Here is a 43,368-nt window from a genome sequence, read left to right as displayed (position 1 = left end):
CTACGGCGCCGGCGGTGAGGCGCGGCAGCCGCTCGGGCTCGTGGTGGTCGGCGGCCTGATCTTCTCGCAGCTCGTGACCCTCTACCTGACGCCAGTCGTCTATACCTACATGGCGCAGGTGCAGCGGTGGCTGAAGCGCGGCGCCGCGACCGCCCCCGCGATCGTCCCGGCCGGGCATTCGGTCTAGCGCAACGCTCGTTCGCCCCCGCGAACACCCTCTCGTGACGGCGTCACGCGAGTCGCCGGCTCATCCAAACCTCGGTTTCGTAGATTAACGTGACGCGATCGTCGACGGCATGGCGCGCGTACAGGGCCCGCAGCGAATCCAGCAGCCGGGCGCCGGCATCACCGGCTTTCGGTACGTAGGAGGCGCTGTGCGCCCGGCCGATCAATCCGTCGAGATCGAGCGGCTGCGCATTGGGGAAGGCGTCACGCGTACAGGGCGTGAAGTATCCGGTGGCGCTGACGATCCCGGGGTCGAACGCCATCCGCTCGGCGTCGATTTCGCCGCCCACGTCCACGATCGCCTGCCGGTAGCCCGCCGTGAACGGGTCGGTCCGACTGCGCCGGTTCCACATGATCGCCAGGCGGCCGCCCGGCTCGAGAATCCGCGCGAACTCGGCGATCGATTCGCCGGTGTGGAACCAGTGGAACGACTGCGCGCACAGCACGAGATCGACCGACGCGGCGGCGAGGCCGGTGGCCTGGGCCCGCCCGGCCAGCCATCTCACGCGGCGGTGCGGCGCCGCCGCGCGGCGCATGGCCTCGCCCGGCTCGACCGCGATCACGGTGAGCCCGCGATCGCCGAGCAGCCGCGCCGAGATGCCGGTGCCGCCGCCGACGTCGGCGGCGATCAGCCGACCGGGCGGCAGATCGCGGACGATCGCGTCAATCGCGGCGGCCGGATAGCTCGGCCGGTATCTGACGTAGTCGTCGGCGCGGTCGTCGAAGCGGGCGACGGAATCGATGGGTCCAGCGTACACCTGCTGGCACGCGGCCGCCACCGCACCCGACTTCCGTACTCATCAATACATCGTATTGACTTCCCCGACCGGCTGCGGCGTACTGGCGCCAGACCGTCATGTCCCAAGCCGCGAAAGCGCGCGAGCGCCAGTTCGATCGGCTGCACGAGGTCGGCGCCCGCTGGCAGGCGCTGACAGCGCGCCGTCAGGACATCGTTGGCCGGCTGCGCCGCGGCGGCCCGGAGGCCGCTGACGCGCCGGCGCGCGTCCGTCTGTATCAGGATCGCGAGACAGCCAAACAGCTCGTCTTCGCGCGCGCCGGTGTCACCGCCACTTACTTCCAGGAGCGCAAGATTGGCCCGACGCTCGACCTCGACGAATTCCCGCCAAACGACGTGGCGCGCGCGGCCGGCGTGCCGGTCGGACGGATTGTCGAGCTCGGCGACGCCGGCGAGGCGCTCGACGGCTTCGCGACCGGCTTTCTCGTGGCTGCCGGGCTGCTGATCACGAACCATCATGTCTTCGGCGCCGCGGCGGAATGCGCGGGCTGTGGTGTCCAGTTCGGGTACGAGCTCGACGCCGATCGCAAGATCCTGAACGGCCCGGTGTTCGGGCTGGACGCGGACCGCTTCTTCTACACGAACGAGGCGCTCGACTGCACGATCGTCGCGGTGGCGGCGGTGTCGTCGTCTGCGGCGACGCCGCTGGCGTCGTTCGGAAGCCACCATCTGAGCCCCGCGCTCGGCAAGATTCTCGTCGGCCAGACCATCAGCATCATCCAGTATCCCGACGGCGGCCCCAAGAAGTACGGCGTCCGTGACAACGAACTCCTCGTGCCGGCGGAGCCCAACGAGCTCTACCTGCAGTACACGACCGACACCCTGCCGGGCTCGTCGGGCTCGCCGGCCTTCAACAAGGACTGGGAGGTCGTCGCGCTGCACCACAGCGGCGTTCCCGAGATCCGCAACGGCAAGATCCTGACGATCCGCGGCACGCCGTGGACGAAAGGGATGCCGGACAGCGACATCCACTGGATCGCCAACGAAGGCGTGCGCGTGAGCAAGATCTGCGGTGCCCTCATCGACGCCACGCCCGATCCACGGTTTCACGACGCATGGACCGATCTCGTCTCGACGTTCCAGGAGGACTTCACCATGCTGCCAGCGATGACCACGCCGGCCGGCGCGCCCGGCACCGCCGACGCGCCGCCGCAGGGCCTGTCGATCGTCGTCAACGGCCCGGCGACCTTTTACATCGGCGCCACGGGCGCCGACGCCGTCCAGGCCGTTACCGTGTCGACGAGCGGCGCGGCCACGGCACCGGCACCGGCGCCCCCCGACGCCGAAGAAAAGAAGCTCGTCTTCGATCCGAACTACGCCAAACGCCCTGGCTTCAAGCCCGATTTCCTGCCGGTCCGAATCCCCCTGCCCAGCGTGGCGAAGGCGCGCGCCGGGGAGATCCTCGAGGCTGGCGGCAAGCCGCTGCTGCTCAAGTACCACCATTTCTCACTGGTGATGAACAAGCCGCACCGGCTGCAGATGTGGTCCGCGGTCAACGCCGACTACACGCCGGCGAAACGGCGTAAGACGCGCAAGCAGTTCGGCGACGAGACGTGGGTGGCCGACCCGCGGATTCCCGGCGCGCTGCAGATCGAGGACCAGGATCTCTACGACCCGGCGAAGAAGTTCGATCGCGGCCACATCGTGTCGCGCGACGACACCGCGTGGGGCGAGACGGCGCAGGAAGAGATCTACGCCAATTCGGACAGCTATCACTGGACCAACGCCACGCCGCAGCACGAGGGCTTCAACCGCGACGTCGGCCAGTTCCACGGCCTCTGGGGGCAACTCGAGGATCACATTCGATCCCAGGCGAAGAACGTCGGCTACCGCATGTCGATCTTCGCCGGGCCGATCCTCGACGACGCCCACGACATCCGGCACGACTTCGGCGGCGGACCGATCACCGTCCCGGCCCGTTTCTGGAAAGTCCTCATGGTGACCGAGGAGGCGGCCAGCCGGAAGCCGCAGCTCCGCGCCTATGGCTTCGTCCTCGATCAGCTGCCGGCGATCCAGAAATACGGTCTCGAGAAATTCGACGCCGGGTCGTTGAAGGTGTACCAGGTGAGACTCGACGACATCACCAAGCCGAGCGGCGTCACGTTCCCGAAGATCGTCACGGCGGCCGACGCCATGGCGGGTGCGCCTGACGAGGCCCGCCGGATCGTCATCGACTCGCTCGACCAGGTGCGGCTCTAGCCGCTACCTCAGCGGTGGCCGCACACGTCTCCGGTCGGCGGTGCGCGATGGCGCCCTGTCAGTCGTCACAGGTGACATCGATCGTTCCGGCGCGTAACACTCTAGTGTGGCGCACCGTTGCGTCGGTAAAGGAGCACTTGATGAAGATGTGTCGGATGAGTTCGTATCTGGGAGCGCTCGTGCTCCTGCTGGCGCCGGCCGCGGCGCGTGCGCAATCGACGCCGGCGTCGCCGTCGCCGTCGACGTCGACGGCTTCACGATTCGTGATCGACGTGGCCACGGGCATCGACCCCAGCGTCAACGGCAACGTCAACTCCGGGGCGATCGGCACGCTGCAGGACCAGGCCGCCGCCGTGCTGCCCAACAGCTACGGGCACGTCTATGGTACGGGGGTCGAATTCCGCTTCGGCGCCGGCTACGAGCTGAATGACCACTCGGAGCTGCGCGGGATGTTCATCTATCAGTCCGCCGACGCCGATCTGGTGCGCCTCGGTGATGTCGGCGCGTCGAGCCTCTACGCGCAGTACTCCGACTACAAGAGTTTTGGCCTCGACCTGGGGTACCGCCGCTACTTCTCCCTGTCGTCGAGCGACGTGCGCGTGTTCACGGAAGCCGATCTCGGCGCCGCCTGGGTCGGACGGATTAACGCGCAGTTCGCCGCGCCGCAATCCAATATCGTGTTCAATTCCACGGACTTCTACGATGCGACCGCCGCGTTCACCTGGAGCCTCAGCGCCGGAGCGGTCCTCAAGCTCGCCAATCAGGTCGATCTCACCGCGCAGATGGGACTCCACCACGTGGGCGGTCTCTCCCAGGTCGATCAGCTCGTGGGGACCGGGCTCGAAACCATCAACAACGACTCGGCGCGGTTGACGTTTCCAGTCGTCGTCGGCGTGCGTTTTCGATTCAAATAGACCGCACCGCCTCTGGTAGATTAGCCAGTTTCGGAGCCAGCCGCCGCCGCGCAAGATAGAGGCTCGCGATGAAGAAGGACGTCGGCATCAGGCGCGGCACACCTGGGGACACGCGGCCGTCTATCCGCGCCGTCCCTTTCCTGCAAGGGCCGCCGGTCCTGCGTCTCACTTCGCGCGAGCGCGAGCACCTGGCCAGCATCGCGACGATGATGCGGGTGCCGGCCGGAACGATCCTGTGCCACGCCGGCCACGAAGCACGGGCGCTCTTCAGCGTGACGAGCGGCACGCTCGCCTCCTACCGCGAGCGCCGCGACGGCACGCGCAAGGTCTTCGCGTTCCTGTTCGCCGAGGATCTGTTCGGCCTGGCCCGGCGCGGGCACTATGTCAACAGTGTGAAGGCGATTACGCCGGCAACCGTGTATCGCATGCCGCTCGACACGCTGGCGGCCCTGCTGACCCGCGACGGCACCCTGCAGTTCCGCTTCCTGTGCAAGGTGACGCAGGTGCTTCGCGACGCACAGCGTCAGGCCTTGATGACCGCCGTCCGCGACCCGGTCGAACGGGTCGCGCTCTTTCTGGCGATGCTCGACGAAGTGCAGGGCGAAAGACGCGAGCCGACCGAACCCGTCCACATCCCGATGACGAGGCAGGACGTCGCCGACTATCTCAACCTGACGAGCGGCAGCATCCGTGCCGCCGTCGACGCACTCGAGGACCGCGGGATTGTCAGGCGGATCCCGCCCGACGGGATCGCGATCACCGATCGCAAGGGGTTCGACGCCCTCGTCGACGGAGACGCGGACTAGTGCGCCGGGCGTCCGCCGCCGCTACGGCAGTTCCCGAATCCAGATATTCCGGAAGCTGATCGCCGGGCTCGGGTCGCCGTGCGCCTGCAGCTTGATCGGCGCGCGATCGTACGCCTTGTAGTACGGCTTGCCGATGTAGAGTGTCTCGCCGATCAGCTCGAAATGGTTCTGCACCAGGACGCCGTTGTGGAACGCGGTGACGTAGGCCGGCGTCTTCACCGTGCCGTCGCCGTTGAAGGTCGGCGCCGTCCAGATCACGTCGTAGGTCTGCCACTCGCCCGGCTTGCGCATGGCGTTGACCAGCGGCGGCGATTGCTTGTAGACGCTCGCCGCCTGGCCGTTCACGTACGTCTTGTTGTCGTACGAGTCGAGGATCTGCAGCTCGTAGCCGGAGTCGCCGCTCCCGGTCGAGGCGAGGAAGAGCCCGCTGTTGCCGCGTGCCTGATCCTGGCCGCTGATGCCGGCCGGGATGCGCCACTCGAGGTGAATCTGGTAGTTCTTGAACGCCCGCTTCGTCTCGATGTTGCCGGCCTTCTTGTCGACCGTGAGGATGCCGTCCGCGACGATCCACTTCGCCGGGCTCTTGTCCTTGTTCGACACCCATTCGTCCAGGTTCCGGCCGTCGAACAGCACGATCGCGTCCGCCGGGGGGGCGTCGCTGGTGGCTCCGGGCGCCACGATTTTTGGCACCGGCTCCCAGACTTCCGTCAACTTCGGATCGCCTTGCGGACGCGCCGGCGCCGGTTGCTGGGCGTGAATGGCGGCGCCGATGACGACAACGGCGGCGAGCGTGGCGAAAGCGTTGCGCATCCGCGCATTCTACGGCAGGCCCGACTGCCAGCGCCACCGCCCTCCACCGGGCGGGGCGTCGGCGGGGCCTACGCGCCCTGCGTGCCGACGTAGACCGCGTAGATCGACTGGCTCGCGCACATGAACAGTCGGTTGCGCTTCTGGCCGCCGAAGGTGATGTTGGCGCAGACCTCAGGCAGGCGGATCCGTCCCAGCAGCTTGCCGGCGGGATTCCACACCGTCACGCCGCTGTAGCCCAGCACCGGTCCGGCGCTGCTGGCCAGCCAGACGTTGCCGTCGACGTCGCACCGCACCCCGTCGGGACCGCACTTCACGCCGTCGATCATGCAGTCGGTGAAGAGACGCTTGTTTGAGACGCGGTTGTCGGCGCCGACATCGAACACGTAGACCTCTCCCTTGCCGCCGTCCCCCTTGTCGCCGGGCCCCTTGCCGGTGCTCGTCACATACAGCCGGCGGTAGTCAGGCGAAAAGGCGAGGCCGTTGGGATCCGGCACCTGGTCCTCGGTGATCACGACGTCGAGCCGGCCGGACGCGTCGACCCGGTACACGTTCGTCGGCAGCTCGCGCGACGGCTGCCGCGAGGCTCCCCCCTCGTACAGCTGCTGCCCGTAGGGCGGATCGGTGAACCAGAGGGCGCCGTCCCGGTGCGCCACGATGTCGTTCGGCGAATTCAGCCGCTTGCCTTGATACGCGTCGGCGATCACCGTGACCGAGCCGTCGTGCTCGTAGCGGACGACGCGCCGCGTCGCGTGCTCGCAGGACAACTGCCGTCCCTGCGCATCGAAGCTGTTGCCGTTGCTGTAGTTCGACGGGCTGCGGAACACGGAGACGTGCCCGTCGTCTTCCATCCAGCGGTACTGGCGGTTGTTCGGGATGTCGCTCCACAGCAGATACCGGCCCTGTGGGCTCCACGCCGGGCCTTCCGCCCAGAGCGCGCCCGTCCAGAGCCGCACGATCGTGGTGTTCCCCTGGATCAGCCCGCCGAACGCGGGATCGACGGTGATCAGATCGGGATCGGGAAAATACGTGGTCAGGGTGGCGTCGGGCCCGAAGGTCCGCGGCGGAGTCGAGATGACGGTCGGGCCGCCCTGACGTGCCGGCGCCTGGGCGGAGAGCAGGTGCGGCACGCAGACGGCGCCGCCGAGCGCGGCGAACAGGTCTCGACGCGAGAGCGTGTGTGGCATCCGCGGATTCTACGCCAGCCGGCGGGCAGGGCTATCGCGGCGCGCCGCCGCGCCCCTCGCGCTGCCGCATCAGCCGCATGAGCGTGCCGTTGGCGCGGCCGTCCGCGACGGCGCGCCGCAGGCGCTCGGCGAGCGCCTGCCGCAGGAAAGGTTCGTCTTCCTTCCGCACGGCCTGCACCGCGAGGATCACGCTGCCCATCTCGTCGAACGACTGCTCGCCCCATTGCACGCGCACCGGCGGTGTCTGCGGGTTGTGCGGGTTGTCGTCGCTGTTGTCGTAGACGATGCGCGCGTCGATCCGGGTGCCCTTCGGCAGCAGCAGCGGCGACTGGTAGGTGTAGCGATCCTGCCAGGCGAAGTCCCAGTCCGGAATCCACAGGAGTGGCTGCGTCGTCCCGTCGGGAAGGGAGGCCGTCGCCTTCATCTCCTTCGCCAGATAGTGCGCGTGCGCGTTGATCGAAAAGGCGCGGACGTCGACCGGCAGCGTGAATGCGTCCGCGATGGCGTAGTCGTGGCTGCCTGGCGGAATGTCGATGCCGGCGCCGAACCCGAACAGCGCCGGTACCTGCACGCTCCACAGCCGCCGTTCAGGGGCCTGATCGGCGAAGTAGATGCCGATCGTCGACAGCTCGGTCTCCGCCTTGCCGGTGGGATGGAAGTGCATCTGCAGGATCACGTCCGATCCCTTCGGCAGGGAGAGCGCGACCCCCTCGGGGAGCATCTGCGGCGTCGCGCCGACCGCCCAGCCGCCAAGCGGCCCTGTGCCTCCGGCCAAACCGCCGGCCCCGACGCTGCCCATCCCGCCGAAACCGGGCATGCCATCGCGCCCATCCTGCGCCGCCGCGGCGCCCGTCGCGTCGTAGGCGAACAGCACATGGTGCACGGCCTTGCGCGCGCTCGGCCGGAACTCGATCGCGCGGACCCACTTGTCGTCGGCGAGATGGGTCGGGATGACAAAATTGCGATAGACGTCGGCGCCCGACGCCGGCACCTGGAACCCGGCCGGCATCTTGAGGATGAGATCCGGCGTGCCCAGTTGCCATCCGGCAGGAAACGTCGGCACCGGCGGCGTTTTTCGCGCGTCCCCTTCCGGCATGCCGCCGGCGACCCAGCGGTCGATCGTGGCAATCTGGTCGTCGGTCAGCCGGCGTTCGCCGGCGAACTCGCCGAAGCCGTGCGCGGCATGCCAGGGGGGCATATACCGCAACCTCGTCACCTTGGCGATCTGCCGCCCGTGCTTCTGCGCGTCGGCGAAGGTCGCGAGCGGAAACGGCGCGGCTTCCCCGGCACGATGGCAGGTGACGCAGTTCTTGTAGAGGATGGGGGCCACGTCTTCGGCGTAGGTCGGCCGCGCGGTGCCGCCGTGAGGCGTGGGTGCGGCCGCGGCGGCCAAGGCGGCCACGATCGAGAGGCCGAGCAGCGCAGGGAGAGACCAGCGTCGAATCATGGTGTCCTGGGCCGCATCGCGGGCGGCACGATGTAGCAGCCGATCGGCTGTGTGACTGGCGCGCCGATGGTCCTGTCGGACAGCAGCGCCTCGAGCGCGCCGGCGAGATCGTGCAGCGTGACGACACGGCGCGGCCGGCCGAGAGCGGCGTACTGGTTGTCGATGCGCCCGCGATACCGGGTCGCGCCGGCCTTGTCGATCACCGCCACCTCCGGCGTGATCGTCGCGCCGACCCGCGCGGCCAGCGTGCCGTCGTCGACGGCCGCGGGCAGATCGCCATAGCCGTACTCGCGCAGGTGCGCGCGCACGCCGGCCGGCGCCACCCCCGGATCCTCGTAGATCAGCAGACACTGCACGCCGCGGCCGCGATAGGCGGCACAAATCCGCTGAATCTCCGGCGCGTAGCCGTTCGAGACCGGGCAATCGGTCGCGGTGAATACGAGCACGTTGGCGGTGCCCGACGGTTCGAGGGGGCGCAGCAGCCCGCCAGCGACCCCTTTCATCTCGAAAGAGGCCGTGAGGAGCGCGGCGAGCATGACGGCCAGCCCTGAAGCCAAAGCGGAACGCCCCATGATACAGGAGGGGGCGGGCTGCTCCGATCAGTGATGCCGCAGCTCTTCGCGAACCCGCCGCTCGATCGTCACGGCCGCGCCTGTCTCGTAGTTGTCGATGCCGTACTGATGTCCGATGCTCGCATAGAGGCGCCGCACGCCCTCGTCGTCTCGCACGTCGGGGTGTTCGGCGATCTCGACGGCGTGCTGCAGTTCGTGCCCCAGCAACGCGGCCCAGTCGTGCATCGGGAGCGCGACGTTGATGCCGACGCGAAGGAAGCGCGCGGCCGGTGTCGCGGCGACGAGCTTGGTGCGCGCGATCGGCACCTGCGCCGGCGCAGTGAGCTCGACGTAGACGATGACGTCGCTCGCGGCGATGCGATCCAGCAGATCACGCACGGTCGCGGATCGCGCGGCCGCGTCGAGGAGGATCATCTCGGCGCCGCGGGTCGGCCTCACCCGCGCCATCGACGCCATCGGCGGCTTGTCGGCCGACCCGATCAACCACAGCGCGAGCATCCAGGCGGCATGCATCGGTCCCTCCGTGCATGCCAGAGACGGCGACGCCACCAGCGTCGACGGGAAAAGGTGACCGACGGAGGTGTCGGGGGTCCAAACGTCCGCCGGGAGGGACCAGCCCGCGGCACTCGGCCCGCGGTTCGCCACGAGGCGCGCCAATGCGCGCTCCGAGCCGTTCGACACGGCAGAGGTAAGTGGTTCAGCTTTCGATATACCTGTCGGCGGTCTAGGATAAAGTGCCGATGCGCGCGAAGCGGATCCTGATTGTCGAAGACGATGCCGCCCTGCGACGGGTGTTTCGAATGGCGCTCGCGATTGCCGGATACGACGTACAGGAAGCCGGCGACGGCTACGAGGCGCTGCAGCTCGTGGAGAACGATCGGCCGGATCTCGTGGTGCTCGATCTCATTCTGCGCGCGGTCGACGGCCTGTCGGTCCAGCAGGAACTCGCCTCGCGCGCGCCGACCAGCGACATCCCCATCGTCGTCGTCACCGGATCGACGATCGACACGAGCACGCTCGACGTCGCGTGCGTCCTGCACAAGCCGGTGACTCCCGAAGATCTGATCTACACCGTCAGCCAGTGCCTGCACGCCGGCTCGCCGGTCGAACCGGCGTAGCAGGCGGCCGAGCGCCGGTTCGCCAGACGCTGCCAGTCGTCCGTACCGGCGTTCGTCACGGATAGGAACTGCACTATGCGCTTTACGCGTATAGTGCGGCATGGACTCCGATCGCTTCCTGCCGCTCACGCCAGTCGTCCTCGAGATCGCCATGGCGCTGGCCGCAGGGGAACGGCATGGCTACGACATCATGCAGGACGTCGAACGCCGCAGCGGGGGCGCCATCGTGATTCATCCCGGCACGCTGTACCGCGCGCTCGCCCGCATGCTCGATCAGGCGCTGATCGAGGAACTCGACGATCGGCGGGGGCACGACGATCAACGGCGCCGCTACTACCGCCTCACGGCGCTCGGCCGGGCGGTGGCTCGAGCCGAAGTGGAACGGCTCGCCGGACAGGTGACCGCCGGGCGCCGCCTGTTCCGCGGAGGAGGCGCGTGACGCGGGCCCGCGCGCTCCGCGTGCTGCTCCGTCTCTACCCGCGCGCGTTCCGGGAGCGTTTCGGCGCGGCGATCGAGCAGGCCTATCGCGACCGGCCGTCCGCCGCCGCGCTGGTCGACGTCGCGCTCAATGCGGTGCTCGTCCGTTTCTCACGAGAGGGGGGCGATTCCATGCACTGGTCATCGGTTGCGGTCGACGTCCGCTTTGCCGCGCGCACGTTCGCCCGCAACCCGGTTTTCACGGCACTCGCCGTCGCCGCGCTGACGCTGGGAATTGGCGCCAACACCGCGATCTTCACGATCGTCAACGCCGTGCTGATCCGTCCGCTTCCCTACGGCGATCCAGCCGGTCTCGTGATGGTGTGGAGCTCGAACGGCCTCGAGCATCGCGATCGCGACGCGGTCGCGCCCCTCGACTTTCTCGACTACCGCAAGGCCACCGCGTTCGCCGACGTCCAGGCGGCCTACGGTTTCCTGGCCGGCGTGCCGCTGACGTCCGCGTCGGGTACCGATCAGATGCTCGTGACCGCCGTCACGCCGGGGATGTTCGCGCTGCTCGGCCGGTCGCCGATCCTGGGCCGTACCTTTGCCGCCGCCGAGCCGCAGACCTCGATCGTCGTCAGCCACGGCTTCTGGCAGCGGCGACTGGGTGGAGATCCCGCCGTGGTCGGGCGCGTGCTCACCCTCCAGAACCAGCCGTACACCATCTTGGGCGTGATGCCGGCCGACTTCGTCTTCCCCTACAAGACGATGCTCGGCCCGAGCGGCATGGCGCGCTCGTATGACGTCGATGGCTGGCTGGCGCTGACGTTCGTCACCGCGGAGAGCCGCGCCACCGGCCTCGCCACGCTTACCCGCGGCGCGCATTTTCTGTCGATCGTCGGCCGCCTCCGTCCTGGCGCCACGGTCGCTGAGGCGGATGGCCAGGTGCGCGGCATCGCGGCGCAGCTGGCGGCGGCGTATCCCGCGTCGAACCGCGGCGTCGGCGCCACCGTCGTTCCCCTGCACGAACAGGCCGTCGGCGCGATGCGGCCGGCGCTGGCGCTGCTGCTCGGCGGTGTCGGCTTCGTGCTGCTGATGGCGTGTGTCAACCTCGCCAACCTGCTGCTCGCGCGCACCAGCACGCGCCAGCGCGAAATGGCGATCAGGACGGCGCTCGGTGCGTCGCGGGCGCGGCTGGTGCGGCAGACGCTGGTCGAAGCGATGCTGCTGTCGCTCGCCGGCGGCCTGCTGGCGCTCGCGGCCGTGCGATGGAGCATCGGTGGGCTGGTCGCGCTGGCGCCGGGTGACATGCCGCGCCTCGGCGACATTCATGCGGATGCGACAGTCCTGGCGTTCACGTTCGGTCTGTCGGTCCTCACCGGCCTCGCCATCGGCCTCGTGCCGGCGCTGGCGGGCACTCGGCCGCACGTGCAGGCGAATCTCAAGGACGGCGGCCGCGGCCTCACGGCCGGCCGTGGGCAGCGACGCCTGCGCGCGCTGCTCGTCGGGGGGGAGGTCGCGCTGGCGCTGGTGCTGACGCTCGGCGCCGGGCTCCTGCTGCGCAGCTTCCTGGCGGTACTCGCCGTCGATCCCGGGTTCCGGCCGGATCACCTGCTGACGCTGCAGATCGCGATCCCGGCTGCCTATCGCACGCCCGAACAGCAGCGGACGCTCTATGCGGATCTCTTCACCCGCCTCGAGGCGCTCCCAGGAGTCGTCAGCGTCGGCGGCACGACCCGCCTGCCGCTCGGCAGCACGAACGTGTCGACGAAGGTGGACGTGGAAGGGCGCGCGCGGCCGCCGGGCGAGTGGCCGGAGGTCGAATTCCGCCGCGCGATGCGCGGTTATTTCGCGGCGATGGAAATCCCGCTGCTCCGCGGCCGATCGTTCACCGACGCCGACGGGCCTTCCTCGCCGCGGGTCGCGATCGTCAACGAGCGGATGGCGCGGCGGCTCTTTCCCGGAGAGGATCCGATCGGACGCCGCATCCGCTTCGGCTCGGCGTCGGCACCGTGGGTGACGATCGTCGGCGTGGCCGGCGACGTCCGTCACAGCGGCCTCGAGGAAGAGCCCGCGCCGGAGCTGTACATCTGGTACCTGCAGACGCCGCCGGTCAATCCGTTTCTGGTGCTGCGCGCGAGCGGCGACGCCGCGGCGCTGTCGGCCGCGGTGCGCAGCACCGTGCAGGCGGTCGACAGGAACATCGCCGTCTACGACATCCGCACGATGGCGCAGGTGCGCGCCGATTCGATGGCGGAACGTCGGTTCGTCCTGCTGCTCGTCGGCGCCTTCGGGGTGCTCGCGCTGACCATGGCGGCGGTCGGCGTCTATGGCGTGATGGCGCTCGCGGTCAGCGAACGGACGGCCGAGATCGGCCTCCGCCTCGCGCTTGGCGCGACGCCGGCGACCGTGCTCGGGTCCGTCCTGCGCGAAGGGCTGGCGCTCAGCGGCGCCGGTATCGCGGCGGGCTTCGTGATCGCCGTGCTGGTGGCCCACGCCATGGCCTCACAGCTCTACGGCATCGGCCCGTCCGACGGCGTGACGCTGGCGGCGGTACCGGCGCTGCTGCTGGCCATTGCGCTGGTCGCGTGCCTGGTTCCGGCATGGCGCGCGATGCGGCTCAATCCGGTGGACGCACTCCGCGAGTAGCGTGCTACCGTTGGCGGAGCGTGGAGGCTCCGTGAGCATCAGCGTCGTCCTGGTCGACGACCATCCGATTGTCCTGCAGGGGCTGCAGCACCTGTTCGCCCGCCAGCCCGACATCACTGTCCTGGCGACCTGCGCCACCGTCGCCGAGGGGCTGACGGCGGCGCGCACGTCGCATCCCGACGTCATGGTGCTCGACCTGCGGATGCCCGACGGAGGGGGCCTGGCGTTGCTCGACTCGCTCAATCGCGAGGCCCTGGGCGTCAAGACGGTGATCCTGACCGCCGCGATCTCAGACACCGAAGTGGCGCAGGCGCTGCAGAAAGGGATCGGCGGCCTGGTGCTGAAGGAGTCGGCGCCCGAGCAGCTGCTCGAGTGCGTGCGCAGCGTGCACGCCGGGACGCGATGGATCGATCCCGATACGCTCGGCCGTGCCGCGCCGCCACCCCCGCAGCGCAATCACGCCGCGGCCGAGCGCGCCGCCACGCTGACCAGCCGCGAGCGCGAGGTGGTGAAGATGATCGCCGCCGGACTCCGCAACCGCGACATCGGCGAGCGGCTGTCGATCTCGGAGAACACGGTCAAGGTGCACCTGCACAACATCTACGAAAAGCTCGGGGTCGAAGGGCGGATGGAGCTGCTGCTGCTCGCGCAGGAATTGGGAATGGTCTAGGACCGACTCCCCCGCGGCAGCGAAATCTCCACCCGCGCTCCCCTGGCTCCCGATTCCACGGCCAGCTTTCCCTTCAACGACGCCGCCCGCTCGCGCAGCGTCACCGGCCCGACGTTGCGCGACATCAGCGCTTCGTGATCGATGCGCCCGGTGAACGGGAATCCGCGCCCGTCGTCCACGACCGTCAGCCGGATGTCGGCCTCCGACGCTGCGACCGAGATCGACACGCGCGACGGGTGCCCGTGCTTGAGCGCGTTGATCGTCGCCTCCTGGCACATGAATCCGATCGCGTGCTCGATGTCGGGCGACACCACGAGATCCGACGGCATGACGTGGACGGTGATCGGCGTCCTCCATTCGACCGCCAGGCGCGCGACGCGGCGGCGCAACGCCGCGTCGATGGTGTCGCGCGGCGCTTCGATGCCGTTCTTCGGCTTGAGGTCGTCGATCAGTCGCCGCAGCTCGCGCTGCTCCGTGGCGATGGCCCGCTCGACGGCAACCAGCCGGCCCTGCACGTCCCCCGCCACGCCCGGCGTGTCGGCTACGTCGTGCAGCTCGAAGCGGATGCCGGTGAGCCCCTGCAGGATGCCGTCGTGCAGATCGCGCGAGACGCGGATCCGATCCTCGCGTACCGCCAGGTCCTTCTCCTGCTGCGCGATGATCAGCTGCGACTGGCGTTCGCGCTCCTGCGCCGCGCGGCTGGCGCCACTCAGTGCCGAGACCGTCAGGCTGACCCCGGTGAGGACGACGAGCCGGATGTAGTCGTCCCTCCCGACCTCGACCGCGGTTTGCGGCGGGACGGTGAAGAACACGCAGATGACCGTGGCGGTCACGCTGGCGAACACGCCGGGACCGAAGCCGCCGTAGATCGCGGCGATCACCACCACCGGGAAGAAGAACACCGCGATGGCCGGCCCGAGCTGCGAGCGGAGCGCGATGGTGACGAGCAGCGCCGCCACGATCATCGCGACCGAATAGCCGTACCAGCGGCCCCCACCGGTCGACGAAGGTACAGGCATCGGCTCCCTTACAGCAGCAGCGCCTCGACCCGGTGCGCGTGGACCATATCTTCGCACGGCGACCAGGCGAAGACGGTGAACCGTCCGTCCTGCGAGGCGACGAGCGCCACCGCGTCGCGTTGATCGTGGACGAACTGCGCTGCCGACAGGTGACGGGTCCCGCCGAGCGAGGAGGGATGCACGACGCTCGGCACGAACCCCTCGATCGGCTCGGTCACGGTCGTCTGCTCGACCGGCGGCGAACCGCGCCGCCGCGTAATCTTGGCGCCGAAGGCCAGCAGCTGGTGACGGTCGGTCACGATGGTCGCGCCGTCGACGGCGGTCAGGCCGGCGATCCCCTCGATCGCCCGGCCGAGCGCATCCTGCCACAGTCGGTCGCGCGCGTCGGCGGGCGTCTCCGTCAACTCCGACAGCACGGCAAACGCGGGATTGAGACCGTAGGCGATCGGCGAGATGATCGACTCGCGCCACCGGTCGGTGTCCGACGGCACGACCAGCAGCAGGCCGCCGCGCTTGTGCGCGCGCATCGAGACGGCGAGCTGCACCAGCACGTTGACCGAATCCGACCACGAGGCCGGCGCGTCGAAGCCGAGCAGCGACGAGAGCAGCGTCGGGCAATCGGGCAGGCTCGACGCATCCTCGTCGACGATCTTCACCTGGTCGGCCTCGAGCACGGCGATGTTGGCGAACTTGGTGTGGTCGCCGCCGCGGCGCTGCTTGACGACGAGCAGGCCCGGCGCCGCCACTTCGAGCACGAGACCAAACGGCGGCAGCACGCGCGTGGCGCCCCAGACGACGAAGTCGCCGTCCTGCAGCGAGACACCGAGATGAATGCCGGGACGCTCGACCGCCGGCGCCACCTTGGCGACGGTCGCGGGCGTGAGCGACAGCGGCTGCGCGAAGAGCAGCGGATTCGGTGTCGCCCCAGGCTCGACGAGCGCCAGCGAGACGATCGGCACGTAGCCTTCCTCGCGCCGCAAGCTCGTCCAGAAGCCGACGTCGATCAGCGCCTCGATCGCCACCGTCTCGGGCAATGGCGCCGCCGTCTCCCCCGCCGTCAGCGTGGAGCCCTCGAGATGGCGCGCGAAGCACTCGCGCACCCGCTCGGCGACGGCGCGGCGAGCCGGATAGGCACCGTACGACATGACCCATCTTAGTCCGAGCGGATCCTGAATCCTGGATCCTCAATCTCCTGATCCCCTCATCCCTGGTCGCTAGTCTTCGGATGGCGGATCGAAGATCGACGATCCCGATCCGAGGATCACCGATCAGGGATGAGGGTTCGGGATCGGGGATTCACGCCACCGACGGTACGGCAAATACCGGCGCCGCCACGAGGGCCGCGGCGCCTCGCAGACGCGGGTACTCGGGGAGCGAGACCGTCACGAGCGACGTGCTGGCGGCGGCTGGGGCGAGCGCGCGTTCGGCGAGGGCGCGGCGGGTTGTCCCCTCGATGAGATCCCACGCGCCGATGATTTCGCCCGACAGATAGATGCGCGCCGGATCGACGGCGTTGACCAGGCTCGCGAGCCCGAGACCGAGATAGCGCGCCGTGGCCTGCACGGCGGCAATCGCCTTGCCGTCACCGCCGCGCGCCCGCGCGATGAGATCGTCGACGGTGAAGCTCGTCATCTCCACCGGCATCGGCTTGCGGGGCGAGACCTCGCGTCCGAAATAGCGCGACAACGTCGCCAGGTTGGAAACGTAGGATTCCCAGCAGCCGGTCGCGCCGCAGGCGCACGGCGGGCCGTCGACGTTGAGCGGGATGTGGCCGAACTCGCCCGCCACGTTGTGCAGCCCGCGCAGCACCTCGCCGCGCACGACGATGCCGACGCCGATGCCGTCGGAGACATTGACGAACGCCAGGTCGCCGGCCGGCGTCGCATCGGCGCGGATCGACCAGATCTGCGCGAGCGCGCAGGCGCGCCCCGAGTTCTCGACCGTGACCGGCAGCCGCGTCGCCGCCGCGAGCATCTCGCGCAGCGGCACGTCACGCCAGCCGAGCCGCGGCGAGAACAGCACGCGCTCGCCGCCAGGCCCGACCATCCCCGGGACGACCACGCCAATGCCCTGGCATTCGCCGAGATCGCGGTGCTCGCCGACCGTCCGCTTCACCCGGTCGGCCAGCGTCTTGACCAGTTTCTTTACCTGGGTCTCGGTCGCAAAGCTGGTCACGCCGACGAGCGGTTCGCCGAGGAGATTGCAGACGGTCAGCGACGTCCGCGTCGCGCGGATGTCGACGGCCAGCACCCAGCGCTTGCGCGAGTCGATGTAGAGGAACTGCGGCTTGCGCCCGCGCGGCGCCTCCCCCTTCGCTCCCTCGTAGACGAACCCCTCGCCGATCAGGTCGTTGACGATGAAGGTGACGGCCGCGCGCGTGGTACCCATCATCCGCGCCAGGTCCGCGCGCGACACCGGCTGGTGGCTCCGCACGAGATTCAGCAGGATCTGCCTGTTGATCTCGCGCGGCGTGCCCCGGCCGGCGATGCGGAAGCGAGGCGGATGGATCCGTGGCATCAGAACGAGAGGCGCACCCCCAGCTGCACCTTGCGCATCGAGCCGGCGGTGCGGATGACGCCGAAGGTGGCCGTGCCGACGCTGTTGCCCGGCTGCCCGAGGTTGACCATGTTGAACGCGTTGGTCGCCTCGGCCCGGAACGTCAGGCGCGCGGAGCCGTGGACGCGGAGGTCGCGCGAAATCGCCAGATCGATCACTTTGTACCCCGGCCCATCGAGAAAGTTGCGCGGCGAATTCCCTTCGACCGGCTGTCCGGTCGTCGCCGCGTTGCGGGTGAACGCCGCTGTATTGAACCACATCGCGGCCGTCGGATCCGAAAGGGCCGGATCGCCGGCCAGCTGGGCGCGGTCGGCCGTGACGCCGTCGAGGTTGGCGTCGACGCCGCCGTTGACGACGGTGAACGGCAGGCCGCTGCGCAGCTTGACGATCGGCGCGATGCGCCAGCCGTTGGCGATCGCCGCGACCACGGCGTTGCCGCCGCGATAGTAGTCGACGTTCCAGTTGGCGGTCAGGCTGAAGACGTGGCGCTGATCGGAGTCGGCGCGGCCGTATTCCTCGGCGAGACTGCTGGAGTTCTGCGCGCCGCCGGCCGTGGTGTTGTTCTGCAGCTCGACGCTCGTCATCGTCTTGCTGAACGTGTAGAAGCCATTCAGCGACAGGTGATGCCACTGGCGCATCGTCCCGGTGATCTGCAGGCCGTTGTAGTTCGAGTACTGGTCGGAGTCGAGCAGCAGCACCGCCCCGACGGTCGGATCCGGGCGGCGCGCGAGCACGTTGGCGCCGGCGGTCGTGGCCGTGGCGTTCGCCACCGGGTAGTTCAGGTCGCGCGCGAACGGCAGGTCGCGCAGGAACGAGCCGACGTAGGACGCGCCAACGCTCATGTGGCTGCCGACCTGTTGCTGGACGCCGACATTGGTCTGCCAGGCATGCGACCAGTTGAAGTCCTGCGCGATGCCGTAGAGACCGCCGCCGACGACGAACGTGCCGGTGTACGGGAACGGCGAGCCGCCCGGATACGCCGTGTACGGATTGCTGAGTGAGGCGCCCAGCGGCACACCGGTCGCCGACGTCTTGGCGTTGGTGTTGGAGAAGGTCAGACGCGTCGACCACGGCTGGAAGTTGGTCGTCGTGTTCCACTCGTTGCCCGAGATGCTGCCGTAGAACAACCCGCCGGCGGCGCTGATCGCCGTACGCCCGTGTCCGGTCGGATCCCAGACGACGCCGGCGCGCGGCGAGAGGTGATCCCATTTCGTCGAGATGACGCCGCGTTCGACGCCCTGGTCGCCGTAGAACAGCAACCCGGTCGGCGCCGACGGATTCACCGTCGATTTGTCTCCTGGCACGTAGGTGGTGAAGCGGTTCTGGGGATCGGTGCCTGGCGTCTGCACGTCCCAGCGCAGCCCGAGATTGAGCGTGACGCGATCGCCGACGCGGTAGTCGTCCTGCAGAAACGCCGCGCCATACCAGCTGTTCCAGTAGGCGGTGACGGGCGCGTCCTGGGTGACGGTGCTCGGGATGCCGATCAGGAAATCGGCGAGCGCATTCTTGGTCGCGCCGCCGTTGAAGGTGAAGACGCCGTAGTTGTTGAGCAGCGTGTCCTGCACGGTCTTGTTGTAGGAGAGCTCGCCGCCCATCTTGACGCTGTGCGCGCCGAGCGTCCAGTTGTAGACGTCCCGCCCGGAATAGAAGTCGCCGCCGGCGTTGGGGCCGCCGATCGCGTTCGACAGCGTGAAGAAGCCGCTGACGGTGATCTGCGGCAGGCTCGGCGCCCCCATGATGACCGCCGACGACCCGAGGTCGGTGAGCGACGTGGCGGGCTGGTTCAAGCGGCCGCCCAGATTGCGGTTGAACGAGAACCACGCCTGGTTGATGCGGTGCGCGCTCGCCACCCACGTCTCGCTCAGGTTGAGATTGTGCTGTGTCCAGCTGAATTGCTGGCTGGCCCACAGCAGGTTTCCCGTGCCTGCCGCCACGGTGTTGGTGCCGGCCGTCCGGAAGTAGGCGCCGGTGAGGCGGTGGGCGCCGTTGATCTGATGATCCGCCTTGACCAGGATCTCGTCCGAGTTGTACGGGCTCTCGAAGTAGCCCTGCCAGATGCCACCCGCGACGTTCGATGCGGGAATGTCGTTGTTGACGATCTTGAGCGCCACCGGATCGATCCGATTCGCGCAGATCGCGCCGGTCACGCCGTTGCAGACAAACGGCAGGCCGGTCGCCGGATCGGTCGGGATCGTTTTCGACTGGCTGAAGTCTCCCGTCCGCTCGAGCGCCGTCGGCACGATCGCGTTGTTGAGGAAGGTGCTGGTCGTCTGGCGCAGGCCGGAATACGAGACGAAGAAGAACGTCTTGTCCTTCGTGATCGGACCGCCGTAGGTGCCCCCGAACTGATTGCGATTGAGCGGCGGCGTCGCGCCGACCGATCCCCAGTCCTTCGCGTTCAGCTGGCCGTCGCGGAAATACTCGAAGGCGGAGCCGCGCATCGTGTTGGTGCCGCTCTTGGTGACGACGTTGATGACGCCGTTCGAGAAGCGCCCGTACTCGACGTTGTAACCGTTGGTCTGGACCTTGAATTCCTGGATGGCGTCCGGGTTCGGCAGGATGTTGCCGGTGTTGCGCAGCCCGGTCATGTTGATGCCGCCGTCGAGGTAGTAGTTGACCGAGCCGGTGCCGCCGTCGGCGCCGCCGTTGATCAGGGTGCGCTGCTCGGGGAAGCCGAGTACGAGCGAGCTGGTCGAGGCCGACGCCGAGGCGACGCCGTTGTTGTTCGACTGGATGCCGGGCGTCAGATCGAGCAGCGAGTAGACGTTGCGATCGACGATCGGCAGGCTCTGGATCGCGGCGGCGTCGACGGTCTTCGACAAGTCGGCGGTCACCGTGTTGACGAGCGGCCGTTCCTCGGCGACGGTGACGGTCTCGTTGAGGCCGCCGATCTGCAGCGTCACGTCGATGCGGACCGAGTCGTTGACGGCGAGGACGATGCCGCTGCGGATCTCGGTCTTGAAGCCGGAGAGCGTCGCTTCAACCTGGTAGGCGCCGATCGGCAGGAATTCGAGGCGATAGGCGCCGCTGTCGCCGGTCGTCACCGTGCGGGCGAAGCCGGTGTCGGTGTTGCGGGCCGTGACGGTCACTCCCGGCAGGCCGGCGGCGCTCTGGTCGGTGACGGTACCGACCAGCGTGGCGCTGGTGACCTGGGCGGCGGCGGCCGGTGGCCAGCCGGCGGCGAGCGCGGCCAGCAGCACGAAGGAGCAGGCGATCCTCTTCGACGGCGTCATCTTGGTGTGCACGCGGAACCTCACAGCAGTTTGTATTAGCGCGAAACAATATTCCCGTATCGCATGGTTGTCAACACCATGGCGCACAGCCGGGCTGCCGGAGCCGGCGGTTGTCAGATCGCGCCGGAGCCGGTATATTGCATGACCCTGAAACAAATGTCGGAGGGGACATGACAGTCGAGACGATTTCGCCAGGCACCTGCGTCGTACGCGACACGGCTTCCCGCCCGGGGCGGACCCGCGCCGTCGCGCCGGGGCTCACCGCCTCGCGCCACCTGCACTACGGCCGCATCATCCTCGCCTGCGGCGACGCGCCGATCGCCGTCGACACGGGCGATCACGAAACCGCGCTCATCTGCCTGGGCGGCAGCGCGGCGGTCGACGTCGCCGGCCAACGCTACGCGCTCGGAAAATACGACGGCCTCTACGTGCCGCGGGATGCGACCTTCACCGTCACGCCGGACAGCGGCGGCGGCGATCTCGCGGAGATCTCCGCGCCGGTCTCGGCGGCGCACCCGGTCCAGTTCGTCCCCTTCGCCCATGTGCAGCAGGACCCGGGCCTGCACTTCGCCGCCGGCGGCCCCTCGTCCAGACGCAACCTCAACGTCATCATCGGCAAGAACGTCCGCGCCGGGCGGCTGATGGCCGGCGTCACGTTCAGCGAGCCCGGCAACTGGACGTCGTGGCCACCGCACGAGCACGCCGCGATGCTCGAGGAGGCGTATCTCTACGTCGACATGCCCCGCCCTGCCTTCGGCGTGCAGCTCGTCTACACCTCGAGTACCGATCCCGAGCTCGCGACGATCGTCCACGAAGGGGACATCGTGCTGATGCCGGCGGGCTATCATCCCAACGTCGCCGCGCCCGATGGCGCGATCAATTTCGTGTGGATGATGGCGGCCAACCGCGAAGACGAGGACCGTCAGTTCGGCGTCGTCAACGTCCATCCCGACTTCACGGCGCTCGGGTCCGGCCTCGACAAGGGACGAGCGGAGCGCACATGAACCCGACCGGCCTGGCGTTCGGACAATGGAACTGGGAGACCGCGCCAATCGAGCATGTCGCCGACGGCATCGACCGGCAGGTCGTGTCGGGCGATCGCATCATGACCTGCCGTCTCAGCTTCGCCCCTGGCGTCGTCACCGCGGTGCACAGCCATCCGCACGAGCAGATGACGATCGTCGAGCGCGGCCGCGTCCGGTTCCACGTGGCCGGCGGCGAGCACGTCGCGTCCGCGGGGGAGGTGCTGCTCTTTCGATCGGGAGTCGAGCACGGCGCGACAATCCTCAATGAGCCGGCCGTGTTGATCGACATCTTCAGTCCGCCGCGCGAGGACTTCCGTCCGGCCGGAGCGGAGACGGCATGACGGCCGCGGCCGGCGGGCGATTTTCCCTCGACGGACGCGTCGCGCTGGTGACCGGTGCATCGCGCGGTCTCGGACGGGCGATGGCGATCGGACTCGCCGAGGCGGGTGCCGACGTCGTGGTGCACGCGTCGACGCCGCCGGCCGACACCGCGCGCGCCGTGGAGGCGCTCGGGCGCCGTGCCGCCTCGCTCGGCGGCAATCTTGCCGATCGATCCGCGGCCGATCGGTTCGCCGACGGCGCGCTCGCTGCCTTCGGCCGCGTCGACGTCCTGGTCAACAACGCGGCGACGATCCGCCGCCGCCCGGCTGCCGAGCACACCGACGACTGGTGGGATGAAGTGATCGAGGTCAACCTGTCGAGCGTGTTCCGGTTGTCGCGCGCGATCGGCGCGCACATGCTCGGTCGTGGCGCCGGCAAGATCGTCAACATCGCCTCGCTGCTGTCGTTCCAGGGCGGCATCACCGTACCGGGCTACGCCGCGGCCAAGGGGGGCGTCGCGCAGTTGACCAAGGCGCTCGCCAACGAATGGGCCGGCCGCGGCGTCAACGTCAACGCCATCGCGCCGGGCTACATGGAAACCGACAACACGGCCGCGCTCCGCGCCGACGACACGCGCGCACGGCAGATCCTCGATCGCATTCCCGCCGGGCGCTGGGGCCGCCCCGACGATCTCGTCGGCGCGGCGATCTTCCTCGCCTCGCCGGCGTCCGACTACGTCAACGGCCACGTGCTGGCCGTCGACGGCGGCTGGTTGGGACGATGAGCCCGAGAGCGGTGCTCGCAGCCGCGGCCGCGATGATGCTGCTGGCACAATCCGCCGGGGCGCCGCCGTCCTACAACAGCCTTGTGCGTGACCGCATCCTGGCGCAGACAGGCGTCCTCCTGCACGAACTCGCCAGCGACAAGCGCGATCTGAAGATCGACGGGACGCCCGTGTTCAACGGCAACGACAAGTTCCTGCCCGGCAAGATCGCGATCGCGTTTGCCGACTACCTGGTGTCTCGGCCGCACGACGATCCCGGACTCGCCGAGGATCTCGCCGCGTTCCGCGCGATCGCGAGGTTGACGATCAACGACGCCAACGAAACGTGGGGCACCTACTACTACGTGCTGGCGATCGACCGGCTGCGCACGGCCGGATTGCTCGATCGCGCGCTCGACGATGACATCCTCGCGACCCTGCGCACGAAGCTCGACTGGACACCGTTCGTCGAGCCCGGCACCTACCGCCTCATCGATCACCCGAACAACTACTACGTCGTCGCGCTGGCGATCGCCCGACTGCGGCATCATCTGGGCTGGGAAGACGCCACCGCGGCCGACGCGATCTACCGGAAGGCGGCCGAGCACTACGAGCGCTACTCGGGCGACTTCGGGTTCGCCGACGAGACGGACGGCGAGGGACGATTCGATCGCTACAGCGTGCTGCTCGCCGGCGAGCTGGCGAACCACTTCGTCGAGACAGGCGATCGTCCGCCCGCCGAAGCGCTGACCCGGCTGCGCCAGTCGTCGGACGTCATGCTGCAGCGGCTGCACGAGGACGGCACCGGCTTCGAGTACGGCCGCAGTCTCGGCCCCTACGGCGAAACGGCGATCGTCGAAACGCTGACGGCGGCCGCGCGGCTCGGCGTGCTGACCGACGCCGAGCGGACCCTTGCTTACTCGTACGCGACGAAGGTCGCGCAGCGCTACGTCGACTTCTGGATGAACCCGGACACCGGTTCGGTCAACATGTGGGACGCCGGACGCCGCACCGACGCCTATCGCGGCAAGTTCCGCATCCTCGGCGAGAACCTGTCGCTCGCGCACCAGTTCGCGTACACCAACGACGGCTGGAACGCGATGGGCTTCACGGATCGACCAGTGATGGACGGCTTCGCCGCGGCGCTCGAGCGGCGGCCGGCGCGATCGGTGACCTGGTTTTCGCGCGGCACCTACGATCGCGTGCTCGTCACCCGCCGCGACGGCGAACGTATCATCGGGCTGCCGCTCGTCAACGGCGGCGCGACGCAGCACATGCACCATCCCTACTTCCCGATCCCGTTTTCACAAGGGATGCTGGAAGGCGTGCCCGACGGCGGCGCGCCGATACTCGTCCCGCGGTTCACGCTCGCCGACGGCGCCCAGTTGATGCCACTGGCGTTCATCCGCGACGTGAAGGTCGACGACACGGCGGCCGCGACCACGGTCACCTACCGGCAGAGCGAGATGGATCGGCTCGGCAAGAGCGCGCCGGTTGCCGACGACCGCATGGCCGCGACGACGACCTACACGCTGCTGCCGCACCGCCTCGTGAGGCGCGACGTATTCACGCCGGCGGCCGGCCTCGACGTGGCGTCGATTCAACTCGAATACGCGGGCTTTTCGCGCGAACCCGCCCAGGATGGCCTCACCACGCGGTTCGGCGCCGGGGTGGTGACCTCGTTCAGCGTGAACGGCCTCGAGCGATGCACGGCGCGCTCCCTGGACCACGATCGGGACTACGCGTCCGATACCGGCCCCATGACCGCGCTCGTCGTCTGCACCACCGGCGCGGTGCGGCTCGAAGGGCCGCTGACCATCACCTGGACCCTCGAATATCGGTAATAATCTTAGGGACATGACAGCGCGCCGGGCCCTCGCGATCCTGCTGGCCGCGGTCGCGGCGTCCGCCGCGATCGTGCTGATGTTCCGCTATACGAAACAGGTCGAGACGAGCATTCGCAAGGCGCCCGCCTCACGCACCAGCGTCCGCCTGCTGAAGGACCGGGCCGCGGTGCTGCCGCTGACCGGCGTCGACCTCGACGGCCGTCCCGTCAGTACTGCCGCGTTCCGCGGCAAGGTCGTGCTGGTCAACTTCTGGGCGACCTGGTGCCCGCCCTGCCGCGAGGAAATCCCCGACCTCATCGAGCTCCAGGCGCGCTACAAGGACACGCTGCAGATCGTCGGGATCGCGCAGGATTCGGGCTCGGCGGCCGACGTGCAGCGCTTCGCCGTCGAGCACAAGATGAACTACCCGAGCCTCCTCAGCACGCCGGAGATCGAGAAGCTCTTCCCGCCGGTCTCGGCGCTGCCGACGTCGTTCTTTCTCGACCGCGAAGGGCGTCTGGCGCAGAAACACGTCGGTATGCTGAACCCGTCGCTCACCGATCTCGAAACGCAGGCGCTGGCCGGCACCAATCCCGATCTCACGATCGTCGACGCCGAAGACGAAGACAAGGCGCGGGTCGCGAGCGCGGCGCAGGCCAACAAGATTCCTGGCGTCGATCTCGCCGTGCTGTCGCCGGAGAAGCGGGCGAAGGTCCTGGCGGCGCTCAACTCCGAGCACTGCTCCTGCGGCTGCGGATTGACGGTCGCGCAATGCCGCGTCGACGACCCCACCTGCAACGTCAGCCTGCCGCTCGCCCAGCAGCTGATGGAGAAGATCGCGAGTGCCAAGTGAACCGTGACGCCCTGATCAGCCAACTGCGCGGCACGCTCGGCGATCGCGTCGCCACCGGTGATGCGGTGCGCGATCACCACAGCCGCGGCGAGTCGCACCACCACGGCGTGCGGCCCGACGCGGTGGTGTTCCCCACCTCGACGGCGGAGGTCCAGGACATCGTCCGGGCCTGCGCCGCCGCCAACTGCCCGATGACCGCGTTCGGCGCTGGGTCGTCCCTCGAGGGACACGTCGTCCCGCTGCAGGCGGGCGTCACCGTCGATCTGTCACGGATGAACCGCGTGCTGCGCCTGAGCGTGGAGGACCTCGACATCACCGTCGAAGCGGGTGTCACCCGCAAGCAGCTCGACAAGCACCTGCAGGCGAGCGGCCTGTGGTTCCCGCTCGATCCAGGCGCCGACGCGACGATCGGCGGCATGGCGGCGACGCGGGCCTCGGGCACGACGGCGGTCCGATACGGCACCATGCGCGACGCCGTACTGGGCTTGACCGTCGTCACCGCCGACGGCCGCGCCATCCGGACCGGCACGCGCGCGCGGAAATCGTCGGCCGGCTACGACCTGACGCGGCTCTTCGTCGGCGCCGAGGGCACGCTCGGCATCATCACCGAGCTGACGCTGCGCCTGCACGGGCGCCCGGAGTCGGTCGCCTCGGCGACCGCCTGGTTCGACTCGATCGACGACGCCGTCAACGCGGTGATCATGATCGTGCAGCTCGGCATCCCGGTGGCGCGGATCGAGCTGCTCGACGAAGCGATGATGGAGGCCGTCAACAAGCATTCGCGCCTGGCGCGGCCGGAGAAGCCGACGCTCTTCTTCGAGTTCCACGGGCTCAGCGATGCGTCCGTCGACGAACAGGCGCAGGCCACCGGCGACATCGTCGCCGAGCACAGCGGCCACGAGTACTCGCGCGCGACGTCGCCCGAGGAGCGCGCCAAGCTCTGGGCGGCGCGCCACGACGCCTACTACGCCGGCCTGGCGCTGCGCCCGGGCGCGCGCGGCTGGACGACCGACGTCTGCGTGCCGATTTCGCGCCTCGCCGAGTGCATCCACGAGACCAAGAAGGACCTGGCCGATTCGCCGCTGCCGGGACCGCTTGTCGGGCACGTCGGGGACGGCAACTTCCATCTGCTGCTGGCCGTCAATCCGGAGGATCCGTCGGACATGGCGGCCGCCGAACACCTCGTCGACCGCCTCGTCGCGCGCGCGCTCGCCATGGGCGGCACCTGCACCGGCGAGCACGGCGTCGGCATCGGCAAGATCCGCTTCCTCGAAGCGGAACACGGCCGCGACGCGATCGGCGTGATGTGGGCCATCAAGAAGGCGCTCGATCCGCACAACCTGATGAACCCGGGGAAAGTCCTGCCGTCGATTGACTGAACCGGGTTCGAGGCAGACGGTCGGGATCTGATCCCCGGCCCTTTCTGTCCGAGATAGAATCCGCGCATGCGGATTACTGCTCTCTTCGCGACCGCTCTCACGTTCGTCGGCGCCGTGGCTTCCGCGCAGGGGCGCGGCGGCGGCGCCGGCGCTCAACAGCCGGCCGGTCCCCCTCCGACCATCGAGGCCCGCACCGCGGGCATGCAGAAACTCGATGGCTATCTCCCCCTCTACTGGGACGAGCGCACCGGCTCGCTCTGGATGGAGATCGACAAGCTCGACACCGAGATGCTCTATGCGACCGGCCTGACGGCCGGCCTCGGTTCAAACGACATCGGTCTCGACCGTGGCCAGGGCGGCCAGGGGCGCGTCGTCAAGTTTCAGCGCATCGGGCCGCGCGTGATGATGGTGCAGCCGAACTACACCTTCCGCGCCAACAGCCCGAATCCCGACGAGCGCCGCGCCGTCGAGGACGCGTTCGCCAAGTCGATCCTCTGGGGTTTCACCGTCGCGGCCGAGAGCGGCGGGCACGTGCTCGTCGATGCGAGCGACTTCTTCCTGCGCGACTCCACCAACATCGCGCCGCGGCTCCGCCCCGGCACGTATCGCATCGACCGGACGCGCAGCACGTTCGACGTGCCGTGGACGAAGGGCTTTCCGAAGAACTCCGAGATCGACACGATCCTGACGTTTGCCAGCGAGGCCGCCGGCGGCGGACGCGGCGGCGGCGCGGGGCCGGCGCAAGGGCCGCCGTCGGTGGGTGGCGCGGTCCCCGGCAGCGGGGGCGGCGGCTTCGGCGGTGGTCTGTTCTCAGGCACGGTCGGCAGTGTCACGCCGTCGGCCGACTCAGTGACGCTGCGTGTCCATCACACGTTCGCTGAACTGCCCGACGACAACTACAAGCCGCGCTACGACGACCCTCGCGCCGGCTACGGCGGCCTGCAGTACATGGACTACGCGGCGCCGATGGGCACGCCGATGGTTCAGCACCTGCTGCGCCGGCATCGTCTCGAGAAGGTCGATCCGACGGCGCGCCTCAGCGACCCGAAAAAGCCGATCGTCTACTACGTCGATCGCGGCGCGCCCGAACCGATCCGTACGGCGCTGCTCGAAGGCGCGCGCTGGTGGAACCAGGCGTTCGAGGCGGCCGGCTATCGCAACGCCTTCCGCGTCGAGCTGCTGCCGGAAGGGGCCGACCCGATGGACATCCGCTACAACATGATCAACTGGGTCCACCGCTCGACGCGCGGCTGGAGCACGGGCGGATCGATCTCCGATCCGCGCACCGGCGAGATCATCAAGGCGACGGTCACGCTCGGCTCGCTGCGCGACCGGCAGGACTACTTGATCTTCGAGGCGCTGCTCGCGCCGTACAAGGACGGCACGGAGAACCCGGCCGTGCTGACGCAGACGGCGCTCGCCCGCATCCGCCAGCTCGCCGCGCACGAGGTCGGCCACACGCTGGGACTCGGCCACGAGTACTACAACAGCTCGAAGGGGCGCATCTCGGTGATGGACTACCCGCATCCGCTCGAGAAGCTGAACGCCGACGGCACGATCGACCTGTCGCAGGCCTATCCCGTCGGCATCGGCGACTGGGACAAGGTGGCGATTACCTACGGCTACTCGGACTTCCCGAAGGGCACCGACGAGAAGGCTGCACTGGAGAAGATCCTCGATGACGCCTGGAAGCAGGACCTGATCTACATGACCAATCAGGATACCGATTCCACGCCCCGATCGGATCAGTGGAACAACGGTGTCGGTCTCGAGCAGGGCGCCGAGCTGAACCGGATCATGAAGGTCCGGCGCGCCGCGCTGAACCGCTTCGATGAATCGGTCATCCGGAAGGATGCGCCGATGGCGACGATGGAAGAGGCGCTGGTGCCGCTTTACATGTACCACCGGTACGCCGTCGAAGCGGCGGCCTCGACCGTCGCCGGCCAGGACTACATCTATGCGATGCGCGGTGACGACCGGATTCCGACGAAATGGGTGCCGCTCGCGCAGCAGAAGGCGGCGCTCGATGCGCTGGTGGCGACGCTCGCGCCGTCGGAGCTGGCGCTGCCGAAGAACGCCCTGCTGAAGATCCCGCCGCGGCCCTCCGGCTGGGGGATGCACCGCGAGCTGTTCGCACGCTACACCGGCGACACCTTCGATCCGATCGCTCCGGCGGCGATCGCCGCCGACGTCACGATCGGTTTCCTGCTGCAGCCCGATCGCGCCGCGCGGATGGTCGCGCAGCATGCGGTCGATCCCACGCTGCCGGGACTGGAAGACGTGATCTCAGCCCTGCGGTCTGCGACGTTCAAAGGGGCGGTCGCCACGCCTTACGAACAGGAGATTCGCCGGGCTACCTCGCGGGCTCTCGTGGAACGACTGATCTGGCTCGCGGGCGGCGCCCCGATGCCCCAGGTGCGCGCGATTGCCTCCACCGCCCTGTCGTCGATCAGCGGGTTCGCCTTCCCCGACTCCACCGTGGCTGGCGACATGGCGGCAGCCGGGCTCCTGTCCGCCGACATCAAGCGCTTCCTCGAGCGTCCGATGGAACCCATTCGCACCCCCTCGACCTACGAGGCGCCCCCGGGCGCCCCGATCGGCGACTATCCGAACGACTGGCTCGCGGCGCCGTCCTGGGTGATTCGCTAGGTGGCCACGGCACTCGAAAAGGCGCATACTCGACGCAGGAGGGACGTATGACTCTGGTTTCACTCGTTCTCCCGGCACTCGTCGGCGGTCTCCTGCTTGCGGGCGTCCTGGTGTGCCTCAACCGGCGTCCTTCATCGGGCGTGGTCACGCGTTCGCCGCTCGAACCGATGTCGCCAGATCTGATCAACATGGCCCATATCCGGATCGCCGGACTCGGTGGCCTGGGCATGCTCGGCGCCGTCGTCGTCACCGCACTGGCGCTGCCGGAAATCGGTGTCGCACTGGCGGCCAGTGTAGGGATCGGCGCGGCGATCGGCGCTGGACTGGTCGCTTATCGGTCGCGATCGACGGCGGCTGGCGCAGGTGGACAGAACGGCGAGCCTCCGAGCCTGCTCGCGCTCGAGGATCGCGCGGCGCGCGTCGCCCCGCGCACGACACACGACGCGCCGCGCGCGCCGCTGGCCGTCACCGCGTAAGATCAGTTATCGGCGAATCGTCAGCAATCGTGCGTTCGAGGTCCCGTTGGGCAACGCCCTCGGACGAATCAGACGACGAACCCGCCGCTGACGTTGATCGACTGGCCGGTCACGAATCCCGTTTCTTCCGTACACAGAAGCGCGGCGACGCGCGCCACGTCTTCAACAGTGCCGAGGCGGCCGAGCGGGTGGCGTTGGAGCGCGCGCGCGCGCACCTCGGGATCGCCAAGATGCGTCGCGGTCATGTCGGTCTCGACATAGCCCGGCGCGACGGCATTGACTCTGATGCGGCGCGGCGCCAGCTCCAACGCCCAGTTCCTCGTGAGCGCATCGATGCCCGCTTTGGTCGCGCCATAAAGGCTTCGCCCGCCGGCGATAGCGACGCGGGCGGCCGTCGACGACACGTTCACGATGCGCGCGCCGTCGCTGAGCCTGGGCAGGAGCGCCTGCGTCAGCCAGAAGACCCCTCGCAGGTTCACGTTCAGGATCTCGTCCAGCGTCGCTTCGGCTGTGGCGCCGAGCGGCGTCGGTTTCCACACGCCTGCGTTGTTGACGAGGATATCGACACGGTCCGCGTCGAGTCGCGCGATGGCGGCCGAAATGGCCGCCGGCGACCCGAGGTCGGCTTCGAGGAGGGCCCCCGGCTGGGCCAAGCCGGCCAGGGTCTCTTGCGCCGCCGCACGGTTGCGACCATAGTGGACGATGACGTGCGCGCCTTGGGCATCCAGCTCCTGGCAGATGGCGCGGCCGATCCCGCGTCCACCGCCGGTGACCATCGCGACCTGGCCGCTAAGGCGATCTCCCATACGATCGAATCTATCAACCAATGGTCTCGTTCACAAAAATCGGCAAGCAGTACGGAAAGCAGATCCTCTTCGTCGACGCGTCCTTTCAGCTCAATCCCGGTGAAAAGGTCGGCCTTGTCGGGCCCAACGGGTCCGGCAAGACGACGCTCTTCCGGATGATCGTCGGCGAGGAAGGTCCAGACGAAGGGGACGTCTCCGTCCCGAAGAAGCTCACCATCGGCTACTTCAAGCAGGACGTCGAGGAGATGGCCGGCCGCTCTGTGCTCGACGAGACGATCGCCGGCAGCGGCCGCGCCGGGCAGCTCCATCACGAGCTCGAGGCGCTGAATCACGCGATGGCCGATCCCGATCGCGCCGCCGAGATGGAGAAAATCCTCGAGCGCTTCGGCGAAGTGCAGGAGGAATACGAGCATCTCGGCGGCTACGCGCTCGAAGCGCAGGCGCGCGAGGTGCTGCACGGCCTCGGCTTCGAGGACGAGCGCGTCGACGGCGACGTCGGGCACCTGTCCGGCGGCTGGAAGATGCGCGTCGCGATGGCGCGCGTACTGCTGATGAAGCCGGACGTCCTGCTGATGGACGAGCCGACCAACCACCTCGACATCGAGTCGATCATCTGGCTCGAGGCCTTCCTGAAGTCGCTGCCGGGCTCCCTGCTGATGACCTCGCACGACCGGGAGTTCATGAACCGGATCGTCGGCCGGATCGCCGAGATCGACGACGGCGAGATCACCGTCTATTCCGGCAACTACGACTTCTACGAGCGCGAGCGCGCCATTCGCGATGCCAATCGCGAGGCCGCGTATGCCCGCCAGCAGGCGATGCTCGCCAAGGAGCAGCGTTTTATCGAACGCTTCGCCGCGCACGCCGCCAAGGCAGCCCAGGTGCAGAGTCGAGTCAAGGCCCTGGAGAAGATCGAGAAGGTCGAACTGCCGAAGAAGCGGCGGATCGTCACGTTCGACTTCCGCCAACCGCCGCGCTCCGGCGATCAGGTCGCGACGCTCGAAGGCGTCACCAAGCGCTATGGCAGCCGCACCGTGCACGACGGCGTCAACCTGAACATCCGCCGCGGCGAGCGCTGGTGCGTCATGGGCCGGAACGGCGCCGGGAAGTCGACGCTCTTGAAGATGGTCGCTGGCGCGCTGGCGCCGGACGAAGGCACGGTCACGCTCGGCGCGTCGCTGGCGATGGGCTACTTCGCGCAGCAGTCGCTGGACATTCTCGATCCGGATCTCACGATCGAGGAGCAGCTGCAGAAGGACTTCTCGCACGAGTCGATCGGTGTGCTGCGCAGCCTCGCCGGCGCCTTTCAGTTCTCGGGCGAGGACATCGACAAGAAGATCCGGATGCTCTCAGGCGGCGAGAAGACGCGCCTGGTGATGGCGCGCATGCTGCTCAATCCGCCGAATTTCCTCGTCCTCGACGAGCCGACCAACCACCTCGATCTGGCGACCAAGGAGATGCTGCTCGAGGCGCTGCACGACTTCGAAGGCACGATGCTGTTCGTGTCCCACGACCGCGCGTTCCTGAAGGGCCTGAGCAATCGCGTGCTGGAGCTCGGCGGCGAGTCAGGGACCGAGGCGCAGCCGCACGCCTATCCCGGCACCTATGAGGAGTACGTCGCCCGGACGGGCCACGAAGCGCCGGGCGTTCACCGCTGATTGATGGCCGAGGCCGGCGGCTTTTCCGGTACCGCTCGCCCGCCGCAGTATCATGCCGGCGATGGAGCCGCTCCTGAGCCACGAAGTCACCGGCACCCGCGTCGGGCACCTTCCCGTGCACGACCTGATCGACATCTGGACCGCCGTCAGCAGTGGCGTCGTCAAGCACGGCTTCGGCATCGAATACCGCGACCTCGAGCCGCCACGGACCGGCATCTTCGACGGCTTGAGGATTGTCATCGACCCCGACGTCGGCTTCGAGATGCAGTGCTTCCTGCTGCTGCACCTGTTCGGCCACTCAGTGCAGTGGGTAGCGCCGTCGATCGAGCACAAGCTCGAGGCGCTGCAGCACACCTCCGACAAGGCGGAGTTCATGAAGGTGCTGCAGGCCTACGAGATGGAAGCGGCCCGCTACGCGCTGCAGTTGCTGCACGAGCGCGGCGTGACCAACCAGGATCGCTGGTTCTCAGACTTCGTCCACACCGACTGGCACTACGTGGAACGCTACTACCAGGAAGACGCGCTGCCGCCGTGGTCCGAGTGCGTCGTCAGCGGCGGCGCGCTGATTGCGCCGCAGCCGATCCCGCCGCTGACACTCCGGCAGGTGGACGTGCGGTTCGCGTTCTGAGACCGGCGGCTCACGTCAACCGGCGCAGCGTCACATACAGCGGCCCGACGCCGATGATCGCCAGCATCGGGTAAGTGATGCGCCCGGGCCGGTTGATCGCTTCCCAGCGCACCTGCTCTCCAGGCTTCACATCGAACTCCACCGTCTTCCACACCAGCGTGTTGCTGACCCGCAGCCGGTGCCGCCCTGGGTGCACGTCGCGCGCGAACACGTGGCCGAACATCAGGTCGCCGAGCTTTTCGCCGTCCAGCCACACCACCAGCTGGCGCTGCTGGATGTCCTCCGCACTGGTGCGGGCGATCGTCACCGACGAGGGCTGCATCTCGAAGACGCGATGCCAGTACTTCGCGTCGTCGAGCTTGGTGGCTGGCGCTTTCTCGGCCGTTCCCACGGGCACGGCTCAATCTTATCCGAGGGGTTCCGTGTCGCCCGCCGAACACGGATTGCCTACGCGGTGACCTCCGCCAGCAGCGGAAAGTGATCCGATGCTTCATTGGCGGGCGGCGTCCGGATCACCTCGCAGCGTGTCACGCGCGGCTGATCGGCGGAAGGCACGAACACGTAGTCGAGGCGTACCTGCGGACCTGAGGTCGGTAGGGTCAAGCCGGGATCGGCGGGATGAGTGGCGCGGAAGACGTCTACGTAGCCGGCGTCCAGCATGAGCTGGATCGTGCGCCAGCGGATCCGGCCGCCGCTCAGCCACATCGTTGCCCGTACCTTTTGCGGCAGGGCGGCCACGTCGAGCAGCTCTCCGGGAGCGACCGTATTGAAATCACCGGCGACCATGTGAAAACCGCGCTGCTCGCGCGCAATCGCCGCAATGAGCGCGCGCAGCTCGATCGAGCGCCGGCGCTCGGTCAACGCCGCAAACACTGCGCTCAGGTGGACCCCGAAGATGCGGACCGGCAGCCCCGCCGGCACCAGCTCGAGGAACGCATGACGCGACAGGCGCGGGCGATGCCACGAGTGGCTGGCGATCGGCACGCGGCTCATGAAGCCGAGCGACAGCTTCGCCATCGCGGCGCAGTGCCGCATGCCGGCTCCGTCGGCGAGCGCGCGCACGACGGCCGGGTTGGTCGCCTCCTGGAAGATGACGATGTCGGGCTGAAGCGGACGGATGACGGCCAGCAGCGCGTCCTCGCGCCCGGCGCCTCCCCGGCGGATGTTGTAGGTCAGGAGCCGCAGCGTCAGTCGGCCTTCTCCACGAGAGTCAGGTAGGGCTGGCCAAGCAACTCGCCGCGAAAATACATCACGAAGTCGCGCGTCGCCTGGATGTTGACCGGCCGCCGCACCATCGCCATCAGCTGCTCGCGCAGCGGCACCAGGTCCGGTGCGATGTCGCGATCCTGATCGCTGAGCGGACGTGTGTGCACACCGGGTACGAAGAAGCCGTCGAAGATGAAGTAGTCGAGCGCGCGCTCGCCGACGAGCGTCAGATCGAGATCGCTCGTCCCCGGGCCGCCGGCATCGAACGCCTCGCCGTCCTTCCAGCGACGGCCGGTCACTGAGCTGCCTCGCAGCACGACGCCGGTGTTTTCGGGGATCGTCTGCCGCACGATCTCGACGAACGCGTCGAGCTTCGCCGCGTCGCCGTCGAACGCGAGACGGATGACGTTGTGGCGCTTCTCCGTCTCGGTGAGCTCATGCGCGGCGTCCGCTTCGGACATCACGGACCCGTCTAAAGCAAATCGCCTGCCTGCCGCCATCCCGACCACGGCAAGCGCGGCCACTGCGGCCGCCGGCGTCGCCGAATCCCCCGCGCCACGCCCGCGCGCAACGCGCGGACGATCCGCATCAGTCCTCGCGGAGCGCGACGGTCGGCGCCACGCGCGACGCGCGCCAGGCGGGAATGCAGCTGGCGGCGGTCGTGATGAAGGCCAGCAGCGTCAGCGACGCCGCCAGCGTCGGCACGTCGGCGGGTTGAAGTCCGTAGAGAAGGGCCGACGCCAGGTGGGCGCCGGGAATCGCCGCCGCGAGCCCGACCGCGGCGCCGGCCGCCAGCAGCACCAGCGCTTCACGCACGATCATGCCGACCACGGCGCGGCGATCGGCCCCGAGCGCCATCCGGATGCCGATCTCGACCTTCCGTCGGGCGACCGTATACGCCATCACGCCGTAGAGGCCGATCGCCGCAATGAGGACGGCCAGCGCGCCGAAGAACCCCGACAGCGTCGCCATCAACCGGTCGCGGACGAGTGTCGCCGCGACGATCGACGCCATCGACTGGTAACGCACGACGATCGAGCCGTTCAGTTCCAGAAGCGCGCGCGTGGCGGCGGCGCTCACCGCCGTCAGCCCCGTCGTGGCGCGGATCACCACATCGGACGAGCCATCGAACTCCTTGTCCTGGGCGCCATCCATGACCGCGAGCGGCGTGAACGGCTCGCGTAGATCCCCGTATTTCGAGTCCTTGACGACACCGACAACCCGGATCGGCGGCCGCGCCACACCGACGTCCTCGACGATCTGGAAGGTCTGTCCGACCGCCCCGTGCGGGAAAAAGCTGCGAGCGAACGACTCGGTCACGACCGCGACGAGCGGCGATTCCGGCGTGTCGTGGTCGTCGAAGTCGCGGCCGGCGACGAGCGGCGTTCGCAGCACGTCGAAGTAGCCGGGTGTCACCGAGTTGAAGTTGACGTTGGTCTGCTGCTCGGCGCCTCCGACGACGACGTGCTGGTTCCAGGAGTTGCCGGCGAGCGGCGCGTCGGACGCGCGGGCCGCGCCAGTCACGCCCGGCAGCGCGCGCAGTCGCTCGACGATCTGGCGCTCGAAGGCCCCACGCGCCGGCTCGGGAATGCCGGCCTTCCGATAGTCCACAGAGGCCACGAGCACGCCGTCCGTCCGGAACCCGGGATCGACGTGCGTGAGCTTCCACAGGCTGCGCACGAACAGCAGCGCGCCGATGACCATCATCAGCGAGAGCGCCACCTGCGCCACGACGAGCAGGCGGCGGAGGCCGAAACGCTCCCGGCTGTCGGTCACCGAGCGGCTCGACGCCTTGATCGCCGTATTCGGGGACGTGCGCGTCGCGCGGATGGCCGGCACGAGGCCGAATGCCAGCGCGGCGGCCGCGGCGACCACTGCTGCGAAGCCGAACGCTTTCGCGTTCAGTTCGACGTCGACGAAGACGCGCGTGCTGTCGGAGTCGAGAAAAGACACGAGCGCGCGGCTAAACCACTGCGCGGCCAGCAGCCCCGCCGCGGCGCCGAGTCCGGCGATCAGCAGGCTCTCCGAGACCATCTGCCGGATGATGCGCGGCCGCGACGCGCCGATCGCCAGCCGCACCGCAATCTCACGCTCGCGCGCCGTCGCGCGCGCCAGCATCAGGTTGGCCAGATTCGCGCAGGCAATGAGCAGGACGATCCCGGTCAGCGCCAGCAGCACGCCGAGGGAATCGGCGTAGTTGGCGCGCAGGCTCGAGAATCCGGTCGACGCCGGCAGTGTGCCGATCTCGAAGGTCTGATAGTCCCGGGCCGTCGACGGGTCGTAGTTGGCGGGGGTGGTGTCGCGAAAGATCCCGGCGGAGATCGTGCGCAGCTGCGCCGCGGCCTGCTCCCGGTTGACGCCTGGCTTCAACCGCCCGAACACGCCAAGGAACCAGAAGTCGGGCCGCTTCAGGCGCGGCCTCGGGCTGAACACCGCGTCGGCGCAGAGCGGCATCGCCACGTCGAAGCTGCGCCCGACTTGGGTACCGAAGAACGACGCGGGCGTCACGCCGATGATGTCTACGGCACGCCCGTCGAGCACGATCGATCGTCCGACGGCTGACGGATCGCCGCCGTACTCGCGCTGCCAGAACGCGTCGCTGATCACGGCGCCGGGCGTGCCGCAGCCGGGCCGGTCGTCAGCAGCCGTGAAGACCCGTCCGACCCGCGCCGCAACGCCCAGCGTGCTGAAATAGCCGCCGCTGACATAGAGACCCTGCACCGGCCGCGACTCGCCCGCCGGCGCGAGGTCCCATTGCGTGGTGGTCCACGCCAGCACGCCGGAGAAGACCCGCTGGTCGGCCTGGATGCGCTCCCACACCAGGTTGGAGAAGTTCGGACGGCTGCCGTTGAACGAGCCCATGCGGCCGTGCTTGGCGTTGAGGATCTTGAGCTCGAGCAGCTGGTCCGGATGCGAGACCGGCAGCGTGCGCAGGTTGACGGCCTCGATCAGCTGAAAAATGGCGGTGTTGGCGCCGGTCCCGAGCGCGAGCGTCAGAATCGTCACGAGCGCGAAGGTCGGGTTGCGACGGAGCACGCGCGCGCCGTAGCGCAGGTCCTGCCACAGCGTTTCCAGGAAGCCGAGCGAATTCATCTCGTAGATCTCCTCGCGGATGCGCGTGACACTCCCCAGCTTGCGATGGGCGGCCGTGCGCGCCGCGTCGGGCGTCATGCCGCGCGCGAGGTTGTCGGCGGTCTCTTCCGCCAGGTAGGCGTCGAGCTCGCCGCGCCGTTCGTCGTCCCAGTACCGCCGGTGCAGCGCGCGGAGGATCCGCATGGCTTGTTATTCAGACGCGGGCCGCAGGATTCGGTTGACGGCGCGCACCAACTCGTCCCAGCGCGTCGTCTGCGCGTCGAGCTGCTGACGCCCCTTCGGCGTGAGGCGGTAATAGCGCGCGCGCCGGTTGTTCTCGGACGTGCCCCAGAACGACGCGATCCAGCCGCGGTCCTCAAGGCGGTGGAGCGCCGGGTAGAGCGATCCGTGCTCGACCTGAAGAACATCTTCCGAACGATGCTCGATGGCGTGCGCGATCGTGTGCCCGTGCGCCGGTCCGAGCGCCAGCGTCTTGAGCACCAGCACGTCGAGCGTGCCCTGCAGCATGTCCCCCTGGATCGCGGGCGTGCCGCGTTTGGGCATGCTCAGGAAGATAATCTAGGGGAGTGAGCGTGTCAAACGGGGCTCACGCGACGGTGCCAAGGGTGCTAAAGGTGCCAAGGGTGCGAAGGGTGCTGGTGCCAGGGGTGCTGGGTGCCAACGGTGCTGCTCCACCCGGAACCCCAGCACCCCGCACCGCTAGCGCCCTGGACCGCTAGCACCCGCACTGCTAGCACCTGCACCCTAGCACCTGCACCGCTAGCACCTGCACCGCTTAGCACCCGCACCGCTAGCACCTTTGGCACCCTTTGCACCCTTGGCACCGCTCGCGCGCGGCCTATTTCGTGCGCGCGAGCAGCTGGTCGCAGCCGCGCGCGGTCAGCGCCATCATCGTCAATGTCGGGTGCTTGTCGCCCGTCGAGGGAAAGGCGTTGCCGCCAAACACGAACAGGTTCGGAACGTCGTGCGTCCGGCAGTAGGAGTCGAGCACGCCGTCCTTCGGGCTGACGCTCATCCGCGCCGTGCCGCACTCGTGGATCGAACTGCTCAGCGGACGGCGGCGTGGCGGCCGCGGTGGCGGCGCGGCGGCGGCCGGAGCCGCGGGTGGACGCGCGTCCGGCGCGCCGGGGCCGCCGGGGAATCCCGCCGGCGCCACCGGGCCAGGCATCAATTCCCCGCCGGCCTTGCGAAACAGCTCTTCGGCCTTCTGTTGAAAGTCCTCGATCAGCTTGTAGTCGTTGTCGCTGTGCGTGAAGTGGATGCGCAGCACGGGAATCCCCCACGCGTCCTTCACCTCCGGATCGAGCTCGACGAAGTTCTCCTTGCGCGCCAGCATCTCGGCACCCGCATTCCAGACCCGCGCCTGCGCCACGTAGCGGCTCTTGATCTCCTGCTTCCACTCGGACCCGTAGCCCGGAAGGTTGGCCGCAAACGCGGGGAACTCTGACTGGCCGCCGGTCGCGTTCATCACGTAGCCGCGGATGAACTCCTGGCGCTGCGTCTTCGCGTCGATGTTCTGAAAGTTGGGAATCGTGATCCCCGCCTGCTTGCCATCGTCGAGGCGCGTCGGCCCGCCCTTCAGTTTCGGCAGGATGCCGCTGACGCCACCGCCGCCCACCTGGTCCATCATGTAGTAGCCGAGCAGCCCGCTCGAGTTGGCGAGCCCCCCCTTCGCCGACAGCAGCAGCAGCCGCGTGTTCTCCAGCGTCGACGCCGCCAGGATGATCCACTTCGCGTCGACGTCGACCGATTTGCGGGTGGCGCGCTCGAGATAGGTGACGCCCTGCGCTCGATTCTCAGCGTTCGTGCGCACGCGCGCGACGATGCTATCGGTGCGGATCTCGAGCTTGCCGGTGGCGAGCGCCGGCGGCAGGGTGACGGCAATGGGATTGAACATGGCGCCGACGTCGCAGCCGTTGACGCAGTTGCCGCAGTAGTGACAGGCCGGGCGCCCGTTGTGCGGCTGCGTCAACTGCGAGAGGCGCCGGTGCGTCGACGGCCAGCCGAGCGACGCACAGGCGGCCGTCAAAATCGTCTCCGCGCAGTTGAGCGGCATCGGCGGCAGGAACACGCCATCGGGAAACTGCGGCCACCCTTCTCGCGCGCCGCTGACGCCGACGAATGACTCGACACGGTCGTAGTACGGCTTCATGTCGCCGTACGAGACGGCCCAGTCCATGCCGTAACCGTCGCGCGACGCCGCCTTGAACTCGTAGTCGGCCATGCGATCCGTGGCGCGCGCCCAGTGCAGCGTGCGGCCGCCCAGCACGCGTGAGCGCCCCCACCGATACGTCGTCTCCGGCGACGTGGTGTACGGGTTCTCCACGTCGTCGATCATGATCTTGTAGTTGCGCTCGCTGCCCGAGTAGCGGCGCATCAGCCCCGGTTCGCCGTTGCCGCGATAGTCGAGTTCGTAGGAAAAGCGATGATGGAAGTCCTTCGCCGGATCGACGGCCGCGCCGGCTTCGAGCATCAGGACGTCGAGGCCCTGCTTCGTCAACTCGAGCGCCGCCCAGCCGCCGCACGCGCCGGACCCGACGATGATCGCGTCGTAGGTCTTCACAGTGTGCGGTGCTCCGGATGATCGCAGGCCGGGAACGCGACGTTGAACGAGTTGCCGCGGTAGTCGAGGCACTCGATCAGCCCCTGGCGGGACGTGTAGAACGCGAAGGTGTTCTGCTGCTTGACGAGGCGATACGCGAAATACGCCTGGTGCGTCGCGTCGCGGTCGTGCTCCGGACGGGCCATCGCGGCAACCAGCGCGTCGCGGCCGGCCGCGTCGGCGCTGTGGAAGCCGATGTCGCGGAGCGTCTGCATCGCGCGCCGCCACTGGCGTGCGAGGGTCGCGTCGACCCTCTCGGAGGCCTGCAGCAGGAAGTCGATGAAATGCGCGCAGCGCGCCTCGCGCGCGCCTGGTGTGTCGTCGGTCGGAATCAGGATCGCGGTCAACGCCGCGAGCGCCGCGAAGTCGTCCTGGTCGAAGAACTTCGGCTGGTAGTCCTTGAGCAGTCCGGGATCGGGCGGCGCATAGTGCTGATCGTGCGCCTGCGCGTGCAGCCAGGGCGCGAGGAAGTCGGCCGCGCCCGGGAGCGCCGCGGCCGCCGCCGCCAGTCGTAGGAATCTTCGTCGCGTTGAATCCACGCGGAGAATGTACACTCGCGCAGCCATGCTTTCCACGTTCATTCGCCTGTCGGCTCTCGCCGTCGCGACCGCGCTCTCTGCGGCTCAGCAGCAGCCACCGGCGCCCCCGCCGATCACGCTCGGGCCAGGCCTGCGTGAGGTGCCCGACTATCGCGCTGTCTCGATTGAGCCGCCCGCGCCGCAGGTGCCAGACGGCTTCACGCCGATTTTCAACGGCAGGGACCTGACCGGCTGGCACATTAGCAAGGAGGCCCGCCACGGCGTGCAGCCCGACTTTCACGTGTCGCAGGGGATGATCCTCGGCACCCAGAAGCCGCTCGGCAGCGGCGGGCTGTTGTTGACGGACAAGAAGTACAAGAACTTCGAGCTCTACTTCGAGGCGAAGCCGGACTGGGGCTGCGACAGCGGCGTCTTCTTTCGCACGACTGAAACCGGCGTCGCCTATCAGATCACGATGGACTACCTGCCGGGCGGCAGCATGGGGCGGATGATCGGTGAAGGGGGATTTCAGACCGGGCCGGCCCGGGCGGCCACGCCGCCAACCGCGCCGGCCGCTCCATCGGCGCCGCCGCCGGCGACGCCGATGGCGTCGAACGACGCCGGCATGAAGGCGTGGAAGCCCTTCGACTGGAACACCGTGCGCATCCGCGTCGAGGGCGAGGTGCCGCACGCGACGGTCTGGATCAACGGCATACAGATCAGTGACGCGATCGACACCGAGAACCACGCGCTCGGCGGGATGATCGAAGGACCCATCGCGATCCAGATTCACGGCGGCCCGGTGCGCTGGCAGCCCGGCGGCTTCTGGCGGTGGCGGAACATCGGCATCAAGGTTCTGTAGCGCAAGCCCTTGGGCCTGCCTCCCGATCAAGGTTTCCGTTGCGCAAGCCGTTGGCCTGCCTCCCGATCAAGACTCTGTAGTGCAGGCCCTCGGGCCTGCCTCCCGATCAAGACCCTGTAGCGCAGGCCCTCGCGCCTGCCTCCCGATTAAGGTTCTGTAGGGCGAGCCCTTGGGCCTGCCCCCCGATCAAGGTCCTGTAGCGCGGGCCCTCGGGCCGGCCTCCCGATCAAGGTCCTGTAGCGCAGGCCCTCGCGCCTGCCGCCCGATCAAGACCCTGTAGCGCGGGCCCTTGGGCCTGCCTCCAGCCGTCGGCTTTCAGCTGCCGGCTTCCAGCGGTAATCTCGCGTGATGACGGCACTGCCCGACGAACTGCGATCCCTGCACGAGGCCTATGACGCCAACGAACGCACGGCGCGCGAACTCGTCGCGAGCCTCACCGAAGCGCACGGCACGTGGCATCCCGCGCCAGGTTCATGGAGCGTGGCCGAATGCCTCGACCATCTGGCGTTCAGCAATCGCGTCTACATCGCCGCGATGCAGCCCCCGGCGGCCCAGGCGCGCGTCGCGGGCCGCATGCGGCGTCGGTCGGCGCTGCCGGGTGTCCTGGGCGGCTGGTTCGTGAAATCGCTCGAGCCGCCGGTCACGCGCAGGATGCGCGCGCCACGGACGATCGTGCCGCGGCCCTCACCGCGGCTCGCCGATGCGGCGTCCACGTTTTTCGCATCGCACGACCAGGTCGTGCAGTTCCTTCGCGTCTACGCTGACATCGATCTCGCCGCCACGCGCTTCCCGAACCCGTTCATCCGCGCAATCCGCTTCAGCCTCGCGACCGGCGTACACGTGCTCGCCGCGCACGAGCGCCGGCACCTGTGGCAGGCGTCGAACGTGGCGCGACTGGCGGGTCGCGAAGGGCGGGGTGCGGGGACTACTCCGATCGCAGCGCGATGAGCGGCTCGATGCGCGTCGCCCGGCGCGCCGGCACGTAGGCGGCGATGAGCGCCACCGCAAGCATGATGGCCGCAGCCAACCCGATCGGCAGGATCCCGCCCGAGGGTAGGTTCTCGAGGAGGCTCGCCGCGAGGCGCCTGCCCCAGAATCCGACTGGCGCGCCAAATGCCAGGCCGCCAAGGACCAGCCACCCGGCGCTCGCCAGCACCATCCGGATCACCTCGCCACGAGCGGCGCCGAGCGCGACGCGGATCCCGATCTCCTTCGTGCGCCGCGTGACCGTGTAGGCCAGCAATCCGTACAGGCCGATCGCCGCAAGCAGCGCACCGACGCCTCCGAAGAATCCCGACAGGGTCGCCATCAGCCGCTCCGGGATGATCGATGCGTCGACCTGCTCGGCCAGCGTCGTCACCTGCAGCGCCGAGCCGGCGCCGAGCGCCTCCTCGACGACTCGCCGCGCCGCGGCCGCGATGGCCGTCGGCGGCACGGCCGTCCGAAGCGACACCGTCGTCGTGCCTCTCGACATCGGCGCGAAGACATACGCAATCATCCGCGCCGCCACGTGGATATCCGAGTACTTCGCGTCTCCCACCACACCGACGACCTCGTACGGATCGCGCTCGTTCTCGAGCCAGATGCGGCGGCCCACCGGGTCGCGGCCGGCGAAATACTGCCGCGCCAGCGCCTGGTTGACGATGACGCGGCGCGGCTGGTCGCCGTCGGTGTCGCGAAAGTCACGCCCCGCCAGGACGGGCGTGCCGTAGGTGGCGAAATAATCCGGCGAGGCCCAATTGAGCGCAACTCGTGACCGATTCGCCACGGGCTCGTCGTAGCCTTCGGCACGAAGGAACCGGCTGGCTGCCCCGAGCGCCAGTGGCGTCGTGCCGCTGGTCGCGACGGCGCGCACGCCGGGGATGGCCCGCAGGCGCGGTACGAGTTGCCGGTAGAGCGCCGCCAGTTGCTGGCGCGTTTGCGCGCGGGAGGTGTTCACCGACATCAGCAGCACGCCGTCGCGCTCGAACCCGAGGCTCGCGCCGCGCAGTTGACGCAAGTGGCTCATGTACAGCTGCGCCACGCTCAGCAGCGCCAGCGAGATCGCAACCTGCGCCACCACCAGTCCGCTGCCGAACAGCCGAC

39 protein-coding genes are annotated in these 43,368 nt (G+C 68.6%); 20 read left to right on the top strand and 19 right to left on the bottom strand.

Annotation, left to right across the window (positions count from 1 at the left end; translation table 11 throughout):
• The coding region (locus VGI12_21540; protein HEY2435269.1) for an efflux RND transporter permease subunit at positions 1-187 on the top strand (187 nt) is incomplete at its 5' end.
• A 43-nt stretch (positions 188-230) separates the two neighbouring features.
• Here VGI12_21540 and VGI12_21535 read toward each other — a convergent pair.
• A complete protein-coding gene (locus tag VGI12_21535; protein ID HEY2435268.1) occupies positions 231-983 on the bottom strand; it encodes a class I SAM-dependent methyltransferase in 753 nt (250 codons plus the stop codon).
• A 98-nt stretch (positions 984-1,081) separates the two neighbouring features.
• Between VGI12_21535 and VGI12_21530 the strand changes: the two genes are divergently transcribed.
• The 3 genes from VGI12_21530 to VGI12_21520 all read left to right on the top strand — a co-directional run bounded on the left by VGI12_21530 (position 1,082) and on the right by VGI12_21520 (position 4,940).
• A complete protein-coding gene (locus VGI12_21530) occupies positions 1,082-3,220 on the top strand; it encodes a DNA/RNA non-specific endonuclease (GenBank protein HEY2435267.1) in 2,139 nt (712 codons plus the stop codon).
• A 155-nt stretch (positions 3,221-3,375) separates the two neighbouring features.
• Complete coding sequence (locus VGI12_21525) at positions 3,376-4,134, top strand: hypothetical protein (protein ID HEY2435266.1); 759 nt, start codon at positions 3,376-3,378, stop codon at positions 4,132-4,134.
• A gap of 68 nt (positions 4,135-4,202) precedes the next feature.
• The gene (locus tag VGI12_21520) at positions 4,203-4,940 is read left to right on the top strand and encodes a Crp/Fnr family transcriptional regulator (GenBank protein ID HEY2435265.1); all 738 of its coding nucleotides are present in this window, start codon (positions 4,203-4,205) and stop codon (positions 4,938-4,940) included.
• A gap of 21 nt (positions 4,941-4,961) precedes the next feature.
• On the opposite strand, the gene VGI12_21515 is transcribed toward VGI12_21520, so the two are convergent.
• The 5 genes from VGI12_21515 to VGI12_21495 form a co-directional block, all read right to left on the bottom strand.
• Positions 4,962-5,750, bottom strand: coding sequence for a DUF1080 domain-containing protein (locus tag VGI12_21515; GenBank protein ID HEY2435264.1), 789 nt, complete (start codon positions 5,748-5,750; stop codon positions 4,962-4,964).
• Positions 5,751-5,818: 68 nt separating this feature from the next.
• Positions 5,819-6,934 (bottom strand): SMP-30/gluconolactonase/LRE family protein, encoded by a 1,116-nt coding sequence (locus tag VGI12_21510; protein ID HEY2435263.1) that lies wholly within the window; start codon positions 6,932-6,934, stop codon positions 5,819-5,821.
• A gap of 31 nt (positions 6,935-6,965) precedes the next feature.
• On the bottom strand, positions 6,966-8,381 hold the full coding sequence (locus VGI12_21505; protein HEY2435262.1) for a hypothetical protein: 1,416 nt from the start codon (positions 8,379-8,381) through the stop codon (positions 6,966-6,968).
• Entirely contained in the window at positions 8,378-8,917 is a 540-nt protein-coding gene (locus VGI12_21500; protein ID HEY2435261.1) for a hypothetical protein, read from the bottom strand. The genes VGI12_21505 and VGI12_21500 overlap by 4 nt, the downstream gene beginning before the upstream one ends.
• A gap of 63 nt (positions 8,918-8,980) precedes the next feature.
• Positions 8,981-9,466: a hypothetical protein gene (locus tag VGI12_21495; GenBank protein HEY2435260.1), complete on the bottom strand. Its 486-nt coding sequence runs from the start codon at positions 9,464-9,466 to the stop codon at positions 8,981-8,983.
• Positions 9,467-9,693: 227 nt separating this feature from the next.
• Between VGI12_21495 and VGI12_21490 the strand changes: the two genes are divergently transcribed.
• The 4 genes from VGI12_21490 (at position 9,694) to VGI12_21475 (ending at position 13,810) form a co-directional block, all read left to right on the top strand.
• A complete protein-coding gene (locus VGI12_21490; GenBank protein ID HEY2435259.1) occupies positions 9,694-10,071 on the top strand; it encodes a response regulator in 378 nt (125 codons plus the stop codon).
• Positions 10,072-10,171: 100 nt separating this feature from the next.
• A complete protein-coding gene (locus tag VGI12_21485) occupies positions 10,172-10,510 on the top strand; it encodes a PadR family transcriptional regulator (GenBank protein HEY2435258.1) in 339 nt (112 codons plus the stop codon).
• Positions 10,507-13,140: an ABC transporter permease gene (locus VGI12_21480; protein ID HEY2435257.1), complete on the top strand. Its 2,634-nt coding sequence runs from the start codon at positions 10,507-10,509 to the stop codon at positions 13,138-13,140. Before VGI12_21485 ends, VGI12_21480 begins: the two co-directional genes overlap by 4 nt.
• A gap of 31 nt (positions 13,141-13,171) precedes the next feature.
• The gene (locus VGI12_21475; GenBank protein HEY2435256.1) at positions 13,172-13,810 is read left to right on the top strand and encodes a response regulator transcription factor; all 639 of its coding nucleotides are present in this window, start codon (positions 13,172-13,174) and stop codon (positions 13,808-13,810) included.
• Here VGI12_21475 and VGI12_21470 read toward each other — a convergent pair.
• The 4 genes from VGI12_21470 to VGI12_21455 all read right to left on the bottom strand — a co-directional run bounded on the left by VGI12_21470 (position 13,807) and on the right by VGI12_21455 (position 20,630).
• Positions 13,807-14,829 carry a DUF4118 domain-containing protein gene (locus VGI12_21470; protein ID HEY2435255.1) on the bottom strand — a complete coding sequence of 341 codons (1,023 nt, stop codon included), beginning with the start codon at positions 14,827-14,829 and terminating at the stop codon, positions 13,807-13,809. The two genes, VGI12_21475 and VGI12_21470, sit on opposite strands and share 4 nt — an antisense overlap.
• An 8-nt stretch (positions 14,830-14,837) precedes the next feature.
• Positions 14,838-15,974: a hypothetical protein gene (locus tag VGI12_21465; GenBank protein ID HEY2435254.1), complete on the bottom strand. Its 1,137-nt coding sequence runs from the start codon at positions 15,972-15,974 to the stop codon at positions 14,838-14,840.
• Positions 15,975-16,125: 151 nt separating this feature from the next.
• Positions 16,126-17,346 (bottom strand): ROK family protein, encoded by a 1,221-nt coding sequence (locus tag VGI12_21460; protein ID HEY2435253.1) that lies wholly within the window; start codon positions 17,344-17,346, stop codon positions 16,126-16,128.
• Positions 17,346-20,630 carry a carboxypeptidase regulatory-like domain-containing protein gene (locus VGI12_21455; protein HEY2435252.1) on the bottom strand — a complete coding sequence of 1,095 codons (3,285 nt, stop codon included), beginning with the start codon at positions 20,628-20,630 and terminating at the stop codon, positions 17,346-17,348. Before VGI12_21455 ends, VGI12_21460 begins: the two co-directional genes overlap by 1 nt.
• 158 nt (positions 20,631-20,788) lie before the next feature.
• Between VGI12_21455 and VGI12_21450 the strand changes: the two genes are divergently transcribed.
• The 8 genes from VGI12_21450 to VGI12_21415 all read left to right on the top strand — a co-directional run bounded on the left by VGI12_21450 (position 20,789) and on the right by VGI12_21415 (position 29,910).
• Positions 20,789-21,622 carry a 5-deoxy-glucuronate isomerase gene (locus VGI12_21450; GenBank protein HEY2435251.1) on the top strand — a complete coding sequence of 278 codons (834 nt, stop codon included), beginning with the start codon at positions 20,789-20,791 and terminating at the stop codon, positions 21,620-21,622.
• A complete protein-coding gene (locus VGI12_21445) occupies positions 21,619-21,984 on the top strand; it encodes a cupin domain-containing protein (protein ID HEY2435250.1) in 366 nt (121 codons plus the stop codon). Before VGI12_21450 ends, VGI12_21445 begins: the two co-directional genes overlap by 4 nt.
• Positions 21,981-22,748: a 2-dehydro-3-deoxy-D-gluconate 5-dehydrogenase KduD gene (kduD, locus tag VGI12_21440; protein ID HEY2435249.1), complete on the top strand. Its 768-nt coding sequence runs from the start codon at positions 21,981-21,983 to the stop codon at positions 22,746-22,748. The genes VGI12_21445 and kduD overlap by 4 nt, the downstream gene beginning before the upstream one ends.
• Positions 22,745-24,571, top strand: a complete 1,827-nt coding sequence (locus tag VGI12_21435; GenBank protein ID HEY2435248.1) for a hypothetical protein — start codon at positions 22,745-22,747, stop codon at positions 24,569-24,571. The genes kduD and VGI12_21435 overlap by 4 nt, the downstream gene beginning before the upstream one ends.
• A 13-nt stretch (positions 24,572-24,584) precedes the next feature.
• Positions 24,585-25,406 carry a TlpA disulfide reductase family protein gene (locus tag VGI12_21430; GenBank protein ID HEY2435247.1) on the top strand — a complete coding sequence of 274 codons (822 nt, stop codon included), beginning with the start codon at positions 24,585-24,587 and terminating at the stop codon, positions 25,404-25,406.
• Positions 25,403-26,785: an FAD-linked oxidase C-terminal domain-containing protein gene (locus tag VGI12_21425; protein ID HEY2435246.1), complete on the top strand. Its 1,383-nt coding sequence runs from the start codon at positions 25,403-25,405 to the stop codon at positions 26,783-26,785. The genes VGI12_21430 and VGI12_21425 overlap by 4 nt, the downstream gene beginning before the upstream one ends.
• 66 nt (positions 26,786-26,851) lie before the next feature.
• Positions 26,852-29,434 (top strand): zinc-dependent metalloprotease, encoded by a 2,583-nt coding sequence (locus VGI12_21420; protein ID HEY2435245.1) that lies wholly within the window; start codon positions 26,852-26,854, stop codon positions 29,432-29,434.
• Between the two features lie 47 nt (positions 29,435-29,481).
• Positions 29,482-29,910, top strand: coding sequence for a hypothetical protein (locus VGI12_21415; protein ID HEY2435244.1), 429 nt, complete (start codon positions 29,482-29,484; stop codon positions 29,908-29,910).
• Positions 29,911-29,978: 68 nt separating this feature from the next.
• Here the strand turns inward: VGI12_21415 and VGI12_21410 are convergent, their stop codons facing one another.
• Complete coding sequence (locus VGI12_21410; GenBank protein ID HEY2435243.1) at positions 29,979-30,686, bottom strand: SDR family oxidoreductase; 708 nt, start codon at positions 30,684-30,686, stop codon at positions 29,979-29,981.
• 50 nt (positions 30,687-30,736) lie between these two features.
• Here VGI12_21410 and VGI12_21405 point away from each other — a divergent pair, with 50 nt between their 5' ends.
• Complete coding sequence (locus VGI12_21405; protein ID HEY2435242.1) at positions 30,737-32,374, top strand: ABC-F family ATP-binding cassette domain-containing protein; 1,638 nt, start codon at positions 30,737-30,739, stop codon at positions 32,372-32,374.
• Between the two features lie 61 nt (positions 32,375-32,435).
• Entirely contained in the window at positions 32,436-33,002 is a 567-nt protein-coding gene (locus VGI12_21400; protein HEY2435241.1) for a hypothetical protein, read from the top strand.
• A 10-nt stretch (positions 33,003-33,012) separates the two neighbouring features.
• Here VGI12_21400 and VGI12_21395 read toward each other — a convergent pair whose 3' ends face one another.
• The 7 genes from VGI12_21395 to VGI12_21365 form a co-directional block, all read right to left on the bottom strand.
• Positions 33,013-33,399: a hypothetical protein gene (locus VGI12_21395; protein ID HEY2435240.1), complete on the bottom strand. Its 387-nt coding sequence runs from the start codon at positions 33,397-33,399 to the stop codon at positions 33,013-33,015.
• Positions 33,400-33,449: 50 nt separating this feature from the next.
• Positions 33,450-34,166: an endonuclease/exonuclease/phosphatase family protein gene (locus VGI12_21390; GenBank protein HEY2435239.1), complete on the bottom strand. Its 717-nt coding sequence runs from the start codon at positions 34,164-34,166 to the stop codon at positions 33,450-33,452.
• A gap of 23 nt (positions 34,167-34,189) precedes the next feature.
• Positions 34,190-34,669, bottom strand: coding sequence for a hypothetical protein (locus VGI12_21385; GenBank protein ID HEY2435238.1), 480 nt, complete (start codon positions 34,667-34,669; stop codon positions 34,190-34,192).
• Positions 34,670-34,796: 127 nt separating this feature from the next.
• On the bottom strand, positions 34,797-37,484 hold the full coding sequence (locus tag VGI12_21380; GenBank protein HEY2435237.1) for an ABC transporter permease: 2,688 nt from the start codon (positions 37,482-37,484) through the stop codon (positions 34,797-34,799).
• Between the two features lie 6 nt (positions 37,485-37,490).
• On the bottom strand, positions 37,491-37,844 hold the full coding sequence (locus VGI12_21375) for a PadR family transcriptional regulator (protein ID HEY2435236.1): 354 nt from the start codon (positions 37,842-37,844) through the stop codon (positions 37,491-37,493).
• 295 nt (positions 37,845-38,139) lie between these two features.
• Positions 38,140-39,864, bottom strand: coding sequence for a GMC family oxidoreductase (locus tag VGI12_21370; GenBank protein ID HEY2435235.1), 1,725 nt, complete (start codon positions 39,862-39,864; stop codon positions 38,140-38,142).
• Positions 39,861-40,442, bottom strand: a complete 582-nt coding sequence (locus VGI12_21365) for a gluconate 2-dehydrogenase subunit 3 family protein (GenBank protein HEY2435234.1) — start codon at positions 40,440-40,442, stop codon at positions 39,861-39,863. The genes VGI12_21370 and VGI12_21365 overlap by 4 nt, the downstream gene beginning before the upstream one ends.
• A gap of 25 nt (positions 40,443-40,467) precedes the next feature.
• Between VGI12_21365 and VGI12_21360 the strand changes: the two genes are divergently transcribed.
• Positions 40,468-41,283 (top strand): DUF1080 domain-containing protein, encoded by an 816-nt coding sequence (locus tag VGI12_21360; protein ID HEY2435233.1) that lies wholly within the window; start codon positions 40,468-40,470, stop codon positions 41,281-41,283.
• 348 nt (positions 41,284-41,631) lie between these two features.
• Positions 41,632-42,231 (top strand): DinB family protein, encoded by a 600-nt coding sequence (locus VGI12_21355; GenBank protein HEY2435232.1) that lies wholly within the window; start codon positions 41,632-41,634, stop codon positions 42,229-42,231.
• On the opposite strand, the gene VGI12_21350 is transcribed toward VGI12_21355, so the two are convergent.
• The coding region (locus tag VGI12_21350; GenBank protein HEY2435231.1) for an ABC transporter permease at positions 42,209-43,368 on the bottom strand (1,160 nt) is incomplete at its 5' end. The two genes, VGI12_21355 and VGI12_21350, sit on opposite strands and share 23 nt — an antisense overlap.

It is taken from the genome of Vicinamibacterales bacterium (assembly GCA_036496585.1).
In the GTDB taxonomy this organism is placed as follows: Bacteria; Acidobacteriota; Vicinamibacteria; order Vicinamibacterales; family 2-12-FULL-66-21; genus JAICSD01.
The sequence above is the reverse complement of the archived record's forward strand: the minus strand, read 5'-3'. Positions and strand labels throughout refer to the sequence as shown.

Excerpts from the sequence above, each read along its gene's own strand:
- VGI12_21530 (HEY2435267.1), top strand. The coding sequence starts at position 1,082 with ATGTCCCAAGCCGCGAAAGCGCGCGAGCGCCAGTTCGATCGGCTGCAC.
- VGI12_21470 (HEY2435255.1), bottom strand. The coding sequence starts at position 14,829 with ATGCCTGTACCTTCGTCGACCGGTGGGGGCCGCTGGTACGGCTATTCG.
- VGI12_21460 (HEY2435253.1), bottom strand. The coding sequence starts at position 17,346 with ATGCCACGGATCCATCCGCCTCGCTTCCGCATCGCCGGCCGGGGCACG.
- VGI12_21445 (HEY2435250.1), top strand. The coding sequence starts at position 21,619 with ATGAACCCGACCGGCCTGGCGTTCGGACAATGGAACTGGGAGACCGCG.
- VGI12_21450 (HEY2435251.1), top strand. The coding sequence starts at position 20,789 with ATGACAGTCGAGACGATTTCGCCAGGCACCTGCGTCGTACGCGACACG.
- VGI12_21415 (HEY2435244.1), top strand. The coding sequence starts at position 29,482 with ATGACTCTGGTTTCACTCGTTCTCCCGGCACTCGTCGGCGGTCTCCTG.
- VGI12_21375 (HEY2435236.1), bottom strand. The coding sequence starts at position 37,844 with ATGCCCAAACGCGGCACGCCCGCGATCCAGGGGGACATGCTGCAGGGC.
- VGI12_21515 (HEY2435264.1), bottom strand. The coding sequence starts at position 5,750 with ATGCGCAACGCTTTCGCCACGCTCGCCGCCGTTGTCGTCATCGGCGCC.
- VGI12_21430 (HEY2435247.1), top strand. The coding sequence starts at position 24,585 with ATGACAGCGCGCCGGGCCCTCGCGATCCTGCTGGCCGCGGTCGCGGCG.
- VGI12_21485 (HEY2435258.1), top strand. The coding sequence starts at position 10,172 with ATGGACTCCGATCGCTTCCTGCCGCTCACGCCAGTCGTCCTCGAGATC.
- VGI12_21520 (HEY2435265.1), top strand. The coding sequence starts at position 4,203 with ATGAAGAAGGACGTCGGCATCAGGCGCGGCACACCTGGGGACACGCGG.
- VGI12_21385 (HEY2435238.1), bottom strand. The coding sequence starts at position 34,669 with ATGTCCGAAGCGGACGCCGCGCATGAGCTCACCGAGACGGAGAAGCGC.
- VGI12_21465 (HEY2435254.1), bottom strand. The coding sequence starts at position 15,974 with ATGTCGTACGGTGCCTATCCGGCTCGCCGCGCCGTCGCCGAGCGGGTG.
- kduD (HEY2435249.1), top strand. The coding sequence starts at position 21,981 with ATGACGGCCGCGGCCGGCGGGCGATTTTCCCTCGACGGACGCGTCGCG.
- VGI12_21410 (HEY2435243.1), bottom strand. The coding sequence starts at position 30,686 with ATGGTCACCGGCGGTGGACGCGGGATCGGCCGCGCCATCTGCCAGGAG.
- VGI12_21510 (HEY2435263.1), bottom strand. The coding sequence starts at position 6,934 with ATGCCACACACGCTCTCGCGTCGAGACCTGTTCGCCGCGCTCGGCGGC.
- VGI12_21525 (HEY2435266.1), top strand. The coding sequence starts at position 3,376 with ATGAGTTCGTATCTGGGAGCGCTCGTGCTCCTGCTGGCGCCGGCCGCG.
- VGI12_21355 (HEY2435232.1), top strand. The coding sequence starts at position 41,632 with ATGACGGCACTGCCCGACGAACTGCGATCCCTGCACGAGGCCTATGAC.
- VGI12_21435 (HEY2435248.1), top strand. The coding sequence starts at position 22,745 with ATGAGCCCGAGAGCGGTGCTCGCAGCCGCGGCCGCGATGATGCTGCTG.
- VGI12_21420 (HEY2435245.1), top strand. The coding sequence starts at position 26,852 with ATGCGGATTACTGCTCTCTTCGCGACCGCTCTCACGTTCGTCGGCGCC.
- VGI12_21360 (HEY2435233.1), top strand. The coding sequence starts at position 40,468 with ATGCTTTCCACGTTCATTCGCCTGTCGGCTCTCGCCGTCGCGACCGCG.
- VGI12_21400 (HEY2435241.1), top strand. The coding sequence starts at position 32,436 with ATGGAGCCGCTCCTGAGCCACGAAGTCACCGGCACCCGCGTCGGGCAC.
- VGI12_21380 (HEY2435237.1), bottom strand. The coding sequence starts at position 37,484 with ATGCGGATCCTCCGCGCGCTGCACCGGCGGTACTGGGACGACGAACGG.
- VGI12_21490 (HEY2435259.1), top strand. The coding sequence starts at position 9,694 with ATGCGCGCGAAGCGGATCCTGATTGTCGAAGACGATGCCGCCCTGCGA.
- VGI12_21505 (HEY2435262.1), bottom strand. The coding sequence starts at position 8,381 with ATGATTCGACGCTGGTCTCTCCCTGCGCTGCTCGGCCTCTCGATCGTG.
- VGI12_21495 (HEY2435260.1), bottom strand. The coding sequence starts at position 9,466 with ATGCATGCCGCCTGGATGCTCGCGCTGTGGTTGATCGGGTCGGCCGAC.
- VGI12_21405 (HEY2435242.1), top strand. The coding sequence starts at position 30,737 with ATGGTCTCGTTCACAAAAATCGGCAAGCAGTACGGAAAGCAGATCCTC.
- VGI12_21500 (HEY2435261.1), bottom strand. The coding sequence starts at position 8,917 with ATGCTCGCCGCGCTCCTCACGGCCTCTTTCGAGATGAAAGGGGTCGCT.